Raw genomic sequence first — 57671 nt, 5'->3', positions numbered from 1 at the left:
GTGTACCTGGTTCCCCGATAGACTGAGCTGCAATTACACCAACGGCCTCACCTCTTTGAACCATTCTACCTGTTGCAAGGTTTCTTCCGTAGCATTTTGCACAAACTCCTTTTTTCATCTCGCAGGTAAGTACAGACCTAATTTCAACTGATTCAATTGGAGATTCTTCAATTAATTGAGCAATGTCCTCGTTGATTTCTTCACCGGCTGAAGCGATAATTTCACCATTTAGCGGGTTGATTACATCATGCACACCAGTACGACCTAAAATCCTGTCATAAAGGCTTTCTACAACTTCTTCATTGTTTTTAAGTGCTGAAGCAATAATACCTCTTAAACTTCCGCAATCTTCCTCTGTAATAACAACATCCTGAGAAACATCCACAAGTCTTCTTGTCAAATATCCAGCATCAGCTGTTTTAAGGGCAGTATCGGCAAGTCCTTTACGAGCACCGTGAGTAGAAATAAAATACTCAAGAATTGAAAGACCTTCCTTAAAGTTAGAAAGAATCGGATTCTCAATAATTTCACCTCCTGAAGCACCTGATTTTTGAGGCTTGGCCATAAGACCACGCATTCCTGAAAGCTGACGAATCTGCTCTTTAGAACCCCTTGCACCAGAATCAAACATCATATAAATAGGGTTAAAGCCCTGGTTATCATTTTTAAGCTGATCCATTAATCTTTGGGTCAACCTGGAATTAGTATGTGTCCAAATATCAATTATCTGATTGTAACGCTCATTGTTGGTAATCAGACCCATATTATAGCTATTGGTAACATCTTCAACCTGATTAGTTGCATCTTGCACCATTTTATCCTTTTCGGCTGGAATTACAAGATCACCAAGGTTAAAAGAAAGACCACCTTTAAAAGCCATGTTGAAACCAAGACTCTTAATATCATCAAGGAACCTTGCAGTTCTAACCGTTCCGGTAATTTTCATTATTTTACCAATAATGTCTCTTAAGGATTTCTTGGTCAACAATTCGTTGATATAACCTACTTCTTCAGGAACAACTTCGTTGAAAATAACACGGCCTACTGTTGTTTCAATCAATTGATTGGTAAGTGAACCGTTTAATTTCACATTTGCTTTTACTTTAATGTTTGCATGAAGATTAACTTTACGTTCATTGTAAGCAATAACAACTTCCTCAGCAGAATAAAACCTAAGTCCTTCACCTTGTATAGGATTTCCTTCTTCAGAATAACGGCCTTTGGTCATATAATACAGACCAAGAACCATGTCTTGGGAAGGTACAGTAATAGGAGCACCGTTAGCAGGGTTAAGAATGTTGTGAGAACCAAGCATAAGAACTTGCGCCTCAAGAATTGCAGCATTTCCTAATGGAAGGTGAACAGCCATCTGGTCACCATCAAAATCCGCATTAAATGCAGTACACACTAAAGGATGCAACTGAATAGCCTTTCCTTCAATAAGTTTTGGTTGAAAAGATTGTATACCTAATCTGTGAAGAGTTGGGGCACGGTTCAATAATATAGGATGTCCTTTAAGAACGTTTTCCAAAATATCCCAAACAATAGGGTCTTTTCTGTCAACAATTTTCTTTGCAGATTTCACTGTTTTAACCACACCTCTTTCAATCATCTTACGAATGATAAAAGGCTTGAAAAGCTCAGCAGCCATTCCCTTTGGAATACCGCACTCATGCATTTTCAATTCTGGTCCAACAACAATTACAGAACGTGCAGAATAATCAACCCTTTTACCAAGTAAATTCTGACGGAAACGTCCTTGCTTACCTTTTAAACTGTCTGAAAGTGATTTTAAAGCTCTGTTTGATTCAGTTTTTACAGCATTTGCTTTTCTTGAATTATCAAAAAGTGAATCAACTGCTTCCTGAAGCATACGTTTTTCATTACGCAAAATTACTTCCGGAGCTTTTATTTCAATAAGCCTTTTTAACCTGTTGTTTCTGATTATAACCCTTCTGTAAAGGTCATTAAGGTCAGAAGTAGCGAAACGACCACCATCCAAAGGAACAAGTGGACGCAATTCCGGTGGAATTACAGGAACAACTTTAACAACCATCCATTCAGGACGATTCTCAATTCTTTCTCTAGAACCACGGAAAGCTTCAACAACCTGAAGTCTTTTCAATGCTTCATTTTTCCTTTGCTGAGAAGTCTCAGTATTTGCTTTGTGCCTTAAATCATAAGATAAGGAATCAAGATCTAATCTGGCAAGAAGCATATGAAGTGCATCAGCACCCATTTTGGCAATAAATTTATTTGGATCAGAATCATCCAAATATTGGTTTTCCTTTGGAAGCGCTTCCAAAGTATCAAGATATTCTTCCTCTGTAAGGAAATCCATATAAGAAACTCCTTCAGCACCTTTAATACCTGCATTAATTACAACGTATCTCTCGTAGTAAATAATTGAATCTAGCTTTTTAGTTGGTAAACCAAGAAGGTAACCAATTTTATTGGGTAAAGATCTGAAATACCAGATATGCGCAACAGGAACAACAAGTTGTATGTGTCCCATGCGCTCTCTTCTTACTTTCTTCTCAGTTACTTCAACTCCACATCTATCGCAAACAATTCCCTTGTAACGGATTCTTTTATATTTTCCGCAATGACATTCCCAATCTTTTACCGGTCCAAAAATTCTTTCACAAAACAATCCATCTCTCTCTGGCTTATAGGTACGGTAATTAATGGTTTCAGGCTTTAATACTTCTCCACTGGATTTTTCCAGAATAGATTCGGGAGAAGCCAAACCAATAGTTATTTTCGAGAAGTTACTTTTGACTTTATTATCTCTTTTGAGAGCCATATTAAGAATTTTGAGTGTTATTTATAATAAAAATTAGTATAAGCCGGGAAATTAATCCCGGCTTAAATTAATCAAGCGTAATATCAAGGCACAAGCCTCTTAACTCATGAAGCAATACATTAAAGGATTCTGGAATACCAGGAGTTGGCATATTTTCACCTTTAACAATAGCTTCGTAAGCTTTAGCTCTTCCAAGCACATCATCAGATTTAATTGTTAGCATTTCCTGAAGAATATTGGCAGCTCCGAATGCTTCAAGAGCCCAAACCTCCATCTCTCCAAAACGCTGACCACCAAACTGCGCTTTACCACCTAATGGCTGTTGCGTAATCAATGAGTATGGTCCGATTGAACGAGCATGCATCTTATCATCAATCATATGGCCTAGTTTGAGCATATAAATTACTCCAACTGTAGCAGTCTGGTCAAATCGCTCGCCTGTACCACCATCATAAAGGTAAGTTTTACCAAAACGTGGAATACCAGCTTGATCTGAATATGAATTGATATCATCAAGGGAAGCACCGTCAAAAATTGGAGTGGTAAATTTCAATCCTAAGTTTTTACCTGCCCATCCAAGAATAGTTTCATAAATCTGTCCAATGTTCATCCTTGAAGGTACACCAAGAGGATTCAAAACGATATCTACCGGAGTTCCATCCTCAAGGAATGGCATATCTTCATCCCTTACAATTCTTGCAACGATACCCTTGTTACCGTGACGACCAGCCATTTTATCACCTACTTTAAGTTTCCTTTTCTTAGCGATATAAATTTTAGCAAGCTGCACGATTCCAGAAGGTAATTCATCACCAATTGTCAAAGTGAATTTTTTACGCTTGTAAATACCAAGCAAATCATTCACTTTAATGTTATAATTGTGAAGCAAATCCTTGATTTGATCATTCTTTTCCTTATCGGTTGTCCATTTATTAGGATTAATATTGGCGTAATCGATTCCTTGAAGAACTTTTTGTACAAACTTAGTTCCTTTAGGAACAACAGTATTTTTGAAATAATCAGCAACTCCTTGAGAAGTTTTACCATTAACAAGTAAAAACAGTTTATCAACAAGTTTAGCCTTTAATTCAGCTGCAGCCTGCTTATATTCTTCTTCTACTTTAGATAGAACTGATTTTTCTTCAACCTTTGATTTTTTATCTTTAATCAAACGGGCGAATAATTTTTTATCAATTACCACACCTTGAAGTGATGGAGGCGCCTTTAAACTTGCATCCTTAACATCTCCTGCTTTATCACCAAATATGGCTCTAAGCAATTTCTCCTCAGGAGAAGGATCTGTTTCACCTTTTGGTGTAATTTTACCAATAAGTATATCGCCTTCTTTAACATCAGCACCAATTCTTATGAGTCCATTTGCATCTAAATCTTTAGTTGCCTCTTCGCTCACATTTGGAATATCTGCTGTTAATTCTTCCATTCCAAGTTTAGTATCTCTAACCTCCAGAACAAATTCATCAATGTGTATAGAAGTAAAAATATCCTCTCTTACAACTCTCTCAGATATAACGATAGCATCCTCAAAATTATACCCTTTCCAAGGCATGAAAGCAACTTTAAGATTACGTCCTAAAGCAAGTTCACCATCCTGTGTGGCGTAACCCTCGCAAAGTACCTGACCTGGTTTAACCTTTTGACCTTTTTTTACAATTGGTTTAAGGTTTACACAAGTACCCTGGTTAGTTTTTCTGAATTTAGTAAGCTTATATGATTTAGTATCGTCATCAAAGCTAACCAATCTGTCATCGTCAGTACGGTTATATCTGATTATGATTTGGTTTGCATCAACATATTCAACAACACCATCACCCTCAGCATTAATAAGAACTCTGGAATCTCTTGCAACAAGTCCTTCAAGACCAGTCCCAACGATAGGAGCTTCCGGCTTTAAAAGCGGAACAGCCTGGCGCTGCATATTTGATCCCATCAATGCTCTGTTAGCATCATCATGCTCCAGGAAAGGAATCAATGATGCAGCAATAGAGGCAATCTGGTTAGGAGCAACGTCCATTAAATCAAGTTTATCAGGTTCAATCACGGGGAAATCACCTTCAAATCTTGCTTTAACTTTAGCATTTGCAAATTCACCTTTATCATTGATAACGGCATTTGCCTGTGCAATAATTTTAGCATCCTCTTCCTCGGCAGTTAAATAAGTAACAGGCTTATTAAGTTCAACGATACCGTCTTTTACAGAGCGGTAAGGGGTTTCAATAAAACCTAACTTATTTATCTTAGCATAAACGCAAAGGGAAGAAATAAGACCAATATTAGGTCCCTCAGGAGTTTCAATAGTACATAAACGGCCATAATGGGTGTAATGAACGTCACGAACCTCAAAACCGGCTCTTTCTCTGGATAAACCACCAGGCCCTAGTGCCGACATTCTTCTTTTGTGGGTAATCTCAGCTAGTGGATTGGTTTGATCCATGAACTGTGATAACTGATTTGTACCAAAAAATGAATTTATTACAGAGGAAAGTGTTTTAGCATTGATAAGATCGGCAGGGGTAAAAACTTCATTATCCCTAACATTCATACGCTCGCGGATTGTTCTTGCCATACGTGCAAGACCAACACCAAACTGGCTGTAGAGTTGTTCACCAACTGTACGAACCCTCCTGTTGCTCAAGTGATCAATATCATCAACATCAGCCTTAGAATTTATAAGTTCAATAAGGTATTTAATGATTGAAATAATATCATCTTTAGTTAAAACTCTGTTTGCATCAGTACTGTTAACATACAATTTCTTGTTGATTCTGTATCTACCAACTTCACCAAGATCGTAACGCTTATCAGAAAAGAACAATTTGTCAATAATACCTCTTGCTGTTTCCTCATCAGGTGGTTCAGCATTTCTTAATTGACGGTAAATATGCTCAACAGCTTCTTTAGCTGAATTTGAGGTATCTTTTTGTAAAGTATTATAGATAATTGCATAATCAGCAGAATTGATGTCTTCTCTGTGAAGAATAACAACTTTCGCTCCCGAATCAAGTATCATATCAATATGTTCGTCACCAACAATGGTTTCACGATCAATAATAATTTCATTACGTTCTATAGAAACTACCTCACCAGTATCTTCATCTACGAAATCTTCGATCCAAGTTTTAAGCACTCTGGCAGCAAGTTTTCTACCAACAACTTTTTTAAGTGCAGTTTTAGAAACCTTTACTTCATCAGCAAGATCAAATATCTCAAGTATATCTTTGTCACTCTCGTAACCAATAGCTCTTAGAAGTGTAGTAACCGGCAATTTCTTTTTACGATCGATATAGGCATACATGATATTGTTGATATCCGTAGCGAATTCAATCCAGGAACCTTTAAATGGAATAACCCTGGCAGAATATAATTTGGTACCGTTTGCATGCCAACTCTGTCCGAAGAAAACTCCAGGAGAACGGTGCAATTGGGATACAACAACTCTTTCAGCGCCATTAACAACAAAGGTACCTTTTGGTGTCATATATGGAATTGTACCTAGATATACATCCTGAACAATAGTTTCAAAATCCTCATGTTCGGGATCGGTACAATATAATTTCAATTTTGCTTTAAGGGGCACACTATAAGTAAGGCCTCTTTCAATACATTCTTCAAGGGAATATCTTGGAGGATCTATAAAATAGTCCAAAAATTCCAACACGAAGTTATTACGAGCATCAGAAATAGGAAAGTTCTCAGCGAAAACTTTATACAACCCTTCATTCTGTCTGTTTTCTGAAGTAGTTTCCAACTGGAAAAAATCCTGAAATGATTTAATCTGTATATCCAAAAAATCAGGATACTCTAACTGATTTTTAGTGGATGTAAAGCTTATTCTTTGATTTTTATTTTTAGGCTCCAATGTACACGGGTTTTAATTGTAAAATAAACTATAGTAAACAGCAAAAGGCTTAGGCCTCAAGTAAATGAGACCTAAACCAATTAAATATTGAAGATCAGTATATTACTTAATCTCAACTTCTGCCCCTGCCTCTATTAACTGAGCCTTTAAAGATTCTGCTTCTTCTTTAGAAACACCTTCTTTAACTGCTTTAGGAGCACCGTCTACTAATTCTTTAGCTTCTTTAAGACCTAGGCCGGTTAAATCTTTTACAAGTTTAACAACGGCTAATTTAGCTCCGCCTGCAGCTTTAAGGATCACATCAAATGATGTTTTCTCAGCTTCAACGGCAGCACCACCACCACCGGCAGCAGGACCTGCAACAACTGCAGCAGCAGCTGGTTCAATGCCATATTCGTCTTTTAATATTTGTGCTAATTCACTTACCTCTTTTACTGTTAGATTTACTAACTGCTCTGCAAAAGCTTTTAAATCTGCCATTTTATTTGTTTGTTTTAGTTAATTTACTTAATTTATTGAATTGGAAGAGTGCGTACTGATTTTGATTATTCGCCTTTTTCAGACAAAGTTTTTAGAATTCCTGCAAGTTTACCGCCACTTGATTGAAGGGCTGAAATAACATTTTTAGCAGGAGATTCAAGTAATGCGATGATATCTGCAATAAGCTCATTTTTAGATTTAAGGCTAACAAGAGCATCAAGTTGGCTATCACCAAGATAAAAAGATTGTTCGATGAAAGCTGCTTTTAAAACAGGCTTTGCATTTGTTCTACGGAAATCTTTAATGATTTTAGCAGGAACATTAGCTCCTTCGCTAAACATAATAGCCGTTGGTCCTTTAAGTGCATTAAACATTTCTGAATAATCACGACCTGTATTTTCCATGGCCTTTCTTAAAAGCGTATTTTTAACTGTTAAAAGTTTAACACCCTTTCCATAACAAGATCTTCTTAAAATATTGGTTTTGGCAACAGTTAACTCAGAAACGTCAGTTAAATAGAAATTAGGATTTGCATTTAACTGTTCAGTTAATGATTCAATAATTATATTTTTTTCTTCTTTTTTCATCAGCTTTTTTATTTAAAATTTAGGTGCCTTAGGATATTAAATTGATTTGGTATCAATTTGAATCCCCGGACTCATAGTGCTTGACATATAGATACTTTTTACGTAAGTACCTTTAGCAGCTGAAGGTTTTAATTTAATGATGGATTGTAACAATTCATGGGCATTTTCCATGATTTTATCAGGTGAAAAAGAAACTTTTCCAATAGATGCGTGAACAATACCATGTTTGTCAACCTTGAAGTCGATTTTACCAGCTTTTACATCATTAACCGCCTTTCCAACTTCCATAGTCACAGTACCTGTTTTAGGATTAGGCATCAAACCTCTTGGTCCTAAAATTTTACCCAATGCACCAACTTTACCCATAACTGTAGGAGTGGTAATAATAACATCAACGTCTGTCCATCCGCCTTTGATCTTTTCGATAAATTCATCAAGACCTACAAAGTCAGCGCCCGCTTCTTTAGCTTCTGCTTCTTTATCGGGAGTACACAAAACAAGAACTTTAATAGTTTTACCAGTACCGTGAGGTAAAGTAACAATACCTCTAACCATTTGATTTGCTTTACGAGGATCAACACCTAAACGGATATTAAGATCTACTGATGCATCAAACTTTACTGTGGTAATATCTTTAACCAGGGAAGCTGCCTCTGATAATTGATATGCTTTTTGGGTATCCATTTTGGATAGTGCCAATTTCTGATTCTTAGTCAACTTAGCCATCTTTTGTCTTATTAAATTTTAAAAGGCGCTTCTCCTGAAACTGTTATTCCCATACTTCTTGCAGTGCCGGCCACCATTTTCATGGCTGATTCAACTGAAAAACAGTTTAAATCGGACATTTTAAATTCTGCAATTTCCTTCACCTGATCCCAATTAACGGAACCAATTTTGTTACGGTTAGGCTCAGCAGAACCTGATTTAGTTTTCACAGCTTCTAAAAGGGAAACCGGAACAGGTGGATTTTTGGTAATAAATTCAAATGATTTATCTGTATAAACAGTAATAACCACGGGAACAACTTTACCGGCTTTCTCTTGTGTTCTGGCATTAAATTGCTTACAGAACTCCATGATGTTTACACCCTTAGCACCTAAAGCGGGGCCGATTGGAGGTGCAGGATTAGCAGCCCCTCCTTTAATTTGAAGCTTGATTACTGCTCCTATTTCTTTTGCCATTTTATTTAGTTTTGAAATTAAAATCAGAAATCAAAAAAGGTTATAGTTTGGAAGCTAAACCATTCCTATTTCTTTTTTCTAGTTTCTTTATATTAAATTATTGTTTGTATTCTGTTTATAAAAAAGGATCAAAATATTTATGTCTTACTCCTTCTCAACCTGCATGAAACTAAGTTCCAAGGGGGTTTTTCTTCCAAATATTTTAACCATTACTTTTAACTTCTTCTTTTCATCGTTTATTTCCTCAATAACTCCAGTAAAGCTATTAAAAGGTCCATCAACAACTTTAACCGATTCCCCAACGATAAATGGATTATTTAATTCTTCTCTGCTTTCAGCAAGCTCATCAACTTTTCCTAAAATCCTGTTAACCTCAGATTCTCTAAGAGGCACTGGTTTTTCTTCCCCTCTGGCTCCTAAAAACCCAATTACACCGGTAATATTTTTTATTATATGAGGAATTTCACCTGTAAGAGCAGCTTCAATAAGAATATAGCCAGGAAAAAAACTTCTTTCCTTGCTTACCTTTTTACCTTTTCTAATCTGATAAATTTTTTCCGTAGGAATAAGAACCTGGGAAACAAAATCAGTAAGGCCCAAACGGCTAATTTCAGATTCAATATATTGCTTTACTTTCTTCTCCTGACCGCTAATTGCACGAACAACATACCATTTTTTTTCTACTTCACTCATAATTTTCACGCCAGATTAAAATAAATTATAAAACATACGGAGAATTTCCCCGAAGGCCTTATCCATTGCAAAAACAATTAAAGCAATAATAACGGATGCAACCATTACAATTATTGCGCTTGATTGAAGCTCTTTCCAGCTAGGCCAGGTAACTTTATTAACCAGTTCGCTGTATGTATCTTCAAAATATAATTTAATTTTATTCATACTTTTAATTATCTTAAGTAGCACGGGTGGAGAGACTCGAACTCCCAGCCAATGGTTTTGGAGACCACTACTCTACCAATTGAGCTACACCCGTATAGGATTAATTTTATTCCTTTTTGAGTTGCAATGTCTCCTCATTTCGCCAATATTTAAAAATTTCAAGAGTGGCTTGTAAAATTGGTTTTCCCCTATCACTATTTTTATTGGTAATAAGGCACTCCGGTTAATACCGAAGTGCCATTTTACCACTAAATTATTTAAAAATTACTTGATAATTTCAGTTACCTGTCCAGCACCGATTGTTCTTCCACCTTCGCGGATTGCAAATCTTAAACCTTTGTTAAGGGCAACAGGAACAATAAGCACAACACTTATAGTAACGTTATCACCAGGCATAATCATTTCTCTACCTTCAGGCAAAAAGATTTCTCCAGTAACGTCAGTAGTTCTTAAGTAGAACTGAGGACGGTATTTGTTCTGGAATGGAGTATGACGTCCACCTTCTTCTTTTTTAAGGATATAAACCTCTGCTTTGAATTCAGTATGTGGAGTGATAGTTCCTGGCTTGGCAATTACCATACCTCTTTTAATTTGAGTTTTTTCAATACCTCTTAAAAGAAGACCAACGTTATCACCTGCTTCACCTCTGTCTAATATTTTTCTGAACATTTCAACCCCAGTAACAACAGACTTGATTGGAGCTTCGCCCATACCAAGAATTGTAACTTCTTCACCAGAGTTAATAACACCAGTTTCGATTCTACCAGTTGCAACAGTACCTCTACCAGTGATAGAGAAAACATCTTCAACAGGCATAAGGAAAGGCTTATCAACCTCACGTGGAGGAATTGGAATGAAAGCATCAACAGCATCCATCAAATCCATAATCTTATCTACCCAAGCAGCATCACCATTCAAACCACCAAGAGCAGAACCTCTGATAATAGGAGTAGCATCACCATCAAAATCGTAGAAAGAAAGTAATTCTCTGATTTCCATTTCAACAAGATCCAAAAGTTCTTCGTCATCAACAAGGTCAACCTTGTTCATAAAAACAACAATTTTAGGCACACCAACCTGGCGAGCTAAAAGGATATGTTCTCTAGTTTGAGGCATTGGACCATCAGTAGCAGCAACAACAAGTATTGCACCATCCATTTGGGCAGCCCCAGTAATCATATTTTTAACATAATCCGCGTGACCAGGACAGTCAACGTGGGCATAATGCCTGCTTGCAGTTGAATATTCTACGTGAGATGTATTAATGGTAATACCTCTTTCTTTTTCTTCAGGAGCATTATCAATTGAGTCAAAAGATCTCATTTCTGACAATCCTTTAGAAGCAAGCACAGTAGTGATTGCAGCAGTTAAGGTAGTTTTACCGTGGTCAACGTGACCAATAGTTCCAATATTCAAGTGGGGCTTGGAACGGTCGAATTTTTCTTTAGCCATTTTTAATTTAGTGTTTAACAGTTTAGATTAATTTTAATCTTTTTTTTAAATTTATTTTACTCGTTTTTACTATAAAAACCATCTTTAATAACTCAATAGCTAAGAGCCAATGACGGGACTTGAACCCGTGACCTCGTCCTTACCAAGGACGCACTCTACCACTGAGCTACATCGGCTTTTAAACGTGTGCAACTCTGAAATTACAGAGTCACACACGCTATTGAGCGGAAGACCGGGCTCGAACCGGCCACCCTCAGCTTGGAAGGCTGATGCTCTACCAAATGAGCTACTTCCGCTTTTAATTTCAAAAAGCCAAGTGGGGAGAGAAGGATTCGAACCTTCGAAGCTTTCGCAACGGATTTACAGTCCGTCCCATTTAGCCACTCTGGAATCTCCCCTCCTATTTATTCCTAATACAAAAAGAACAAGAGCCAATGGAGGGATTCGAACCCCCGACCCGCTGATTACAAATCAGCTGCTCTGGCCAGCTGAGCTACATCGGCAATCTTAAATACTTCTGTTTTTGTTTTTTTATTATAACGACTTATTAAACAAAAACAGCCCTCTTTTTAAAAAGGACTGCAAAGCTATACAAATTTAATTAAGTACCAAAAAATAAATCTGACATTTTTTATTTTTTTTCCTATTGGTTTGGTTTATAATCCTTTTATTTTTTCTTTGTGCTTTTGAACCTGCCTTTTTACAGAATCCGTTGCCTGATCAATTGCCTCCTCAAAAGACTTTCCCTTTTTCTTTGCAAACAAATCACTGCCGGGTATAAAAACCCTTATCTCAGCAATTTTATTGTCTTCCTCACTGTTGTTATCAAGCTTAAGATAAGCTTCAATGGCAACAATTCCATCAAAGTATTGATGAAGCTTTGTTAATTTTTCATTTACAAAATCAATTAATTCTGGTTCTGCATTAAAATTTACTGTTTGAATGTCTCTGGTCATGATTCTATCCTCCTGATTTTTTAGGCTTTTGGATGAGCCTGTTTATAAATAGATTTTAATTTTTCAATTGTGTTGTGTGTGTATACCTGGGTTGCAGATAAATTTGCATGGCCAAGCAATTCTTTTATTGCATTTAATTCTGATCCGTTATTAAGCATATGAGTTGCAAAAGTATGTCTTAACACATGCGGACTCTTCTTATCAGCAGTAGTAATTTTGCTAAGGTAAGTATTTACCGTTCTATAAATCAATTTAGGGTAAACTTTTTTACCTTTTACAGTAGTAATTAAATTTGATGCATTTTCCTCAGGAGTTGGATGAGTAGATTCCAAATAGGTTTTGATTAAATTGTTCAAATGATTTAAAACAGGTATTATTCTTTCCTTATTTCTTTTCCCTAACACTTTAACTGTTGAGTTATAAACATCAACATCCTTGATTTTAATATTTATCAACTCGCTTAATCTCATTCCTGTGCAATACAACAGCTCTATAATTAACCTATCCCTGATTCCTTCAAAATCATTATCAAACTCTTTGCCATTCAATAGAGTTTCCATTTTCTCCTTTTCTACAAAAACAGGAAGTTTTTTTCCAGTTTTAGGTGAAAGTATCTTTGTCATAGGATTTATGGAAATTTCCTGGTGACACAATAAATAATGATAAAATGATTTGAGTGTTGAAATTTTCCTGGTAACGGTTCTAGGACTAAGCTTGTTTTCGATTAAGGTTACGAGCCAGGAACGGATTTGCATGTAATTGGCAGTAATTACATCCTTTTGAGCATATTCATGTTCAATAAATAAACAGAATTCCTCAAGATCCCCTTTATAAGCGGTAATTGTGTGGGCTGAATATCTTTTCTCGAATTCGAGATATTGAAGAAACCGGTTAATAGCCATAAAAAAAGAGAAAAACTGCATAAATCTAACGGATAATTTTCATTTCCATTGCAGTTTTTCTCTTTTTTTATGAAAAAATATTTAAGCCTATTCTTCTTCTCTTTGCATGTTCTCTTTATACACAGCTTTAATAACCTGTTCGCGTTTTTTTATTGAAGGCTTAGTGAATTTTTGTCTTTCTCTTAATTCCTTAACTACTCCTGTTTTCTCAAATTTCTTTTTGAATTTTTTTAAAGCTTTATCGATTGCTTCGCCTTCTTTTACTGGTATAATGATCATTTTATGTGTTTTTTGATTTTTTTATATTTTCAACCTGTACTATAACGGGGCTGCAAAGGTATAATTATTTTTACTTTAAAAAAAATAATTCTTTCTGTATTTTTTAAAAGCTAATGTTAATTCTTTGATTAATCAGGTTATGCTAATTTTGCTTTAAGCATTTAGCCAATCTATGTTTTTTTTCAAAAGGTTTAATGTCTTTTCTTCAGGACTGTCTTTTTCAGGTATAAAATTATAAGGCCAATTAACAACGGGCGGTAGGCTCATGAGAATAGATTCAATTCTTCCATTTGTTTCCAAACCAAATTTTGTTCCCTTATCATAAACAAGGTTAAATTCAACATAACGTCCTCTTCGAATTAACTGCCATTTCTTATGATCATCAGTAAAGGCTTTTTTTGCGTTATTCTTCATTAACTGAGTATAAACAGGGGCGAATGAATCTCCAATTGCTTTAATAAAATCAAATCTATCCTGAAAGGAAAATTCATTATTAGGAGCAAGCTTATCAAAAAAAACACCTCCTACCCCTCTAGTTTCATTTCGATGTTGAATGTAGAAATAATCATCTGCCCATTTTTTAAATTGAGCATAATAGGAATTATGGTGTTTATCACATTCCATTTTTAGGTTAGAATGAAAAAATCTGGCTTCCTGTACATTTATGTAATGTGGTGTAAGGTCAATTCCACCTCCGAACCATTTTGAGCCATCATCTAACTCAAAATAACGTACATTCATATGAATAATTGGAACGAATGGATTTACAGGGTGCATTACAATTGAAACACCTGTAGCAAAAAATTCTGTTTCCTCTTTTAACTTAAGTGACTTTTGAATATTGGAAGGAAGTTTACCAAAAACAGAGGAATAATTAACTCCTCCCTTTTCAATAATTGCTCCATTTTCAATTACTCTGCTTCGGCCTCCTCCCCCACCAGGCCTTGACCATTTATCTTCCTTAAATTTAGCAAGGGAATCTTCTTTTTCAATTTCCTTACAAATATTATCCTGCAACTGTTTAAGCCAAACACCAACCTGAATTTTTTCTTCCATTTAATTTACTTTAACCAGCTTGTAATTCTCAAAACGGATAATTGAAAATCCTTTGTTTTCAAAACCTGATTGTTCAGAAACTTTGCTTACATTGAAAGTAAGTTGCAGCCCATTATGGGTAAATAACACGTATTTTTGAGAGAAATACCGTCCATATTTATTCAACAATGACAAGTAAAAATATCCCAGGTCAAATCCCTGGAAAGCATAATTAGAAGGATCAGAAAGATATTTTTCCCTATATACTCCAATAAAATTTTTAATTTTTTCATTATCAAAATCAACATGATTTGCGGTTGCAATATGTGTATTAAGTTTTTGAAGGTAATTAATATCCAAATTTTCGAAATCAAGCCAGGAATCTGATCCAAAAACAATTATTTCTTTCTCCTGAGTAGAAGAAAAATAAAGTTTACTGATTAAATCGGTAACAAAGGCAACATCGTTAGATGGAACAATTAAAATATTTTTCTTATTTGAGGATAAAGCCAGTTGAATAGCTTTAAAATCAGAAGTTAGATAGTTGATTTCTTTTATAGAAAGATTCTTTGCTGCGGCTTTTTTTGTGAACGCTCTAACAATAGGCTTATCCTCTAATTTACTGTTGTGAATCAATACAAGATTTTGATTGGGATAAGCCTCTGAAATAAACTCTGCTATTTGATCGAACTGGGTTGTAGGTGCAGGAACAACTTTACTAACATAAGGATTTTCAGCAATAATTGAATTCTGTTGAATAAAAGGTGATACAATGTGAATTTCATTTTCCAGTGCAAATTTTGAAGCCTGAACGAAACCTGAAAGGAATAATGGGCCTATAATTAAATCCATTTGTTTAAGCTCGGGTTTTGCAAGTACCATTTTTAATTGTAATGAATCCTTTGCAGTATCATAAACATAAATATTAGCCACAAGCCCTTCTTTATTCATGGAATCAAGTGCAAGCAGAAAGCCTTCATAAAATTGGAGTGCTACAATTGATTGGTCAAATAGGATTTTTTTTTCAAATGGTCTTTTATTTTTCTCTATACCATCATTTTCCTGAATAAATAAAGGAAGAAGCAAGGCTATATTATATTCACCCGGGTTTTGTTCATCTTCATCAAATTTTCCACTTTTTAATTTTTCCTTAATGTATTTATAAATAACTGAAGTGTCTGCCTTAATAATATCATTACGCCCAGGTAATATTTTAACGGGTATTCTGATTGTCTCACCATCTTTTAAACCTTCTGGCAAACCATTGTTGATAATACTTATTGAATCGATGTTTACACCATATTTTTTTGCAAGCGAATACAAGGTTTCTCCTTTGTGAATAGTATGACGAAGCCAACCATCTTCTTTAGCGGGAGCAATAGATTCTTTATTAATGTTTTCAACCTTATTCACACGGATTTTGAGCACATCCCCAATTCTCATTTCATTTTGAACTCCTGGATTTTCAAAAACTATATCCTCTAAAGCAATATTGTAAAATTTAGAAAGTGAATATAAAGTTTGCCCTTTTTCAATGGTATGAAGAATATAATTTCCTTTAATTTCCGGGTTGTTTAACTTATGAAGCTTTTTGTTTTCTTTAACCAGTGGAATCCTTAAAACCTGGTCAATCTTTAATCCTTCGGAAGCTTCAGGATTTTCATTAAGAATATCTTCAATTTCAATTAAGTATTTTTTTGATATCGCATACAAGGTATGCCCCTGCTCCACTTTATGCATGTAATACTTTTTCCCCTCTATAGTTTCTGTTTTAAGATCATCCTGGGAGAAAACGGAGGGAATGCTTGCTGCAAATAAAAGCAGCAAGAACATAAGTTTTAAAATGCGGATTGACCTATTAATAAACATCACCATTTATTCCCATTCAATAGTTGCAGGTGGCTTAGAGCTGATGTCATAAACAACGCGATTAATACCTTTAACTTTATTTATAATGTCATTGGATACTTTACTTAAAAAATCATAAGGAAGATGACACCAATCAGCAGTCATTCCATCTGTGGAAGTAACAGCACGAAGGGCAACAGCATTTTCATATGTTCTTTCATCGCCCATTACTCCTACAGTTTGAACCGGAAGAAAAATGGCACCAGCCTGCCAAACATCGTTATATAAGCCTGCTTTTTTTAAGGAACTAATGAAAATATCATCCACTTGTTGAAGAATCTTTACCTTATCTTTTGTAATGTCTCCAAGTATGCGAATAGCGAGTCCGGGACCTGGAAAGGGATGTCTGTTAAGGATATTTTCATCTATTTCAAGTGTTTTTCCTACTCTTCTAACTTCATCTTTAAATAAGGTATTTAAGGGTTCTACAATTTTTAGTTTCATAAAATCGGGTAAGCCCCCAACATTGTGATGTGACTTTATTGTGGCAGAAGGCCCTTTTACAGATATAGATTCAATTACATCGGGATATATGGTTCCCTGAGCAAGCCATTTAACATCTTGAATAAGATGTGACTCTTCATCAAAAACATCAATAAAAACTTTTCCAATTGCTTTTCTTTTCTTTTCCGGATCAGAAACACCTGCAAGTTCGGCATAAAACCTATCTTTTGAATCAACTCCCTTTACATTTAAACCCATATCTTTATAGGAATGCAAAACGCTTTCAAATTCATCTTTTCTTAACAGTCCATTATCAACAAAAATACAATACAGGTTTTTTCCAATTGCTTTATGTAACAACACTGCAGCAACGCTAGAATCAACTCCACCTGAGAGTCCCAATACTACTTTGTCATTTCCTATTTTTTCCTTTAACTGTTGTACTGTTGTTTCAACAAAAGAATCAGGTGTCCAATCCTGTTTGCAACCGCAAATATCCACAATGAAATTTCTTAACAAAACTGCACCTTCTGTTGAATGGTAAACTTCAGGGTGAAACTGAATGCCATACGTTGATTCTCCTTTAATATGGTAACCTGCAACTTTCACATCCATTGTACTTGCAGTAACCTTATAATGATCTGGAATTTTCACAATTGTATCACCATGAGACATCCATACTTGAGAATTCAGAGAAATGCCTTTAAACAGGGTGTCTGTGTCATCCACAAAAGAAAGATTAGCTCTTCCATATTCCCTGGTATTGGAAGGGGTTACTTCGCCCCCGTATTTATGAGAAAGCAGTTGTGCACCATAACATACTCCCAATAAGGGTAATTTTCCTTTAATTAATGTTAAATCAGGATTAAGTGCAGCAGCATCCCTTACTGAAAAAGGGCTACCAGAAAGCACCACTCCTTTAATTCCTGAATGAATTTCAGGAATTTTATTAAAAGGATGTATTTCACAGTAAACATTTAGTTCTCTTACCCGCCTGGCAATTAGTTGGGTGTATTGTGACCCAAAGTCAAGTATTAATATCATTTCATTCTGCATGAGGCAAAAGTAAATAAAAAGTATTAGGTTAAGCAGGTAGTTAAGGAATAAATAACTTTAAAGTTTAATCATTTGTTGTTAAGTATAACATGAATATATATGTCAAATAAGGAGTTTTGGGGTAATTTTTTAATAAACCAGTTAGATATGCTAATTATTAAAACTTATAAACCCTTAATTTTTTAAATTAAGGGAACTTGAATTCCATATAAAATTGTTCTTTTTAAAAAGCATCCTATTTCATCCAGACCTGCATACACTACAACTATGGCCTTTGTTTGAGATAAAATCAGCTATACAATTTGTGCGGAATCAATTTTGTTTTTTTAAAGAACTATCTGTAAAAATTATTTTTCATTGATCTTATTTTTGAACCATGTTAAATAATATTCAATTTGAGAAACCAAAAAGTAAGGAAGGTTTAACAGAAAATATTTTTTACCTGCCAGGGTATTCACCTCGGTTATGGAGATTTCTCCGGCATAAAAGCGAATGGCCATGTTATGTGGGGCCAGGTCCATAAATAAATGCAACGACCTTAACTTACCTGCAGAACCTGATTTAACTTCCACAGGTATTACTTTTCCTTCAAATAAATAAAGGTAATCCACCTCAGCAGAAGATTCTTTTTTCTCACGTATCCAAAAATTAAGCTGGTTTAATACGCTGTGATCTATGGCCAAAAGTTCCTGGCCAACGATATGTTCAATAACAGTTCCCTGGTAAACTTTGTTTAAATCAGTGGCCCAAAGCAGTTCTTTTTGGATTCCCAGGAAATAATTGAGCATTCCTGTGTCTAAAACCTGCAACCTGGGGGATTTGCGAGAATCCGGTTGCAATGGAAGTTCTGCACCGGTAGTGGGATAAACAAGGTAAAGTAGAAACGCTTTTTGCAAATTCCTTAAAACTTCTCCCATTTCTCTGGACCTGTAGTTTGATTTTCCGAAACCCTGGAATTTAATTCTTTTGCCGGCTTCAGCAAATGAGGCTTTAATGACGTGGCGAAAAAGCTGCACCTGAGTGGCATTGGCTGCATATTTTTCCACATCATCAATATATGAAACTATAAGTGATTCATAAATTGGTTTCAGTGAAGTTAAATCCTTATGTGTTGCATAATGATCAACGATTTCGGGCATTCCTCCAATTAAAGTGTAAATATTAAAAAGGGCAAAAAGTTTTTCATTGGCAAATTCCGGTAAAGGTATATTCCTCATTGCCTGCAATGCAGCATGTTCACCAGTTGCAGCAAGAAATTCAGAAAAAGACACCGGCCTTACCACCAGGAATTCCAGGCGTCCGACAGGAAAACTCACATTTTGGCTGAAAAGCGTCTCCAACAATGAACCTGCAGCAATTACATATAATTCGGGAGCCTGTTCATAAAAATAACGCAGCAGGTTTAGTGCTTTGGGAACCTCCTGTATTTCATCAATGAAAATCAGTGTTTTTTTCTTTTTGGAATGAACTTTATTTTTTATAAAAAATATGGATTGTATAAGCGTATCCATGTTTTTAAAATCCAAAAAAGCCTGGCTGTCATCAGGTAATTCCAGGTTTAAATATATGTACTGATCAAATTGATGAGAAAACTGAGCAACCAGGGTAGTTTTGCCAACTTGCCTGGCTCCCCTAATTACTAATGGTTTCCGTGAGGGCTTTGCAGCCCATTTTATCATTGTAGAAATTATATCCCTTGTTATCATTATTTATATTTAAAACATCAAAGCTGTGCTTTTTATAATAGTGGAAGCCTTGGTTAAATAAAACTAATTTGTATCATATTGTAAGGCCAAATAAAAAAACAAATGGGCAAAGTGAAGGTAAATATAAATACTTTATGTATCATAGTGAGGGTAAATATAAATACTTGTTGTATCATAGTGTGGGTAAATACAAGCATTTAATGTAACATAGTGAGGGCAATGTAAACCTTTATGTACCATAGTAAAGCCAAATATAAACATATATGAAACAAAGCAAGGGCAAATATATACATTTTATGTAACATAGTTAGGGTAAATATAAACACTTCATGTATCATAGTAAGGGCAAATATTAACATTTCATGTAACGTGGTGAAGGTAAATTCAAACATTTTATGTATCATAGTAAGGCCAAATATAAACCTATAGGTAACAAAGAAAGGCCAAATATAAACACTTCATGTATCATAGTTAGGGCAAATATTAACATTCAACATTCAACGTGACATAGTGAAGGTAAATAAAAACATTTAATGCATCATAGTGATGGCAAATACAAACATTTTATGTAACATAGTGAGGGCAAACACAAACGTTTCATGTAACATAGTAATAATGTTAATGCAAACATTTTATATAATATAGTTGGGTTTATATAATCTTTTTATGTTAGGAGCAATTTAATTCCGAAAAAAAAATGTGTGCGGAAAATATAAACAACCATGGATAATAATTTCATGATCCTATGCCTAAACTTCGGGAAGGCATGAAAAAACTTTTCAGCTAATGCCTTTTTCTGGCCGAGACAAAACTCCTGTAATGGTCTGTGCCCATTTTTCGGGGGTAATTAACTTTGCTTTTTCTATACTCTTCTCCCCCATTTCAAGCAATTGTTCTTTGGATTGTGCTGTCATTTTTTTCAGTGCGTTTTTCAATGCCTCCACATCTGCTGAATGATATATAAAACCGTTCTCGCCCTGCTTCAAAAAGGCAGAATTTGCCCCCACTTTATCGCTGCATATTAAAGGAAAACCGGCTGCGGCAAACTCATGCACTACAACTCCCCAGGGCTCAAAATGGCTGGGAAGCACAAAAACACCGGAATCTGCAATGATTTTTTTCATTTCTGATGGCTGTACAAAACCAAAATGTTTTATTTTGGGATGCGTGACTTCCTGTTCTTTTAATGGGCCAACTCCCAAACACCAAAGCTCCCAGTCGCTGGGCTTTTCATTTTGCAGTTCTATAAATGCCTGCCAAAGGTCTTTTATGCCTTTGTGCTCTATGTAGCGGCCTACGTAAATGAAGCGTTTGGGAAATTCTTTTTCTTTTTGTTCTTTGTTTTTTAGATATAGTGCATGAAAGAAATCAAAGTCTGCAGCGTAAAAGCCTCTCAAAATTCTATTGTTAGTAAAACCAAGTTTTAAAGCAAATTCTGCTTGAATTTCTCCGGGAACCCAGGCATGTGAAAAATAGGGAGCTATGGTAAATGCTCTTGATGCAACTGCCAGCCATTGTTTTGTTGTCCCTATCCATTGATTATCAAAACCAACAATTACCGGGATTTTCCTTCTGAATTCTTTGCAAATTTTAAGATAATCTTTGTCTATCCATCCGCTGCAAAATATAAGATCAGGATTTAAATTGGATGCAATTTTTAGTAATTCAGTTTTAGAAAATTTTTTTTTAGGATAAAATTTTACTTGTTTTGGAAAATCGAATTCAAAAGGGGCTTGCTCATTTAGAGGCCAGTGTATTATGTGAATTAAATATTTTTCTTCATTTGCTAACACTTTAATGCAAGAAAGAAAGTAGGCAGCAAGCTCAGAATAAAGGAAAAGAATTGTTTTTGTCTTTTTCAAAATTTATTTTTAAAAAAAAATCGTCTTTTAATAAAAACAAATAAGCTCATGATTAATATTCCAAAAGCTAAACCAATCCAAAAATGGTAATGTTTAATCATTTGTAAAGTAAGATATGGTATTAGCCTGTAGTTGAAATCCATTTCCATATTTTTTGAATTTCTATTCCAGAATTCAATATCATAGGTTTGTAAATTATGTAATGGTTCACCTGTAAGGGAAATTGTATTAAACTCAACTGCTTTATCCGTATTTACACTAACAAGAAGTATGGCATCTCGTTTTAAGTCTCGAATTGCGGTAATAATAAACGAAATGTTAGAATCTTTTTGTTTATCGTAGAAAAAAGAAACAGGTCCTGAAGCCATAGAACCAGAAAACCAAAAAATTGATTTCGTTGAAAGCTCATTCAAATAAGATGAAACTTCAGTTTTGAAATTATTTAATCCAAATTGAGTTTGAGTATTTCCTTTAAAAAAAGTATTGTAACGGGAGTTGTTTTCAGACCATACAGGCCGATGTGATGCGATGAAAATATTCTTAATCGCATTGTTTTTTTGAGCTTGAGAAATGGCATTTTTAAAAAATTCCATTTGCTCTCCTTTTATACTTCCATCATTGATTTCGGTATCTAAAAAAATAAAAAGATTTTCATTGTAAACGAATGAAAAAAAAGTTTTTCCAAAATAACTTTCATATCGATTACCCGATAAGTCATGGTTACCAACAGCATTAAACAAAGGCATATTCAATTTATCAAATAAGCTCCTCTTATAATTTGCAACATAATTATCATTAACATCCAAAAACAAATCACCCAGGGAAATTATAAAATCGGCATTTAAACTATTAATAGTATCAATATTAGCTAGTAAAGAAGCCGCAGGAAAACCTGAAATATTGGAAGATGCTCCGTGCAAATGACCCGTAACAATGAAGGAAAAACTGCTGTTCAAAGAATCCTTTTTTAAAACTTTATTGTTAAAAGGAGATTCTACAGGCTGATTGATAGCTATTGTATCTATGCTGAATAAAAAACAAAACAGATATAAAGCAACTTTTTTATTCATTTATATCCTGTTTAAGTAATGCTTCAACATTCTTTATTGTCTCAGATAAAGAAACGCCATTTATGCTAATTTTTGATTTTGATTCAACAAGGCTTTTCTTTACGTTGTTCTCTAGAACTACATTTGTTGCAGTAATAAATGCGGGACCAAACTCTGGCTTATTCTGAAAAGATACAAAAGCAATTTTACTATCTTTTATGGTCACATTATCAAGAATAATATTTGCAAAATCTTCGGCAGAAACCGCAATGTTGGAATTAAATATTTTAATGTTTTCTCCTTTAACTTCTGAATGTGCCTTTGCATTGAGTCCTTTATTTCCCGCTTTGTTAATAGTAATATTCTTTAACAGCACATTACTTGCGGTGATATCAATAGCATCTTCAATGCAATTAACAAAGGAACTGCTGGATACACTACCATTACTAAATTTTATATCCAAGGCATCATTAACTAAATTCTCAAAAAGGCATTTATTAACTCTAAAAGAAGAACGAATAATAGTGAGAATATCCTCATTATTGCCACTTGTAAAATAACAATTTGTAATATTAACTTCAGATTCATAAAAAGTAACAGCACCGGAGAGTTTTAATTCATTGTCTTTTGAGCTATTAAGTTCCTTAAAATGAACATGTTTTAAATTTGATGTTAGTGAAGCATTTAATACGACAATTCCCTGACCTGTTAAATCAGAAGAAAATATTACAATTGGTTCTTTTTCATTTCCAGAAAAATCAAGAGCAGAATATGAAACAATTCTAGCATTGTTGATTAAATCAATAACAGTATTTTCAGAGGCTTTAACTATATAATCTTGGGGAATAATCATGTTTTTATTTATCTGCCATTTTCCAGGTCTTATAAAAACCACTTTTTGCTCCTTATTTACTGTTAAAAAAGTAAATTCTTCCATATTAGAGACCTGATTAAGCAAATCCTCCTTCAGCCAATTTTTATCTTTATAGGGGTATGGAAAAACTTCAGCAGATTTTTCAGTACTTGCACCAAGAATTCGGTATTTTACACTAAGTTTTTTTGCAAATTTATTTTTCCATATTAAGTCTTGTGGCAAAACAAAGGAAAATCCTTTGTAATTTACGTACTCCTCAGGTAATTTAGCAGAAAGTATAAGTTCATTTAAAGGTTTTGAAATAACCGAATCATTTAACATAATCCCCAAAATTTCAATAGGCAATGATTCTATAACACCTAATTGGATTAAAAGAGAATCGTTTGCTTTGCCATCAAAAAAAGCATGGAATCCTTTAGGTGTATCTAGAATTCGTTTAATGCTTTTTTGATTTTTGTAATAAAGCTCCTTATCAAACTTTTTATAAGCAAACTCACTGTATATTATTTTTAGATTTTGATTCAAATCCTTATCAATACTGGCGAAAAAATTATCTAAATACTCTTTTTCTGCTACGATTTCTAGCTGCTTAATATATTCTTTAAAGAAGGCAGGATTACTAAACAGGTTATTATGGAAATCATTAATAAAGGCACCTTTTTCAAGTGGTTTATACCTGGCACTGCCTGCTATTTTTTTTGTAGGGTAAAGGCTGCAGCTTTCATATCCTACAGGTTCCAACCTTGATGTAATGGGGTTATAATAGAATTTCACATCGCTCCAATCCATACTAAAATGTCCCCCCATTAAATCCATTACAGCATAGAACTTAGCTTGTTTTTTTATATCAAACACACTATCTGCAGGAAGTTCACCCCTTCTGAATGCTTCAATCAATGCCATTCCTTTTAAAAAATATTGAAATTGAACGGGGTCTGAAAGGGTCTTTTTTTCTCTGTAAATTTCAAAATTGGAAGATGAAAAGGAACTGAATTCAGCTATTACCTTGTCTTTTAAAATCTCATTGTATCGATCTACCCAATATAAATTGGGATTAAATCTAAAAACAGGTCCTATTAAATTATTATTATCCGCAATAAGTTCATCATCAAAATGCTCTTCAACAGCATATATCCCTAAATCTTTTCCATTTAGAACTATATTTATGAATTTATACCTTAAAGCAATTAAATGTTCTGCCTTTAACATTTTATGATATACCCATTCATAGACATATTGCCGTGTGCCTGGATGTTGCAAAGAGAATGTTCTCATTCCCATAAAATGATCGTTATCTTTAACTTTTACCCTGTATGACCATTTTTCACCATCAACATGGTCTGTCATGTGGCCTTTGAGCCTGATTTTAATCCTTATTTTTTTACCCTTATGAAGGATAATGGCAGGAACATAACTATCTGGTTCATTTATTATTAAATTTCTGTTCAATGCTAATTGCCTTTTCTCTTTGATAGTATTAAAATCAGAAGGTTCAAATTGTATTTCTACTTTTTCAATTTTTGCATCAAGGCTGAATAAATAATTTGAAGATGCTGTGGAAATAAAATCATACAACCCGGTATAGCCTTTTGTTTTGATAAATTTAGATGCAAAAATTATACAGTAAGCGGTTAAAATTATAAAAACAGCTAAAGAAGCCCAGATGAGAAAAGGTTTAATATTAAATAAACTACTCCTTTGTTCTTTATTATTTTTCTTAATCTGCATCTTTTAAAAACTCGTTATATAACGCTAAGAATTATTCTTTGTTTTTATTTTTAAACTTGTTTTAACAAATTTGTCCTCAAAAGTAGTATTATTCTTTACTTCAATCCTTTAAATTGGCTTTAACATGAGCCTGTAACGGAGTAAAAAGCACATTAGCAAGTGCTTTTTGACCTTTATTATTAAGATGAATAAAATCACGGTAAAGGGAAGAATCTGCATTGTATTCAATACCAGAAAGGAATTTAATTTTGTTTTGGCTGAAAACTTCCAGAAGCTTTAATCCGCTATCTTCATATTTACCATTGATAATTTCTTGTTTGCTTGGATGAAGGTAAACAAGCATTTCAATTTGATTGTCATTTACATAATTAAACAATGCTTTCCATCCCTTGTTCATGTATTCGATGTTATTGTGTGAAGACAAATAACTGTAAGCATTGTAATTCCTACTTATTTTGTTATTGAACCAAGGAATAAAATATTTAAAAAAGCCATCTGTAATTGCCATAAAAGGTTTCTTAGAAGGCCAGGCAGGATGCACTCCCACCACTTTTTGAAAATGCATATGGTCGTAATAATCATGACTGCTAAAAACAAGAACTATTAAGGATGAATTAAAATGCCCATTTTTCTTAATGTACTCAAATGCATTATCTGGTCCCCAACTATTTGCGCCTACGTTGAGAACTCTTATGTTCTTTTTAAACTTTTTTGATAATTGTTCTTCAAGAATACTTGAGGCTAAACTGTCCTGATCTGTTTGGGAACCTCCATTAATTATTGAATCTCCGATTTTCAGTATTCTTATTTCATCCTTTTGAGATAATGGTTTGCTACGCATGGAAAACTCATTGGTACTAATAGAATTTCCAAATCGCTTTACACTTTGATTGGGAGCATAAATGTATTCAAAATCCTTATCCTCAATATATACAGGCAGCTCACCTAATCCAAGCCAAAAACGGGCTACAAGTTCTGCCGTAAGTAGAATAAAAATAAGAAGAAACGATATTTGAATTGTTCTTTTCAGGGTTTGTAATTTATTATTTTAAAAATTATCTTATTTATCCACTAGCAAAATCTCTTTATCTTCCAACAACTCATTCTCTACCAATTTTTCTACATTTTCCTGCTCTTTTTCATGGAAAACCTTATCAGACATAAGTGTAATAATCATTAAAAAAATAATGGTAAAAGGATTTAAAGAAGATACTATCCAGGGTTCAAAATTAATGGTGAACATAATGGCAAACATTATTGGATAGGCAAGCTTCGTAGTTTTATTTGCTCGAGAAAAGGATAGAAAAAAAGAACGTAAAAATAACATCAATCCAATGATCCCTGTGTTAAGCCAAAGGATTAGGTAACTGTTGTGTACTCCGCCTTCATGGCCCAACCTACTTAGTAAATTATAATTTTTACGCATAAAATATTCATCAAAAGCAATTCCTTTACCAAGGAAAAAATTGTGTTGAATTTGTTCCCAGGCAAAGGCCCAGGCAATATATCTTCCTCCACCTTTTTCCAGAGTTTCAAGTCTAAAAAAAGATTCTAATCCCAGGTAACGTATAATAGCCACATAATTGGCTCCTATTAATTCATAAAGGACAATGGCAATAATCAAAACCATAAAACCAAAAAAGGGTGATATTTTAAAAAATCTTGCAAATCCCAGGAAAATAGCCAAAGCAACTGCTGCACTGCGCGAACCTGTTAATATTAGTGACAATAATACAACTGAAAAAATAAAAATTTTCTCATTCCTGGAAAATAAAAGTGGGCGGAAATGATTAATTAAATAGGTTAGCAGGAAACTTAAAATACAAAAAATAGCCAGTCCATTGGGGTTTCCAAAAATTCCTCTGAACCTTCCGCCATGTGAAGCAGCAATTTCAGGCATTAAAACTTTAAGAATAAGACCAACAATTAAAATAGCAGTGATAAAATAAACTAACTTCTTTAAAAAACTATTTCCATTATCGTGGTATATTTTAATCATATAATTGGGAGCAATCATGAAAATTAAAAAGTAGGAAATAGTTTTTTGCAAACTAATAAGGAAGGTTTCACTATATGCCAGGGCAATAACAGCAATTAAAAAAAAGGGTGAAAACTTTTGAAATAAGTGGTTTATAGGCCTAAAATCTTTTTGATTTAAGAAAAACAACCCTGCTAGTAAAACAATATAAATATTTTTTGTGTTTTGGGCAAACTTCATTGAAGGTTCAAGACTATCAGACAAAATAAGCAAAAACCAAAAACCAAGGAACATTTCTTCGTACAGTCCCTTCATTTTTAATAGCAAAACTGTAAGTGGAATATACACATAGGCAACAGGCCCTCCATATATTCCAACTATCAGCCAAGATAGCAGAATGATAATAAACTGGAAATTGTCTTTTAGGGCCAGAATCACTGTTTTCTTTTATTACTTGTTGCTTTTTTACTTTTTGTTATTCTCTTTTAAAAAATCCTCAAGCTGCTCTTTTTGGAAATTGGGTCGGTTAATTGCAAACTCTTTCAATACCTGAACATTTTGTATCCACTGTTTCATCGATGTTGGTTTTCTCCACCTTTGAATATGTTCTTGCATCTCAGGTTTCAAAACTGCTTCCATCTGATTTATTTTTTCTAAAACCTTATCAGGAATAAAAGTATTTTCTAAATGATAATTGAATCGATTAATAAATTTTTCCTTAAATCCTTGATTTTTTATTAAAGCATTAAACATCAATCCCAGGTTGTTATCAGGAGAAAGTTTATTCAACATATTCACAGTGTATGCATTGGGATTCCCAGTAAATCCAAAACCATAATCGGTATCAAAAAATATCCATCTCCATCTTCCATCCTGACCCAAAGGCGCATCTGGTTGAGGTGTTAAGGTTAATTTTTTCCAACATCTTGCATTGTTATTAGGCCAATCTGTATTAGCAAAATAAATATTGGCAATAAGATAATCCGTAAAATTTTCTAAATCCATTAATGTATTTAAATGCTCATAATTCTCTTTTACTGATAAATCATTATTCTTAACAAAGCTTATTAATTCACCAAATCCCGATTCCCTGATTTGTACTCCATCTTTCAGATCAATTATTTGTACGAATTCCTTGGCAAAATTATACTTATTACAAAAATAATCCTTGCTAAAACGCTCTCTGATATTATGGATGCCCCAAAATTCTCCATTCAAAAAAACAATTGAAGGCAGGTAATCCTGAAGATCCAGATTGGTGTTTTTTAAAAGTGAATGCATTAGAGCATCACGAAACATTGTTCTATCCCAATCATTTCCTGAATTTCGCAATATAAGCTGGTTAAAATCTTCAATTGGGTTTTCAGGAAACAGTTTATAGTTTAATGATTCCTGTCCATATTTTTCATTAAAATAAATCCTTAAAGATTTTTGACTGTAAGCCCTGGTAGCACTTCCATTTATTCTTACACCTGAATTTGATGAAAATCCTTTATTGCTCTCCCTTTCGAAGAATGTAATATGGATAGGACGCTCCCAATTTTCACCCTTTCGTTTATAGTTGGCGGGGTAATCCCACCAGTTTGCATTTAATTTTATATTTTTTTTTGCATAATTGTCCTTGTCCTCATAACCTTTACCCATAACGTAAATTCCTTTATTATATCCAAAAAAATCATCCTGATCAATTACCAGAGATACAACTGGCAAGGAATATCTATCTCTTCCCTTTGAATGCACAAAATAAGTATTTACTACTTCCTTACTTACACTTCCATTTTCGGTAACTGAAATTGCCCTAACAATTGTTCCTTTAAAAACTTTATTCAAAGGAGGTTTCCATCGAGGAGAAGTTGGAATTTCTGAAATCCCATTGGCATTGTCTGCACTGATTTTAATAGGGATAGGAGAGGAATAAATTTGTGCTTTTCTACCTGGTACAGTTCCATCAGTTGTATAATATACCTTTGAATTGGATGAACCAGGTTTTAATACAAGGTGAAATTCTTTGTCATAAAACCCACCGGAATCTAAAAAAACAGGTGGAATAACACTTTTTGAATAAATAAATGGCAGGTTGTTTTTTTTTTTATCCCCTGCAATTTCAATACCTATAATTGCTGTTAAAATTAATGCAAGAAAGGACAAAATAAAGCCTGATTTAACAGAAACAGGGAGTTTTTTTTCTGACTGTAAAACAGGTTTCATACTTTATTGAAATTCATAAAAATTATACTTTAAAGGGAAATTCGTTCTAAACCTTGCAAGTATTTTGAACTTTTAGTTAAAGGAAACGGGAAAAAAGTTGATATATTTCTTGCTAAATTATCCATTTCAGGATCATATTTCATCTCTAAAACAAGGGTTTCACGATCGTTTGATTTATTTAAAAAAGTATTGTGAAAATAACTTATTCGGTAAAAAGTAAGGTTGCTGTCGATAGTTACCCTTATTTTTTTATCGTCAGACAAAAAATATTTACGGTTATACCTGTTCAGAAGTGTAGGCTGCAAAGACAATAATTCATCTTTTAGGGCATTGGGAATTTGAGTATTCTCAATGGCCTTTGCAATAACCGTTTTATTGAAATTTTTATCCAGGGTAAAGGGATTTAATTTAAACGAAGCCTTTTTCCCTAAAAGACCTTTTTTAATTTTATATTCAAGAACAGGTTTTGAGATAGGGCCAAAAGTATCACCATACCACCTGATTCTAACTTTCAGCCTGTGTTTTTCACCCTCAACATTATCGTAATAATGCATTAAACCTGGGGTATCGAAATAAATGTTATTTACTATTCTTTCCTGAAATAATTTTTTAAAACCTGATGGATGCATTTTCAAATGCTGTTCTACCTGAGTTTTATGGAATTGGGAAACAAGGAATTTCCTTTCATAGCGAAATTCTTCAAAAGAATTTGTTCTATTTTGGAATGGGTTTATCAAAACAATTAAAAATCTCTGCTGTTATCCATGAAAGTAATTGCTATAGATTTGTTCAAACTCTTAATTCCTTCTTTGGCAAGTTGCAACTGATTAAAATCTTCCACTTCAACCATAAATGAGGCTTCCATTTCGTTTTGGGTTTCATCGGTCCGCTTTAGCTTTACGGCTGTACAATATTTTTTTAAAACCTCTACAACTTGTTTCAAATCAAAAAGATCAGGTTGGCTTGCTGAAAGGGTAAGGTAAAGATTCTTACTTTCAAGGGCTTTTTGAGTTCGGCTGTTTAACCAGATAAAAAACACAAATCCAATAAATGCAATTGTTGTTAACAGGGTTAAACCTGCTCCACAACCAAGTCCAATTGCAATTGTTAAAAACAAGTAAGTTAACTCCTCTGGTTCCTTAATAGCAGAGCGGAATCTAACTATAGAAAGGGCTCCAACCAAACCAAGAGATAAGGCAAGAGATGATTTTACCACAGATATAATAAACATTGTGGCAATGGCTAGAACAACAAAATTCCTTGCAAATGCCTTTCTGTTTGACAGGGCATTGCCGTATTTGATATATACTTTACTCAGGATAAAAGCCAGCAAGGCGCTAACAATAAAACTGAAAATAAAATTGGGAAGGTCCCTAGGGGAGAATCCTGCAAAATTATCACTGATAAAAGAATTAAAATTTATGTTTTCCACAGTATAGGTTATTAATTGAATTCAGTAAAATTGGCACTAATCGAGTATATATTTAAATCTGATACAATATATTACTTAATACTTGACCATATTCAGACGCAAAACTAAAATATATATTTTAAAAACCAGCTATTAACTGCTTTGAATCGCTTATTATTTTCAGGAAGAGTTCTACCCTTGGATACTATTTTTCCAGGTAAATTCATTTTTCCTTTATAGATAGGAAGATTAACAAGGTCTTTTTTTTCAAAAGCTATAAAATGTTGCTAATTTACAAGCCTTTATAAGATGGGACTGAAATAAATACCAAGGCCACCCTTTTTATGAGATCGTTTTATTCCACCTTTAAATGTTTTATTAAGTCAAGAAAATAATTTTCCGACCAAATATCCAGCACTTTTGGGTCAGGAATAAACCGGATGATATCCTCCTTTATTTGGCTGAATGAAACTTGCTTTATTTTATTGGATAATAATTGTATTACTTTTTCATTGCTTATGAGTTCAGCAGCCTTCCAATCACCACTTTGAACAGCTCTGATCATAAAATGGGAAGAATTCAAGGGTATTGCATGCCTGATATACCATTCCAAATCATACCAATCTCTTCCTTTTACCCGGTTTTTCCATTTTCTATAGAGCAAAGCATGCATTTTTCCGGCAAATAAATCAGGAAGCGTAAAACATTTAACATAACAGGAGAATGGTTTTAACAATAATTTTTCTTCTGTATTAAATCCCAATGGTGGATGTGTGTCTATTTCTAATTTTATTTTAAGTCTGATTATTTGCTCTTCCCCTTTGATAATAGGCATTTGGGTAAGAATTAATTCTTTCCATAAGGTTTCTGACTTTAGAAAGGCCGATTCTATGGAGCTGGCAGCACTCTTCTCTTTACTCTTCATCGATACTTTCATTCCAAGGGCTTCAAATTCCATTAACATAGCATCTACATAATTATCAAATGAAAAATCAGGATTGCTTTTTAACAATGAAAAATCTAAATCTTCCGAATATCTTGGCAATCCATAAAATATTCTCAGTGCTGTGCCACCATAAAAAGCTGCTTTTTCAAAAAAACCAGCTCTGTATAATCCTGCTAAGGCTATTTCCTGCATTATTTCCCGAAGTGCCTGCTGTGCTTGCGTTTTATTTTTAGGTTGATAACTCTCTATCCACTCTTTAATCATAATTCTTCAATTACTTTAAGTAAAAAATTTAAGCTACTACCCTTTGGTGCATATGGCAGCCAGCTTTTAATGGCGGCTGTATTTGCATCCTTTAACATGCCCTTGTCTATTCGTAAATCCTCAAACAAAAAACGGGATGCCTCATTTTTGCTTCTCAAATTCACCCCTTTGGTATTAATAACTGTATCACATAATGCTTTTTCCGCACTTGCCATTAAAGCATATTGATCATCCCTGATTTTCAATTGGGTTATGCCAAAGCTATAATAGGGAAGCGGTAGCTTTGTATAAGTGAAAATACCCAGTTCATTTTTAAAAATTTTAGAAACTTTGATGGTCACTGAGGAAACCTCATATACTTTTTCAGGTATCCATCCGTAGTGTGAAAGTGCATAAGTCATTGACACATAACTTGGCCCCGACAAAATATTGGCTATTAATATAGGTTCCGGGGACTGGCCTTCTAATACAGGGCCGGTGATATAAAGTCCTCTTTTAATTGGAATCAATATCTTTTTAGACAGTAAGTCTTGAATTTTATCATTTGGCCTTTTATAGCCTTTAAGCAAAGACACCAGCACCTGATGCGCAATAGGATAAGAGGTATATTTGGACAACTCCCTGAATAATTCCATGTGCAAATGTAAATATTTTATGTGATAAACGGAAATTTACCGATTATCTATATATATTTTTCATTTTAATGTGATTTGAAATCCATTTGTGAATTTACTGTTCCGGGAGGTGGTATTTAAAAAATATCCGGACTTAAAATTAAACTGCTCAAAAAAAACTTCTTCCATTTTTATGGATATTGCTATGTGGTGTAAACTATTCCAACTGTAATGTCAGCAAACCTTTCCTCCACTATTTTAAACTGGGTAGCTTTTATAAAATTGGCCGGGTACCGGCCAGGATAAGGATTTTATCAAATGTGTTTTTTTGTTTTTTAATTTCCATCTGAGGCGGACGCCATGTTATATTCTTAAGGGTTTCCCGATAATTCGGGAGCTATCCGATAACTATCGGAATCATAATTCAGGCAGGTATTTTTCTAAAAAGATACTCAATCCGCAGCCGACAATATTTTTTTTAATCGGGTAATCATCATCCTGTGAAGGAATAATCACAAAGTTATCAGATGTTTTGAGATCATCGATAACCGATAACATCCCTTTGGTGATTTCAGGAGAAAGAGAATATTTGATTTCTGCAGTGGCTATAGGTTTTAATCCTTTGGTGAATACAAGATCAACCTCCGCACCAGCATGTGTACGATAAAAGTACAAATCAATATCGGAAGGCAATGATGCACGTACCTGAGCCAGAACATATGCTTCCCAGGATGCACCCATCATGGGTGAGCCCTGCAATTGATAAAAGTCCTGAATTCTAAGCAAACGATGTAATATACCAGTATCGTTAATATATATTTTTGGAGACTTGACCAGTCGCTTTTTAATGTTATTATGAAAAGGAAGAAGGCGGGAAATAAGAAAAGCACCTTCAAAATAATCAACATAACCTTTAACGGTATTATATGAAATGCCCAAGGAGTTTCCCAAGGCTGAATAATTAACCAGATTACCGTTTTGCCAGGCCAGCATCTCCCATAACCGCCTGGACATAACAGGGGAAGCTCCAATTCCAAGCTTCTGAAGATCTATTTCGGTATAGGAACGAATAAAATTATCCAACCATTTTTTTGATGCATTATCAGAACCTGCCAAAGCAGAATCAGGAAAACCACCAACAAAGTGATGCTTTTCCATGGATATTTTCTTTTGAACCTCGGGCAGGGAGAAAGGCATTAACTGATGATATGCTGCCCTGCCGGCATGTGATTCAGACACTCCCTTTACTATAGAAGGCTTGGCTGAACCAAGAATAATAAACCTGCAAGGCTCTCTTTTAGCATCCACAAGGGGACGAAGCAATGAAAATAATTCAGGACGCAATTGAATTTCATCTATAATCACACATTTATCCCTTAAGTTCCCTAAAACCAATTCTGCATTATTCATTTTATCATAGTCAGATGGTTTTTCCAAATCAAACCAGACCGCATCTTTTTCGATTTCGGGAACAAGTTCTGCAACAAGCGTTGTTTTCCCAACTTGGCGTGGACCCAACAAAACAATTACCGGAAATTGTTTTAGTAAAATTTTTATTTCTTTTCCTGCTGTACGTAATATCATTTGCATAGAAAATTATAATATATATTTATAATTTTCTATGCAAAGATAGCGATTATTTATTTGATAATCTGTATTGGAGGCCTCAATCACCATAGAAAATTATAAATTTCATTTATAATTTTCTATGGTGATTGAGTGTTTTATTCATTGTTGTCCAGTAAAATATAATAAGATTCCTCCCTACGTTCGAAATAACAGGCTTTTTAAGTCTTTTGTGAGAGGGAGGGGTTAAGTTACGGCAAGGCCGCAACTTCCCCTCCCTCTCATTGAGTTAACTGAATCCCTTGTCATTCCAATGGAATGAAGAGAAATGAGGAATCTCTATCCTTTTCCCCGGACAACAGGGTATTTTATTCATAAAAACAAATTTCTTCTCTAGTAGAAGCCCTCTCATGCTCAACAGGAACAGACTGTCCCAGAATTTATTTCGAAAAGCAATCTTATTCAATTATTATCGGAGTTTGAAAACAGCTCCCAACCCCTTTTCAACAGATTGCTGCCCGATAAAAAAAATCGGAACTCAAAATGACGGTTACACATTCAGAAGGACTTACTTATCATTTTCTCAAACAACTCCACATGTTTCTTGGCCACCTGTTCCCATGTAAAACCGCTTTTCACTTTCTGATAAGATTTTTGAGAAAGAATTTCTTTTTCACCTGCAGGTAAATGATAAAAACTTAAAATGGCCTTTTTCAAGGCCCCTACATTATTTTTTTTAATCAGGTATCCGTTTGTATCATCCACCAGTTCAGCAGTAGCCCCCACATCTGAAACCACAACAGGCATTTTATGGCTCATGGCCTCTAAAACAACCGTTGGCATTCCTTCAAAAAGTGTTGGCAGAACAAACAAATCATTATCTTGATACAAACTTTCCAGCTTGTCATCAGCAACAAAACCAAGGTAATTCACATTGCTGAACTTATAGTTTGTGCTGTAATATTCGAATAAAGGGCCTTTACCTGCCAAGTTGAAAGTAAGTTTGTTTTCAAAACCCTCCCAGTTTAGTTCTTCTATTGCTTTTATTAAAATGTTTATTCCTTTATTGGATGCAAAGCGTGCCAGGAACAACAGGTTTATTTTTTCTTTGTTCCAAATATGCTCAGCTTCCATTTGGGGGAGATTAACTGCATTAGGTAAAAAAACAATTTTATCTGAAGGGTTTCTTTCTATTAATATTTTTGTTAAAAGCCCTCCTTCTGAGGCTATATACCTTGCTTTACTGAAAATATAATTTTGAATTAAGCGAAATGGAAAACCAATTAACTTATCCTTTAACGAAATAGCCTGGTAAGCTTCCAGTCCATGGGGATTGACAATAAGCTTATTTTTACAATTATTTATTTTATACCAAATACTGATTCCTTGAGCATAAACAACATCACAATCAATATCTTTAATTGCCTCATAAACCCTTTGGGAATAATTAAAACATTCTGAAATATATAATTTTGAAGTATCAATATCATCCACTGTTATTTCCTTTATGTTGTTATAAGAAGGAAATACGTTTACATTTTTGTGAGGATGTACAACAGACAGATGAATATCATCTCTTTTTGCAAGTTCTTCTATAAGCAATCTTGAATGACGCTGTATCCCTCCAACAGAATAAGGGAAAATACCATCAGTTGTAAAAACAATTTTTAACATTTATAATTTTTTAAGCCATTCCACATATTCGGCTATCCCCTCTTCAATACCGTATTCAGTTTTATAATCAAAGGATTTTAAAACAGCAATATTTGCTTTCCAATTCTTTGGATCTCCGGGTTTTTCTTCTCCGGAGAATTCGAATTTTATTGAAGGATCATATAAGGAATAAAATATTTCCGCTGCTTGTCTTATTGAAACCTCAGTTCCATTGGCAATATTAATTTCTCTGTATTTAAATTTTTTCTCACTTACTATTAATTCAATTGCTTTTACAAGGTCTTTTATATAAATAAAATCACGTGTTTCATTGCCTGTTCCAAATAAATTTATGCTTTTGCTTTTAATTGTTTTTTGATACATATCCCAAAACAATTGCTTTTGTAAACCTGGCCCGTAAGCTGAAAATATTCGTAATGAACAGGTTTGAATTTTGAAGTAATCGTAAAATTGCCTGCAAATCATTTCACTCATGAATTTATGATTTCCGTATATAGAAACAGGATTTACCGGATCCTCTTCTTTTATGGGAAGGGAGGCAGGATTTCCATAAACAGCCGCACTGGACAAATTAATAAACCTGCATTCAGGGCTTTCTTTTTTTATAGATGAGAGTATCCTAAATACAATCCGGGTATTTAATTCATAGTCTTTAAAAGGGTTTTCAAAGGAATAGGCAACTGAAGCTGAACCGGCACAGTTAATACATACATCGTAATTTGATAAAAATATTTCATTCAAACTTTCTTGGTTGTCTTGTGCAAAATAAAAAGCATTCAGGTATTCTTTTTCATCATTATTAATAATATCACAACCTGAAACAGAGTAACCAAGTTCACTCATGTATTTTACAAGTGCAGCACCAACAAAACCAGAACTGCCAAATATGAGTACTTTTATCATTTAATTATCATTTTCTTTTTCATGAATTTACTTACACATAGAACCCTTTTCTATATTGCTGCATTAAAACAATGTAATCATTAATATTACAAACATATAACATCAAGATAAAATATCTCCTTGAGAGAGTTTTAATTCACTATTTTAAATTTCCTGAAAAATTTTATTAAAAAAAGAATAATACTCTTTTTCTGAAAAATTTTCTCTTGCAAATTGCTGATTTATCATTCCAAGTTCCTGAATTTTATTTTTATTATTTAGCAATACCTTAAATTGTTTTACCAATGTTTCAATGTTCTCAAAAAAAAGAAATCCTTCAGTTTGTTTGGTCAGTTCCTCAATTGTGGGAGTCCTGCGGCAAATTACTGGCATCTGTGCAGCAGAATATTGAAATAATTTCACCGGACCTTGAAACCATAATGCATTTGGAATAATCCCAATATGAATTCGTTTCAGAAGATTTTCTAATTCTGCCCCATCTTTCCTACCCGTAAAAATAATTCTATCATGCTTTACAGAATTTATTAAACGGTCATATTCAGGCCCATCCCCAATTAAATAAAGATTGCAATTATAATCTTCTTCCTGATCCAACAAAAGGAAAGCTTCAATTAAATCATCTATTCTATGCCAATTAAAAAATGAACCAATATAACCCAAGTTGATCACAGACATATCTCTTTGGAAATCACTGAAACTCATTCGTTTAAAATCGGCAAAGGCCTTATAATAAAATTTCGTCTTGGTGTTATATTTATTCTGAATATAATCTCTCACTACTTTTGAATATATAATAACTGACTGGGAATTATTTAAAACTCTTTTTTCATGTTTGTTTATCCTGTTTTTAAAAAAAGGATAAAATCCAAATAAAAATTTATATTCCTCATTATAAGGGTGGTCAAAAATAGAAATCAAAGGAACTTGCCATTTTTTTGACAAATCAACGCTAAATGATGAACAAGGGGAAATCCAAGAAATAATAACATCCGGCTTAGAAATAATACCTATAGAAGTCTCTAACTTATGGAGTTGTTTAAATTTAAAAATATCTTTTATCAACTCTCGTATTCTTTTCGGAAAAAAGCGGTAGTAGCTCTTTACTGGTAATAAAACCGTGTTTTCAGATCCACCCAGAGCCTCCCAATCTTCTAATTTCATATCATTTACCCAAATCTCAAATCCATTTTTACGTAGTAAATCAGAAAATGAATAAATAACACTTGATACGGCTGAATATGTATTAAGTAAATTAAAATCGGGACTTTCAACTGCTACAAGTATCCTTTTTACTTCCATAAATAATACTTTTCTATCAATTTTGTTAAATAATTTTCTGAGGATATATTTAAAATTTCAAAGAGTTCATTAGATAAATTTCTTTCATAATTAAAGTGACACCCCTTGTTAACATTAACCAATTGAGCTTGCAATTTTAACACTTTTTCAAAAACATGCACAATCTCTGTCATTTTGTAATCTATTGGATTAACAAGATATAAAGTCTTATTTACAATTCCCTTTTCCAATAAATATTTAACCATTTGAAAAAGATGTTCAATATCTAAAACATTCCGAATTGCACCTGACCAAAGTTCAAATGTTTGTTTTTCAACGATTTTAGAATAAACAAAATTCATTATCGTATATGGATTTGTTGTTTTTCCAACGACATTTCCAGTGCGAATAATCAGATACTTACTTAATTTTTGTTTAATCAATTCTTCCATCTCAAGTTTATGCCTAACATACCTGGTTTTTGCCGCCTCAGGATCATTAATGCTGTAGGTACTAAAATAAACAAGCATTGTAAAGGCTGGATTTTGTTTAATTGTATGTAAAAGCAATTCTTTTTCTTTTACATACTCCTCCTCGATTACTGATTTAGAATTTGAAACACCTGAAGCGAAAATGATTACTCCCTTATTGTTTAAATGAAAAAAAGCGTTTGCAATTAAACCTTTTCCAACAATATTGCTTTGTGCTTTTTCCATATTGTTTTTCATCCTATTTTTAGTTTTTCTCTACCAGAATCAGATGATTTTAATTTCAATTCTTTAAGAAAATTTGCAAGCTTGTGGACCCAGTAAGATCGCTGTAAAATGTTTAATTCAACCCTTTTAATAGTAGTCTGATCTTTTAAATTCTCCATTGCCAATTTGAATGATGCATAATCTTTCAAAACTTCTGCATTGCTACTTTGTAGAACAAAAAAGAGCAAATCTTCTTGTGGATTAGGCCCACAAAGAACAGTATTCCCAGAGTGCAAATATTCAAAAGTTTTTCCAGATAAACCAGTATATCGCCCATTCCATACTGGTAATACTAAGGCGTCAGCTAATTTTTGTAAATACAATGAAGTGGAATGTTGTACTTTATCCAAAATAAAAATCTTTTCATTATCATGTGTTTTTACGTAGCTTTTGTCAGCTAATCCAATAAAAACAAGTGCAATTTGTTCCTTATTATCCTCATTGAATTTATTTAAAGCCTTTATAAAAAAATCAACATCTTGTCCAATATAAAGGCTTCCTGTATGTAACAATACTTTATTGTAGCTTTGTTTTAATGCCTGGAACTGTTTTACAATTGCATTATCTTTACTTGCAATCATTGCAACATGCGTAGAATTAACTCCATTATAAACCAAACTAAAAGGTTTTTCTTTCAAAGGAGGACGGGCGTGCTTAAAAAAATAATCTTCCATTCCTTTACTTGAAAAAAGAAAACCTGAAGCATTCTTCAAAAGCTGGTTCTGCACTATTTTTTTACAAAATAAATGATAAGATTTATCTCTTTCATCAATAAAAATATCCCTAAAATCAGCTATCCAGGGAATATTATATTTTTCCGACATTTTTTTTGCTGCCACTAAACTTATGGGAGGACCATAAGATGCAATAATGAAATCATACTTATTTGATTTCAACTCTTTTTCAAAAGCTTCGTTTACATACTTAAGCCAACCGTAATGATACACATCCTTCATTAAATAATTGAATATTCCTTTGATAAATGGAGGCAGGATTTGTGAAATTTTTAACGGAAAACTTACTTTATCAAAGTTAGTGTAGATGATATTGTCTTTCTTCAAATAAGATTGCTTAAAGGATTCAGCAGATTCGTTTGCAATTAATAAACTAGTATTATTTAATTGTTCCTGATTATAATGTCGGGTTATCACATCTACCTGAATACCCTCTTTTACAAGAAACTCCTCAAATGCTTGTAATCTTAAAGAAGCAATATTATTTAATGGTGGATAATACAAAGTCAATAACAAAACGCGCATAGAAATTACTGAACTAGTATTTGTTTTATAAACTATTTTTTTGGGACCTTTATGACTTATTGCTTGTTATTTCTATTAAAAATCTAGTTTTCAACAATTTTTTCATAAAAATATCCATAATTCTTTACCGCTTCAAAATTTAACTGCCAATGTTGTTTGACTAACTTTTGATACTCTTTTGAATTCATAGCGCTTGTCTTAAATTCATATACAAGATCAGCAATTTGTTCAGGCTTTTTATCCAATAAAATTAAAATTCCTGTTGTTTCATTAACAATTTCCGGTACTCCACCTGTTTTAACAGCCAATGCAGGAATTCCAAAACTTTGCGCCTCAACAATTGCAACACCAAATCCCTCTGTATCACTTAGGTGCATAAACAAGTTAACGGAGTTTTTTTGGTAAAATTCCAAAACTTCCTCATTGCTGGTATGCCCTTTGAATTCGAAGGCGACATGCGAAGGTAAAGTTAATGCAAGATTTTTTATTTCATGCATTAACTCTCCGTCCCCAAAATGTATCCAGTGCAGAGGAAAATCTACATGAGATAATGTTTGAATAATTTTGTCAATCCTTTTTAACCTAATAACATTAGAACAAGAAACAATAGTAAATATTTCATTTTTGTTGTATGCATTTATTCCATGATCGTAGGTGCCAAAATAACTTAATATTAATTTTTGCGGAAAAATATTTTTAGCCATTATGTATTCTAATCCTGCTTTGGATAATATGAAAATTTTACTTGCATTTTTAAAATTGAAGTACCTAAAAGGCATATAATTTCCTTTTCTTCTATCATCAAATAAATCATATCCATGAAGGCGAAAAACAAAATGAGGAATTAGTCCCTTCTCTTTAAGAATAGCTAACATTAATGCTCCATCGTTCATCCATGTAGAATAAAAATAAATATTCTTTTTTTCCTTAATTTGAGTACTAAACACTTTAGCCAAATTATGTGTTTGAAGTATAGAATTAAACAATTCACGAATGTTGGAGAGTATAAAACTCTTTTTACCTGAATTCATTAACTCCAGTAAAAGGATTTTTGCAAGCAGAAAAAAATCAAGCAGAAACTGTTTTTTCTCTATTAGCCGTGATGTGTTTGCCAAGGATAAATTTAATTCTACATTATCTGGTAACCAGCGCTGCTTCCCTAGGCAAGTAAGGGGAAATAAATAAATTTTATCAAAATATTTGCTAAGCTCCACCAATTCTTTTTGTACGAATTCTTCTCCCTTTCCAAATGGGTAGGAAGCAGAAACAATGTAAAGAGCAGAGTTTGTCATTGATAAATTTATGCGGTAATATAAATTTTTACTGTAGAAATTTTCCTTTTGAATTTAATTCTGTTTGTCATATTAAAAAATAATTTCTATTTCCATAATACATTTTCCTTTATAACCTTTGCAGGCACACCAGCAGCAAGGCAATTGGCAGAAATGCTCCTTGTTACTACAGCCCCTGCAGCAATAACAGCACCATCCCCAATTGTAACACCTTTTAAAATGGTTACATTCATTCCGATCCATACATGATTTCCAATTTTAATTGCTTGGGTTTTTTTATATAAAGGAGTTGAAATTTCATGATTGTCTGAGTCTCTAATACAAACGTTTTCAGAGATAGCTACGTTTTCCCCTATTTCAATTTTTTCAAAACAACTCAGGTTAAGGTTGCTATTGATATAACCTGAACCCAAAATTAATGTCGCATTTTCATTAACATATACTTTGGAACCCGAAAAGATAGAAAAAGTGTTATTTACTATTATTGTTGCATCTTTTCTTACTGCAAGTAAAGACGGGAAAGGATCTTTTTTTACCCAGGATCTATTAAAGTGAAAGGTTCCGTTTTTAACTATAATTTTTCCTTCTTTATGAAAAGAACATGAAGAATTTTTATACATATTAATGGAACCAACACTTTTACGAAAAATCTTTATAAAAAAACTATCAATCAAATTTAATTTCATTAAGAAATTAAAAGATTGTATAGGACTCATGATTTGAAACATTTTAAAAAATTTAAAATTTTAAATTGTTTCCAAGGATTCTTAGAAACTTTCTTAATTTTTATTTTAGGTTTAGTATTAAAAAGCAGGTCTTTTTTTATTTTATTGTATACAAATGGAAAAAATTGGTATTCATAAAGAATTAAATTTCTTGCTTTTTCAATTTCATTTAAATTTTTTTTCCATTTATCCTGAGCAATTGCTTTCTTAATAATAGTTAATGCCTCCTCTGGTTTGCGGATATCTATGAGAATCATTGAATCTGGCGGAAAATATTTGACGATATTTTTACAGCCGTAATAAATTGGCATTGACCAGGAAAGAAAAACATCTGCAATTTTTTCAGTAAAATAATCATAATCAGTATAGTTTTCAATGGCAATGGAATATTTTGAAGGATAAATGCCATCAAATTTATCCTCTATTTCTTGAAATCCTCTACCTAAAAGTGTTAAATCAAGTTCATTTTCGTGTTCTTTCAAAAATTTTAAAAAATTCAACCTGGGTTCATGTCCGGGATTAACATTACTGGAACTTGTAATCCAACTCACGCTATTATTCTTTGCAACTAAATCATCTTTTTTTAATGCAACGAGTTCATCAAAGGTTTTATTAATATGCCAAGGTAATGTAGTTGTATTTTTAATATTGTTTTTTGATTCAAAATGGCTGTACACAATATCAAATAATGGAAAGTAATTTTTCAGGTAATTATTTCTTAAATAGGGGGGTTCCTGCACAAAAAGCCAAGTTCCATTTTCCTTAACCTTTACAACAATATCCTGTAATGGTAAATTAAATACAATTAGATAATCGCATTCATTAAGGGGTTCAAAAGTAAATTCAATATCTTTCCAAACACCTGCATTACCGGGAGTTTGCCTAAGAATATCCGGATATGCATAATTTTTTGCTAATCTTACTGAAATCATTTTTTCTATTTAAAAACACCTGAAAAATAATTATTTCAGGTTGCTTTTGTTTGTCACTATTATATTAAAAGTATATTTTAAAAGATAATTTAAATGTTTTAAATAAATTTTGTCTGAATTTTTAAAATATGTCCATATCACCCAAATACCATAGGGAGGAAGTTTAAAAAACACTTGTTCCCACTTTCTTGCTATAACATTTTCTAACCCGATTACAGGATACACTTTTTTTTCTTTATTGACACTTTTTAAATTTTTTAACCATTTTTTGTACAAAATTACATTTTCATTATTTACCTCAAGTGAATTGCTTTTGAAACCAAAATGTAAATCTAGTTCTTTTTGACTGGGATTCATACCCAAATCATTCAGTACTAATCTATTTCTTTGATTTGTTCTTTCAATTTTAGTGGCTTTGTTTTTTAATGTGATATTTTGATTTTCATACCTGTAATAAAGCAGAATTTTATCAATGTTAGCAAATTCCGTTAAATCTTTCATTCTATACCATAAATCAATGTCTTCCATATGAGGGAATGTCGTTTTATAATGTAAACAATGTTCTCTTAGAACAGATGTTCTAATTATTGAAGCAGGATGGCAAATGGGACTATCGAATAACAAGGTGGCTTTTATTTCATCATTGGACAAAGGAACTTTCCAAATACTATTGTCATTGCCAAACAATTTTATGTAACCACTTGAAACACCAACACGGGGAAAAGCATCCATTAATTCTTTTTGCACCTGTATACGATCAGAAATGGCAATATCATCAGCATCCATTCGGACAATATATTTGCCAATTGCCAAATCTATTCCTTTGTTTAAAGTAGCAACTATACCTTTATTTTTTTGATTTTTGCTGTATTTAATTCTCTCATCATTATAGGATAAAATAATTTCTTCTGAAGCATCCTCAGATCCATCATTAATAATTATAAATTCAAAATTTATGAAGGTTTGATTTAAAATGCTGTCAATAGCATCTACCAAATAATCCGCAGCGTTATATACAGGCATTAACACAGTAATATCTGCTTTAGGAAAAGGTGTGGACATTATTGAGTATTGAATTGTATTTACTATCTTTTTATAATTTTGCCCGAATATCCTTCTGATTCGGATACTGAAATTCGATAAAAGTAAATTCCTGTAGGTAAAAAATCTGTGTTAACATTTTCAATGGTATTCTTAATCGTAGATTTTAGATGTAACTTACCATACATGTCGTAAATAGACAACTCAGGATTTGATTCTAAAGTTAGGTTAACAACAAAACTTACATGATTAGTAAACGGATTAGGGAAGACAGAAATTGTTTCTTTTGTTCCCAATTCAGCAATATCCAAACAAACATCAATAGTAATATTAACAGTATCGGAACCTGCACATCCTGAACCGTCAACAACAACATAATATTCACCCTGTGAGGTTACGGTTAAAGAGGAGGAAGTTGACCCATCTGACCAAAGGTATTCTTGAAAAACAGGGTCGGTGGTCAACTCAATGGATGCTCCCTGGCATAATGAGGTATCATTGCCCAATGAAACAACAGGTGCAGAAGAAATTGTAATAAAATTTGCTAAAGAGAGTGTATCATATTCAAAACCGTTATAGGCAATTAATGTTACATCATAATTGCCAATTGAGTTATATTGAACGATAGGGTTAGAAACATTCGAAGAATTAGGTACGCCACCTGGGAAACTCCATTGCCAGGAAAATTCCGAGGAATAGGCTTTAGGTTGGGGCCCTGAAAAAGATATGTTAGCACCAGCACAAAAAGTCTGAGAATTTACTGAAACCTCAGCTTTAAAATATGGAGAAATTTTACCTATAAAAACATCAGAACTAGTACCAGAAGCAGTCCTTGAAATAGTATCAAAAGAAGCAGTTGATAAAAAATCCCCTGTCACATAGGCAAATCCCAAAGTGTCAACTGAAATGGCTGCTCCAGTTGGAATAATGCCTGCAATAATTGTATTTTGAACGTGTTTGAACCAAACCAATGAAGATGAACTATCATATTTTGCAACAAAAATATCCTGAGTTCCCATTGGTGAGTATGAAATATTTGTGTCAAAAGCAGTGGGACCATTAAAGTACCCAGTAATAAAACTGCTTCCTGACTTATCAATGGAGATTCCTAAACCACGACTTGTTCCGGTTCCAGTGAATGATTTATTCCATATTTGTATTCCAGAAGAATTATGCTTTGAAAAATGCATTCTTGAGCCTACATATCCTGTGAGGTAATAATTATTGAATAAATCGCATTCTAATTCATAACCTTCATCTGTTCCTGAACCACCGATATTTTTTACCCATTGTAAAACTCCGTCAGAATTAATTTTCGATAGAAAAATATCCCACCCTCCAAAACTTGATAATGCAGTAATATCAAAAGTCGCTGTTCCTGAAAAATGTCCGGTAAAAATTACATTACCATTTAAATCTATTTTTATTGCATTTCCGGTATCGTCTCCCGATCCTCCATATTGTTGAACCCATAGGCAATTTCCTAATGAATCATATTTAGCAAGAAAAATATCAGCCGAATTGGAATTACTTGTCAGTACTATTGTATCAAATGAAACAGTATAAGAAAACTTTCCTGTAATGTATACATTTCCCAATGAATCAACTGCGACACTTTCAGCGGTTACACCTGCTGAAGAGCCGCCTGCTTGCTTTAACCAAACAATATTTCCAAGAGAATCGTATTTTATTACAAAAGCATCGGAATTGCCAATTGCATTTACAACAGTGGAACCGAATGCACAATTAGAACGAAAAACCCCTGTGGCATAACAATTCCCTTTTTTATCAACTGCAATTCCATTTGCCCATTCAGCACTTGCACTGCCAGACCTATTTGCCCATTTTAAATTTCCATTTTTATCATATTTAGCAACAAAAATATCTCGGTCGCCATAAAAAGCAGGGCTTACAGCATTTGAGCCTGAACCAAAAGTTGCTGAATTTTTTACTCTGCCCACAACAAAAATATTTGATTCTGAATCAAGAACAAGATCATAAGCATGATTGTTTCCGGAACCACTTAATCCTATCTTTTCTACCCATTGCCATTTTTGAGCAAAAGAGTTATTAAGGAAAAATAACAAAAAACAAAAAATTAAATTTATTTTAATATTCATAATTTTCTAACCTATTTGCTCATTAAAACTATCTTCAGTTTTTTGAGAATTAATAATGGAAATAAAATCAGGCGGGAAACTTTATAGGATATTGAATTTTTAAAATTTTTTTCTGCATCATTGTACGCTTTATGCCTGATGATAAAAGTACTTATTTTACTGAAAGTTGTTAATTTTAACCTTTTGGGATGAATTTGATCAAATTGTTTATTGAAATGTATTGTTTTACCCAATGAAAAATAATCTCCATCAATAGCAAGGGCAATATTTAATTCTTGAGGAATCATACCGCAAGAAAACGATTTTAAAGGAGAATTGCAATCCCTGATAGAAATAATAAATTCATTATTTATTTTGCCTAAGTTTTTCTCGCCATACAAATCACAGGTAAAATCATATTCACCTAATTGTGGATTCATTTTCTTTATTATTTCAGGCATTAACTCATGAAAACAATCATACTGGGCTAATGCCTCACTTAATCTGCTGAAATTATAGGTTCTGGTATTCATACAAATGTTTACCTGGAACCTTTTAGTTTCGAGGATAAAATGCGTGCCTGGATCACCGAAATTGGTAGTAAATGAAACCCTGGGATAAACAAAAAATTTATTGAAGTTCACTAAATACTTATAAAAATATTTTTTCCAGGAGCTTTCCCCCCATGCAATAACCTTATCCGGAATAATATCTTCATGGGTGATTGTAACATTATCAGAATCATAAAACTTTTTAAATTCATGCCATTGTTTTTTTGTCCACATTTGCCCAAGAGATGAAGGAACCTGCATAAAAAAATTATCAAACCCGTCAGCAATTGGAATAAAAGGTAAAACAGCATGATCATTACAATCAATTGAATAAAGGGAAATTCCTGCTACGTTTTCATCATTTTTATAAAATTCCCGAGCCTGATAGGCATAATCGTAGAAATAGGGTGAAACATAAAGATCGTCTTCCAGTACTATTACATTTTCATAAGTGGAAGTAAGATCGCCGCAACTTATAATGTGATTTTTTAAACCTAAGTTTTCATTGTGAACAATGATTTTTTTTTTCCCAAACAACCAATTGAATGACTTTGCAATTTTTTCAATGGCATCTGTTTCGCTTTTATCGATACTTATTATTAAAGGAATATTGGCAAATCCATCATAATTAGCAATGGCTAATGAATTAAGAATTCTTTCTAATGCCACTTCCCTATTATAAGCAACGACAACTACGGCAATATTTGCTTGTTTTTCCTGCATTTAATTACATTAATTTAAGAAACAACGTTGATTATCTTTTTCATATTCATGGGTGATTCAAAAAAATCTCTGTTTCTTTTTATTTTTTCATGGTCCCAATTCCACCATTCAATCTTTTGAAGAGCCTGAATAATATCATCTGAAAACCTATATTTCAATACCCTCGCAGGTGTACCTCCTACAATTGAATATGGAGGAATATCACCGGTTATTACACTATTTGCAGCAATTACAGCTCCATTTCCAATAATTGAACCAGAAAGAATTACACTCTGTGTACCAATCCAAACATCATGTCCAATCTTAATATCACCTTTGGAAACTGTATCTGAAATAATATTTTTTTCTTTAAAAACATTTTTGAAAATAAAGTAGGTGGAGCAACGCTCATAGTTATGGTTAAACTCCTGTATGCTAACATTTCTTGCAATGGAACAGAAATTTCCAATTTCAACCTTGTTATGAACACTGTAAATATCCGTATTTGGTCCAAAAATGCTGGTATTCTTTCCGATTAATATATTTCCGCTTAAAGACACATTAAATAACCTGCAAAAATCTCCTATTCTTACCTTACCTGAAAAACTGCAGGAATCAATTTCCGCTTTTTCACTAATCATGGAATCAGAAGATAAGTTTTCATTGCTAAATTTTTTCTTCTTAGGATTCAATAAAGAAAATAATCGTTTCATTGCAAATCATTATAAATTTATACCATTTGCCTTATCAGTTCATCCATGCATGGACGAAAAGAGGAGGTCTTTCTATTTCCAAGACCGGAAATTTTCATTAATTTAAGATGCTCAATTACCCCTATTAATTTTGTTGAATCTCCTGGTTCATAAACAGCATAACCAGATTCAATTTCAGAATTAAATATTTCAAGGCCATTCTTGTGCATAATAATAGAAGGCACTCCAAAATCTGCAGCTTCTATAACCACACTTGAAAAAAGAGTGATATGTATATCAGTGTGCTGAAGCAAAACGGGCAAAGGAAATTCAGAGGCCATTTTCAATTCAACTTTTTCAAATCCACAACCCTGTTCAAGCAACTTTTTAATCTTTTCAATATCGTTAATTTGCCTGGGGTGAATCCTGATCCACCATTTCCAATCTGCTGGTGATCGTTTTATTGCTTGCATAAAAAAATCCGGCAATGCATCATTTAAAGGCTGCATGGTATAGAGTATGTTAAAGCTTTTGCCGGTTGGATTAGTCCTCTCCAAACTTTCAATGTAACTTCCCTTACTCAAAGCCTCATCCTGCCAAATTTCATTCCATGTATTGCCTGCAATAACTGCTTTATGTTTTCCATTCGTACCCTTTGCCCAATCCATAATAATTTTTGTCTCTATATGGCTCCAGCACCAAAACATGGAAGGAAGGGCACTATAACCATCCACAGGTACTTTACTCCATTTTGTGTAAGCTGCATGATTTACCTGTAACCCATGTTGTATATCCACACAAGGTATCCCAAGGGTTTTTGAAGCTGCACTTAAAGCCATGCATGGCATTGCATAATAGCAGGTAACAAATGAAAGTTTGGTTTTATTCCTCAACAAAATTTCTTTAAAATATGCTATCAGGAGAATGAAATTCTTAATTTTTATTCTCAAATTTTCTCCCCTTAAATCATCAAATTTCAACCCAACCCTTTGTTCCAAAAAATCCATAAACTCTTCATAGCCATCAAGATAAAGAGCGTCCAAGTCAATTGAACGGTTATTCCAAAGATAAAACCGCATATGCTGATCAATACAAATGCACTGGTTTTTATTGCTTGGATCAATATTTTGTTGAATATTGTATTTTAGCTCAAGCAATAAAGAGTTAATTTCTGAATTATTCAGGTAATTTATTATTGGGTCGACCTGTTTATTGAATGCAGATCCATTAAATTCAACTCTACTTGCTGCAAAACTTAAAAAAAGGACCTTGGCATTTGATTTTAATTGAAAGCGCATTTTAAAATCATCTAACTTATGTTTTAAACTACGATTTTCCCAATTACTTATACTTTTCAACTTGTTAAAAAAACCGGGACCAACTAATGGTTTCTGTGCAACATTATTGATCTTTTCAGGATTTGCCGAAGGTTTAAAAAGGGAATAAAGCTTCATGGCAATTTCGATCCTGATAAGGGGCCATACATGAAATTCACTCGCCTTCCAGCTGTTTACAGGAAACCTCTCCTCGATTTCATTTAAAATGGCTATGACCTTTGAATGTTCCATCTTCTATTTAAAATCAAACATATTAAATTGAAGAATGTCGTCAGTTAGTATATCCACAACCGTAGATTTACCAATTACTTCTTTTATAAACTGTGGACTAATACCATTTGCAGGTCTTTTCCAGGTCAGATGCTTCTCTTGAATTACTGTTCCTGCTTTAATATCAAGAGCTGCAACAAGACTTCTCCTGGCATTTTTGCGAGAAATCTCCTCACTTGCCAAAGGGTTCTTTTTGAATGAACCTAAAATAGAAAAAGTATAATCCATTCTTTTATTGAAATGTTTCAGATCTTCTTTATCCATGGCATGGTAATGATCATTACCTGGCAAGGTTTTATCATGTGTAAAGTGTTTTTCTAAAATTACCGCCCCCAATAATGTAGCGGTTGTTAAAACTTCCATATTCCAAGGAAGTGTATGATCCGAATAACCCGGAATAGCATTGGGAAACTTCTGTTTCTGATCCAGCATCATTCCAAGGTTTGCATTCTCATCCCGAGTCGGGTAATTAAGAATACAGTGCATCAAACATAAAGGGTTTCCCTTTTGTTCAATAACTTCTACTGCCTGTTGAACTTCCCAAAGGTAAGAAGCCCCTGAGGATAGTATAATTGGCTTACCAAAATCAGTTAGGTAATCAATAAAAGGCAAGTTGGTAATATCAGAGGATGAAATTTTAAAAACATCCATCATTTCATTGAGAAACTTAGCCGATTCTTGATCAAAAGGAGTAGACATGAATTCAATTCCTGCTTTTTGACAATGATTTTTCAATTGTTCATATTCACTTTTCCAAAACTTATCATACTTTTTAAAAAGCTCAAATTGAGAAGCAGTAGGTTCTTTGGTCCGATCCCAATAAGAGGGACTGTTTTTAGAAGCAATGGTTTCTGCCTTGTATGTTTGGAATTTAATTGCATGCGCCCCTCCTTCTGCTGCCTCGTCAATTAGCCTTCTGGCCAAATCCATTGAGCCTTCATGATTTACCCCCGCTTCGGCAATTATATAGGGTTTATGAATTTTTTTTTCTGAAGGATTATAGGTCTCGAAAAGGTCTACTATTTTCATTGATTAATGGTATTTTTTATTAATTGAATAACTCTTTCTTTTCCCAATTTTAAATTTTGCCCGAGCATCAATTTACTTATGTATTTTCTTTTTTCGAAGTCATTTACAAGATTCTCAAAAACTTCTAATATTTGATTTGCCTCTACCTGAGTTCCTATTCCCAAATTACAAAATCCAAATTCTGTTGTAGCGAAAAAGTGTGTTTGCTCCCTTTGATTTTGACAGAGTACAATTGTAGGCACACCAATTGATGCTATTTCAAAAGTCGTTCTGCCTGCTGAGGTAAATACTACATCAGATTTTAAAATTTGTGAAGACATATCACTTATATTTCTAAAAATTTGAATTTTTTCAAATTCAAGGAGCGTATCATAGTTTGCATAGCCTAAACCTGCAATTACATTAATTTTAATGTTTTGTGAATTGCAATAGGTATAAATTGCCTTTAATACTTTATAAGTATAATTATTAGGATCAACCCCTCCAAAAGAAATCAGGATAAATTCAACCTTGTTTTTAATCTGTTTTTGAACTGCTAACTGAAACTCGTTTTTAAGGCAAAAGTACTTATGACCAAAAAAATGATTAGGCACAACTTCATTCTCAGGATACATGGCATTAATTACAAGATCTGCTTTTTGAGCTCCCTTACCTAAATCCTCAAAATTAATTACTTTATATCCCTGTTTTTTTAGTCCTTTCATGTATTCAACAGAAGTGTCCAAAATATCATTGATAACAATATCGGGATTAATTTTAATAATATCCCTCTGTATTTCTTGTTCAGCCTGAATCATTACAGAATAATTATGCTCCTGAATTTTTTCAAATGCCAATTTACTATTGCTATCCACTAAAAAAAACAGTTCATGGTTTAATATTTCATTGGCAATACTTAATGCATTGTATGCATGGCCAAGTCCAACTAAGCTATTTCCCGTTACTACAAAAAGTATTTTTTTTCTCTTTAGATAAAATTCACATAAATTCCAGTCTTCATAAGTATCTATATCAATTGCTTCCGGGCCTTTTAACAAATGTAAACTAACATTTTCTCCTATTCTTTTATCAGCAGAAACACAACGGGTTTTTGTTATTAAAAAAGACCCGGTTTCTTTGAAAACAGGAATTAAATATTGTCTGTTTAATCTTTTTTTATAATTTGGAATAAACTTTCCATCGGCCTCCGACCAGGTAAGATGGGTATCATCACATGCTGAGATAATAGTGTCTAATTTGTCATCTTCCAATAACTTCTCTATCGCATCATCTAAAGTGGCTGTTCTTAAAAGGGGAGAGGTTGGTTGAATAGTTATTATTAAATCATATTTTTTTCCTGTGATTTTTGAGGCTTTTTCAAAAGCATCAAAAATCACAGGATCAAGGGTTGTTGCATCATTAGCTAATTCCCTTTCTCTTTCAATTATTTTCGCTCCTGCTTTTTTGGAAATAGTTGCAATTTCCTCATCATCGGTTGTTACAAAAACATCAGGATTAAATTTAGAGATTAAAGCAGTATTTATTGAATAATATATTAAGGGCAAACCAGCAAGAGATCTTAAATTCTTCCTGGGGATACCTTTAGAACCACCTCTAGCTGGGATAACAATTAATATATTTGAGATCATCTATGTTTCGAATTCTATTTAATAAAACTTCATTTTTTAATAATTGTATTTGTATATACATAGTCCCATAAAGTGCAAGATGCAAAACTAGCTTTTTTTAGCCTTTATAGTTTTTAAGTAAGACTGGTGTTTTTCCATGTCCAAATCTAATAAATGTTTTTTCAAAATATTCATAAACAAAGTAGCTTGAGATTATAGTTGTTAAGATCATTAATGAAAAAATTATGTAATGTGAAAAAGTTGAATATGGCAAAATAGATTTTAGGTATGGATGCAAAAAGTGGAAAAGGATAGGATGAAGCAAATAAACAGAATAACTTATATGGCCTAATTGTGTTAAAGAAAATTCCAAATAACTCGGTAAAGTAATGTTTAATTTAAAAAAAGAAAAGCAAAGCAAAACACAACTAATTGAAAAAACGATCCTGTTGATTCCAGTTATCAAATTTATAGTATTTCCAGTGACGGGAAAAAAAATAAAAATCAATAATCCAACAACAAAAATTAATCTAATTGTTAATGTAGAAAATGAAACATTTTTAACAAATTTCCCGATCAAAATTCCTGCATAAAAAAGGTATAATTGATTTAAAGGATTTACATAGTTTCTCCATTGTTCACTTAGTGGTCTTTCAGCATTTAATATATTAAACGTGAAAAACAAAAATAAAATAGCAATAAAAAGAGAAATTAAAAGGAAAGTTATTTTAGAGTGTTTGGTAAAATAGACCAAAAAGGGAAAACAAATATAAAAGACCATTTCATTCCCTATTGACCATGCCCCAACAGCATAATATTTATCCCAATTAAATAACCCAAACAAACCGCTCAAGTTCAATGCTAAATTTAAATTATCAAAACGATTAAAATGATATACAAAAACACTTATTAGTGTAGCTAACCACAATAGAGGAAATATTCTTAAAATCCTTTTTTTAAAAAAATCTAAAATGTTCCATTTCTCTAGAGTTAATTTATCATTATAAACACAAAAAAGAGTTAATCCACTTAAAATATAAAATAATGAAACTCCATAAATACCAACCCTTCCAAAAAAATCTTCTGATGAGTATTTTCCGAACATCCAAGAAGAGTAATGATACAGCATTATTCCAAAGGCAGAAATACCTCTTAAATAATCAAGATTTTTATTTCTATTCATCTCTTAGGGCAATTGCAAAATAAACTTTTTCATTTGCAAATAATTTAAATCGATATTTTTCCTGGTTGCAGAAATCCTCGGGAAAGCATTCTCGATCTCATAGCTAAGGTTCTGAATGATATCTTCTGTTAAAAAAGGATGACCCTTCATTTCGATTTGATATTTCACAGAAGGCAGTAGTGCTAAATAAATTTTATTAATTGCTTTTAAATATAATTTGTTGTTGAGGTTTGGAAGTTTTAACTCATTTTTAACAAGTTCATAAGCATCAAACATTAAGCCTGAAATAACATATTTTAAAGCCTTACCCCTACCATCTTCATTCAATAAAACAGAAAGCCGTGATTCACTGCACATAAAAATATGGGCGTGTACCCTATAACCAATATGCAGGTCACATTTTTGATAATGCTCAATGAGCCCTTCAGCAGAACCGGAAATATCTTTGTAATTTATTTGATTATCATTTAACCAAGCTTGAAATTCTACATGTTTTTTATAAAATTTATCATGTTCCGGGGAACTCTGATACACTTCTTTTTTCAAAGAATGATGAAATACTACCTGGAAGTTTTTTTCTTTAAAAAAAGAAGACAAACCCAAAATGTTCTCTTTCATGGAGGTCTCCATGGAATCGCTTTCTACAAAACTCACTCCTAAAGAATAGGAAATATTAATGATTGGGATATTGGTATCAAATGCTTTACGAATAAAATCGGTATTATATAAGGCTGGGCAACCTGTCATTAAAAAGTTGCTGAATTTATTTTTAAGCAAAATGTTTAAGGTGTGGTAATCTCTTACGCCTGAGCAGTATCCGGAACTATCAATTCTTTTTAATAATTCAAGCGTGGGTTCATTCAGTTTATAAGTATGAGATGATCGCCATTCACCTTCCCTTGATTTCCAACCAATACCCATAGAAATAATTGGAACTTTTATATCATTTAGATATTGGGTTAATTCATATACCTTTGGCCTCATATCAAACTGAAGTGCAGGACCTCCCATTAAAATTAGAGCCCTTGAATTGTTTACAATTTCTAACTCTTCATCTGAAAATTGCTTCCAGGCATCAATATCAATAATTTTACGATCGGACCTTAGTTCTGAGAATAATTTTTTTGCACGGTGTTTTATCAAAAAATCACCTGCATTATTTTTACTGCCTGTTAATATAACATATTGGTCTTCCATAAACATTTTTTCAATTTACAAATTCTTCACTTGGAATAAACTCAATTACATCCCATGGTAAATCTGCCACTATTTTTCCATTTCTTTTACTTGCATATGATTTTAAGCTTGCATCAAAAGAACGTTCTTCAATAGTGAATTTAAAAATATTTTTTGATGCGAAGATGGTGCCTACATTCGTTCTGCTAATCCTTACACTGATAGTATATACACCAGCTTTTAAAGGAGTAGGCAAATTAACGGTGGCCGTATAGATTCCCGGTAATCTTGTTGAAAGCAATTCCGGGTTTCTATCGGTATCAAAGGAACTGAAAAGCAATTCTCCGTTTCTTTCCACATCAATAATACAGGAAACACTCTGTAAATTTTGTCTTATTATATATTCCAATTCTAGCCTTACTGAATCAAAAACATCAAAAACTAATGTAGGTTCAGCATTTAAATTTAAAATTCTTGCTTTTTTCACCTGTGCAATAAGCTCTTTTTCCAAAGGAAATTCTACAACCGGTTTATCTGTAACCTGGTTAAAAGCATCTGAAAGATATTGCTCAATAACTGCCTCTGTATCACCCTCAAAAACAAGACGCCCCTCACGTAGCAATAAGGCACGCGTACATAATGTTTTTACCATTCCTAACTGATGGCTTACAAACAGAACAGTTCTTCCCTGTTTTGCAACTTCATCCATTTTACCAAGACATTTTTTTTGAAAATCTGCATCTCCTACTGCCAAAACTTCATCAATAATCAATATTTCAGGCTCCAGGTGAGCTGCAACTGAAAAAGCAAGTCTAACCCGCATTCCACTGGAATACCTTTTTACAGGAGTATCTATATATCTTTCAACACCTGAAAATTCTACAATTTCATCAAATTTTCTTTTGATTTCAATTTTAGACATCCCAAGAATTGCTCCATTCAAAAAAATATTTTCTTTTCCGGTCAATTCAGGATGAAAACCTGTTCCTACTTCCAACAAACTGGCAATTCTGCCTTTTATTTTTATTTGCCCCATGGTAGGATGAGTAACTCTGGAAAGAATTTTGAGTAAGGTAGATTTTCCTGCTCCATTCTTACCGATAATACCCAGAATTTCACCTTTTTTAACTGTAAAATTAATATTCTCCAGGGCCCAAACATATTCAGAATCTGCTTTTTCAGAAGTGACATTTGCTTGTCCAACTTTTAAAAAAGGATCCTCTTTTCCTTTAATTTTTGCCCACCAACGGCTAAAGTCATGGGCTAAAGTGCCGGTGCCAATATTACCTAAACGGTACTGTTTACTTACATTTTCTACCTTAATTACCGTTTTCATTTTAAACAGTGTCCATAAAAGATTTTTCTACTTTACTAAAAATTACAATTCCAATTATTAAGGCAATACACATAAACAAAAAGCTGTAAATTAACCCAGCAACTGAAAAAACACCGACCCCTAGAAAACTAAACTTAAAGGCTTCAATAATGCTAGTCATAGGGTTTAACAACAAAATCCATTTATAATTATCCGGAACGGATGATAAGGGATAAACAATGGGAGATGCATACATCATCAATTGAACTCCAAAGCCTATAAGGTGCTGAAGATCTCTATATTTTGTTGTCATAGATGAAATAATAATTCCTAAACCAAGACCCAATCCAGCCATAATAACAATTAGAAGGGGAAAAAACAAAACTGAAATGCCTATATTAATTGCATGGCCATTTATTTTAAAATAAAAATAAAAAACAAGGAAAATCAAAAACTGCAAACCAAACTTAAAAAGGTTAGAAATAATTATAGAAAATGGCAAAACCAAACGAGGAAAGTATACCTTACCAAAAATACTTGCATTCGCACTGAAAACATTTGAGGTTTTATTAAAACATTCAGAAAAATAGGTCCAACAGGTAATTCCCGCAAGGTAAAACAGCACAGGAGGCAATCCATCTGTTGAAAGTTGTGCTATATTTCCAAAAATAACAGTAAAAGTAATTGTGGTTAACAAGGGTTGAATAAAGAACCACAAAGGACCTAATATGGTTTGTTTGTACAGTGAAATAAAATCCCTTTTTACAAATAAAAATATAAGGTCTCTATAATTCCATAATTCATTTAAATTTAAATTGAACCATCCGGATACAGGTTTAATAACCAAAGTCCAATGGTTTGCTTCTATGGCCGTATCAGCTATTTTTGTTTGTTCCATAGCCATATCCATAACCTTTTCCATATCCATATTTATAACCGTAGCTGTAATTATAATAATACTTGGACTTTTTAATTTTTACTCCATTTAACAAAAAGCCAAAATTCCTAACTCCATTATTTGTTACTACTTCTTCCGCATTTTTTACATATTCTTTTTTGGCAAACTGTGTATTTAAAACAAACAGAGTTGCATCTGCATATTTCATTAAAACAAGGGCGTCTGTAATTAAACCAATTGGAGGTGTATCAATAATGATATAATCATAAAGATTTTTACCATATTCAAGCAAATCTAGTAGTCTCTTATTCAAAATTAATTCTGAAGCATTAGGAGGAATAGGTCCTGATAAAATAACATCTAAATTTTCTATTGAAGTTTTCATTATGCATTCCTTGGTATCCACTTTTCCAGCAAGTATAGAACTTATACCTAATTCGGATTTTAATTTAAGACCCACATATACTTTTGGCTTATGTAAATCAAGTTCAAGTAGCAATACTTTTTTATCGGCCTTAGCAATAATAGCAGCAAGGTTAATCGAACAAAATGTTTTTCCTTCATTTGGATTATGAGACGTAATCAATATAGTTTTACAAAGGCCTTCTACTGGCAAGTATTCTAAATTTGTTCTTACGCTTCTAAATGATTCTGTAATTGCTGACTTGGGATTACTATCCACTATTATATATTCTGTCTCCGCTTCGTTGGCATATATGATTTCCCCAAAAACAGGAATGGAAGTCATTTCCTTGAGTCCGGTTGAATTTTCAATTTTTTCAAAAAACACAATTCGAACAAAAATTAATATAAAAGAAAAAACTAAACCAATAAGAGAAGCAGTATAAATTATTTTTGATTTGTTTGGCTTTACAAGGCCAATG

47 protein-coding genes and 5 tRNA genes (2 of these 52 cut by a window edge) are annotated in these 57671 nt (G+C 33.1%); all 52 read right to left on the bottom strand.

The genetic code is table 11. The annotated features are described in order from the left end of the window. On the bottom strand, nucleotides 1–2806 hold the 5' portion of the coding sequence (rpoC, locus tag H0V01_14490) for a DNA-directed RNA polymerase subunit beta' (GenBank protein ID MBA2584580.1). 1496 nt of this gene lie to the left of the window's left edge; the window shows 2806 of its 4302 coding nt (coding positions 1–2806); it begins with the start codon at nucleotides 2804–2806; its stop codon lies beyond the left edge, outside the window. Nucleotides 2807–2873: 67 nt separating this feature from the next. Continuing rightward, nucleotides 2874–6683, bottom strand: a complete 3810-nt coding sequence (rpoB, locus tag H0V01_14485) for a DNA-directed RNA polymerase subunit beta (protein ID MBA2584579.1) — start codon at nucleotides 6681–6683, stop codon at nucleotides 2874–2876. A 102-nt stretch (nucleotides 6684–6785) separates the two neighbouring features. Beyond that, the gene (gene rplL, locus H0V01_14480) at nucleotides 6786–7163 is read right to left on the bottom strand and encodes a 50S ribosomal protein L7/L12 (GenBank protein MBA2584578.1); all 378 of its coding nucleotides are present in this window, start codon (nucleotides 7161–7163) and stop codon (nucleotides 6786–6788) included. Nucleotides 7164–7228: 65 nt separating this feature from the next. Continuing rightward, complete coding sequence (locus tag H0V01_14475; protein ID MBA2584577.1) at nucleotides 7229–7750, bottom strand: 50S ribosomal protein L10; 522 nt, start codon at nucleotides 7748–7750, stop codon at nucleotides 7229–7231. A 36-nt stretch (nucleotides 7751–7786) separates the two neighbouring features. Further along, a complete protein-coding gene (locus H0V01_14470) occupies nucleotides 7787–8476 on the bottom strand; it encodes a 50S ribosomal protein L1 (GenBank protein ID MBA2584576.1) in 690 nt (229 codons plus the stop codon). A gap of 11 nt (nucleotides 8477–8487) precedes the next feature. Then, a complete protein-coding gene (gene rplK, locus H0V01_14465) occupies nucleotides 8488–8931 on the bottom strand; it encodes a 50S ribosomal protein L11 (GenBank protein MBA2584575.1) in 444 nt (147 codons plus the stop codon). Between the two features lie 144 nt (nucleotides 8932–9075). Then, a complete protein-coding gene (nusG, locus tag H0V01_14460; GenBank protein ID MBA2584574.1) occupies nucleotides 9076–9624 on the bottom strand; it encodes a transcription termination/antitermination factor NusG in 549 nt (182 codons plus the stop codon). 15 nt (nucleotides 9625–9639) lie between these two features. Then, nucleotides 9640–9831: a preprotein translocase subunit SecE gene (secE, locus tag H0V01_14455; protein MBA2584573.1), complete on the bottom strand. Its 192-nt coding sequence runs from the start codon at nucleotides 9829–9831 to the stop codon at nucleotides 9640–9642. A 21-nt stretch (nucleotides 9832–9852) separates the two neighbouring features. Beyond that, nucleotides 9853–9925 (bottom strand) — tRNA-Trp (locus tag H0V01_14450). 170 nt (nucleotides 9926–10095) lie between these two features. After that, nucleotides 10096–11283, bottom strand: coding sequence for an elongation factor Tu (gene tuf / locus H0V01_14445; protein MBA2584572.1), 1188 nt, complete (start codon nucleotides 11281–11283; stop codon nucleotides 10096–10098). A 104-nt stretch (nucleotides 11284–11387) separates the two neighbouring features. Next, nucleotides 11388–11459: transfer RNA gene (locus H0V01_14440), tRNA-Thr, on the bottom strand. Between the two features lie 47 nt (nucleotides 11460–11506). Then, nucleotides 11507–11579: transfer RNA gene (locus H0V01_14435), tRNA-Gly, on the bottom strand. Between the two features lie 21 nt (nucleotides 11580–11600). Beyond that, nucleotides 11601–11681: transfer RNA gene (locus H0V01_14430), tRNA-Tyr, on the bottom strand. A gap of 31 nt (nucleotides 11682–11712) precedes the next feature. After that, nucleotides 11713–11786 (bottom strand) — tRNA-Thr (locus H0V01_14425). A gap of 153 nt (nucleotides 11787–11939) precedes the next feature. After that, nucleotides 11940–12239: a ribosome-associated translation inhibitor RaiA gene (gene raiA, locus H0V01_14420; GenBank protein ID MBA2584571.1), complete on the bottom strand. Its 300-nt coding sequence runs from the start codon at nucleotides 12237–12239 to the stop codon at nucleotides 11940–11942. 20 nt (nucleotides 12240–12259) lie between these two features. Beyond that, nucleotides 12260–13141: a tyrosine-type recombinase/integrase gene (locus H0V01_14415; protein MBA2584570.1), complete on the bottom strand. Its 882-nt coding sequence runs from the start codon at nucleotides 13139–13141 to the stop codon at nucleotides 12260–12262. A gap of 87 nt (nucleotides 13142–13228) precedes the next feature. Further along, nucleotides 13229–13420 carry a 30S ribosomal protein S21 gene (locus H0V01_14410; protein MBA2584569.1) on the bottom strand — a complete coding sequence of 64 codons (192 nt, stop codon included), beginning with the start codon at nucleotides 13418–13420 and terminating at the stop codon, nucleotides 13229–13231. Between the two features lie 153 nt (nucleotides 13421–13573). Then, nucleotides 13574–14476: an oxygen-dependent coproporphyrinogen oxidase gene (gene hemF / locus H0V01_14405; protein ID MBA2584568.1), complete on the bottom strand. Its 903-nt coding sequence runs from the start codon at nucleotides 14474–14476 to the stop codon at nucleotides 13574–13576. Beyond that, the gene (locus H0V01_14400) at nucleotides 14477–16282 is read right to left on the bottom strand and encodes a LysM peptidoglycan-binding domain-containing protein (protein ID MBA2584567.1); all 1806 of its coding nucleotides are present in this window, start codon (nucleotides 16280–16282) and stop codon (nucleotides 14477–14479) included. Nucleotides 16283–16330: 48 nt separating this feature from the next. Then, the gene (gene guaA, locus H0V01_14395; GenBank protein ID MBA2584566.1) at nucleotides 16331–17863 is read right to left on the bottom strand and encodes a glutamine-hydrolyzing GMP synthase; all 1533 of its coding nucleotides are present in this window, start codon (nucleotides 17861–17863) and stop codon (nucleotides 16331–16333) included. A gap of 347 nt (nucleotides 17864–18210) precedes the next feature. Continuing rightward, a complete protein-coding gene (locus H0V01_14390) occupies nucleotides 18211–19569 on the bottom strand; it encodes an ATP-binding protein (protein ID MBA2584565.1) in 1359 nt (452 codons plus the stop codon). Nucleotides 19570–20348: 779 nt separating this feature from the next. Continuing rightward, a complete protein-coding gene (locus H0V01_14385) occupies nucleotides 20349–21431 on the bottom strand; it encodes a glycosyltransferase family 4 protein (protein MBA2584564.1) in 1083 nt (360 codons plus the stop codon). Continuing rightward, nucleotides 21428–22501 (bottom strand): metallophosphoesterase, encoded by a 1074-nt coding sequence (locus H0V01_14380; protein ID MBA2584563.1) that lies wholly within the window; start codon nucleotides 22499–22501, stop codon nucleotides 21428–21430. The genes H0V01_14385 and H0V01_14380 overlap by 4 nt, the downstream gene beginning before the upstream one ends. After that, a complete protein-coding gene (locus tag H0V01_14375) occupies nucleotides 22494–25082 on the bottom strand; it encodes a CotH kinase family protein (protein ID MBA2584562.1) in 2589 nt (862 codons plus the stop codon). Before H0V01_14375 ends, H0V01_14380 begins: the two co-directional genes overlap by 8 nt. 100 nt (nucleotides 25083–25182) lie before the next feature. Then, complete coding sequence (locus H0V01_14370; GenBank protein MBA2584561.1) at nucleotides 25183–25923, bottom strand: hypothetical protein; 741 nt, start codon at nucleotides 25921–25923, stop codon at nucleotides 25183–25185. Nucleotides 25924–26142: 219 nt separating this feature from the next. Further along, nucleotides 26143–27498: an O-antigen ligase family protein gene (locus H0V01_14365; protein MBA2584560.1), complete on the bottom strand. Its 1356-nt coding sequence runs from the start codon at nucleotides 27496–27498 to the stop codon at nucleotides 26143–26145. A gap of 27 nt (nucleotides 27499–27525) precedes the next feature. Beyond that, the gene (locus H0V01_14360; GenBank protein MBA2584559.1) at nucleotides 27526–29268 is read right to left on the bottom strand and encodes a CotH kinase family protein; all 1743 of its coding nucleotides are present in this window, start codon (nucleotides 29266–29268) and stop codon (nucleotides 27526–27528) included. A gap of 29 nt (nucleotides 29269–29297) precedes the next feature. Then, nucleotides 29298–30005, bottom strand: a complete 708-nt coding sequence (locus tag H0V01_14355) for a VTC domain-containing protein (protein MBA2584558.1) — start codon at nucleotides 30003–30005, stop codon at nucleotides 29298–29300. Between the two features lie 5 nt (nucleotides 30006–30010). Continuing rightward, on the bottom strand, nucleotides 30011–30691 hold the full coding sequence (locus H0V01_14350) for a DUF4956 domain-containing protein (protein ID MBA2584557.1): 681 nt from the start codon (nucleotides 30689–30691) through the stop codon (nucleotides 30011–30013). 343 nt (nucleotides 30692–31034) lie between these two features. After that, nucleotides 31035–31889, bottom strand: coding sequence for a nucleotidyl transferase AbiEii/AbiGii toxin family protein (locus H0V01_14345; GenBank protein ID MBA2584556.1), 855 nt, complete (start codon nucleotides 31887–31889; stop codon nucleotides 31035–31037). Continuing rightward, entirely contained in the window at nucleotides 31886–32524 is a 639-nt protein-coding gene (locus H0V01_14340) for a hypothetical protein (GenBank protein ID MBA2584555.1), read from the bottom strand. The genes H0V01_14345 and H0V01_14340 overlap by 4 nt, the downstream gene beginning before the upstream one ends. A 396-nt stretch (nucleotides 32525–32920) precedes the next feature. Then, on the bottom strand, nucleotides 32921–34087 hold the full coding sequence (locus H0V01_14335) for an ATP-binding protein (protein ID MBA2584554.1): 1167 nt from the start codon (nucleotides 34085–34087) through the stop codon (nucleotides 32921–32923). Between the two features lie 540 nt (nucleotides 34088–34627). Beyond that, the gene (locus tag H0V01_14330; GenBank protein MBA2584553.1) at nucleotides 34628–35743 is read right to left on the bottom strand and encodes a glycosyltransferase family 4 protein; all 1116 of its coding nucleotides are present in this window, start codon (nucleotides 35741–35743) and stop codon (nucleotides 34628–34630) included. Then, nucleotides 35744–36646 carry an SDR family oxidoreductase gene (locus H0V01_14325; protein MBA2584552.1) on the bottom strand — a complete coding sequence of 301 codons (903 nt, stop codon included), beginning with the start codon at nucleotides 36644–36646 and terminating at the stop codon, nucleotides 35744–35746. Between the two features lie 144 nt (nucleotides 36647–36790). Next, nucleotides 36791–37945: a glycosyltransferase family 4 protein gene (locus tag H0V01_14320; protein MBA2584551.1), complete on the bottom strand. Its 1155-nt coding sequence runs from the start codon at nucleotides 37943–37945 to the stop codon at nucleotides 36791–36793. Then, entirely contained in the window at nucleotides 37936–38652 is a 717-nt protein-coding gene (locus tag H0V01_14315; protein MBA2584550.1) for an NAD(P)-dependent oxidoreductase, read from the bottom strand. The genes H0V01_14320 and H0V01_14315 overlap by 10 nt, the downstream gene beginning before the upstream one ends. Next, nucleotides 38649–39938 carry a glycosyltransferase gene (locus H0V01_14310; protein MBA2584549.1) on the bottom strand — a complete coding sequence of 430 codons (1290 nt, stop codon included), beginning with the start codon at nucleotides 39936–39938 and terminating at the stop codon, nucleotides 38649–38651. The genes H0V01_14315 and H0V01_14310 overlap by 4 nt, the downstream gene beginning before the upstream one ends. Before the next feature lie 83 nt (nucleotides 39939–40021). After that, nucleotides 40022–41230: a glycosyltransferase gene (locus H0V01_14305; protein ID MBA2584548.1), complete on the bottom strand. Its 1209-nt coding sequence runs from the start codon at nucleotides 41228–41230 to the stop codon at nucleotides 40022–40024. 86 nt (nucleotides 41231–41316) lie between these two features. Beyond that, complete coding sequence (locus H0V01_14300; GenBank protein ID MBA2584547.1) at nucleotides 41317–41916, bottom strand: acyltransferase; 600 nt, start codon at nucleotides 41914–41916, stop codon at nucleotides 41317–41319. 26 nt (nucleotides 41917–41942) lie between these two features. After that, nucleotides 41943–42887 (bottom strand): hypothetical protein, encoded by a 945-nt coding sequence (locus tag H0V01_14295; protein ID MBA2584546.1) that lies wholly within the window; start codon nucleotides 42885–42887, stop codon nucleotides 41943–41945. A gap of 30 nt (nucleotides 42888–42917) precedes the next feature. Continuing rightward, the gene (locus H0V01_14290; GenBank protein ID MBA2584545.1) at nucleotides 42918–43949 is read right to left on the bottom strand and encodes a glycosyltransferase; all 1032 of its coding nucleotides are present in this window, start codon (nucleotides 43947–43949) and stop codon (nucleotides 42918–42920) included. A 23-nt stretch (nucleotides 43950–43972) separates the two neighbouring features. Further along, on the bottom strand, nucleotides 43973–46015 hold the full coding sequence (locus tag H0V01_14285; protein ID MBA2584544.1) for an SBBP repeat-containing protein: 2043 nt from the start codon (nucleotides 46013–46015) through the stop codon (nucleotides 43973–43975). A 44-nt stretch (nucleotides 46016–46059) separates the two neighbouring features. After that, the gene (locus H0V01_14280) at nucleotides 46060–47301 is read right to left on the bottom strand and encodes a glycosyltransferase (GenBank protein ID MBA2584543.1); all 1242 of its coding nucleotides are present in this window, start codon (nucleotides 47299–47301) and stop codon (nucleotides 46060–46062) included. A gap of 14 nt (nucleotides 47302–47315) precedes the next feature. Continuing rightward, entirely contained in the window at nucleotides 47316–47921 is a 606-nt protein-coding gene (locus H0V01_14275; protein ID MBA2584542.1) for a CatB-related O-acetyltransferase, read from the bottom strand. An 89-nt stretch (nucleotides 47922–48010) separates the two neighbouring features. Then, complete coding sequence (locus H0V01_14270; protein MBA2584541.1) at nucleotides 48011–49540, bottom strand: hypothetical protein; 1530 nt, start codon at nucleotides 49538–49540, stop codon at nucleotides 48011–48013. 3 nt (nucleotides 49541–49543) lie between these two features. Beyond that, nucleotides 49544–50608, bottom strand: coding sequence for an N-acetylneuraminate synthase family protein (locus H0V01_14265; GenBank protein MBA2584540.1), 1065 nt, complete (start codon nucleotides 50606–50608; stop codon nucleotides 49544–49546). Beyond that, nucleotides 50605–52236, bottom strand: coding sequence for an acylneuraminate cytidylyltransferase (locus H0V01_14260; protein MBA2584539.1), 1632 nt, complete (start codon nucleotides 52234–52236; stop codon nucleotides 50605–50607). Before H0V01_14260 ends, H0V01_14265 begins: the two co-directional genes overlap by 4 nt. A gap of 97 nt (nucleotides 52237–52333) precedes the next feature. Next, on the bottom strand, nucleotides 52334–53398 hold the full coding sequence (locus H0V01_14255; GenBank protein ID MBA2584538.1) for an acyltransferase: 1065 nt from the start codon (nucleotides 53396–53398) through the stop codon (nucleotides 52334–52336). A 3-nt stretch (nucleotides 53399–53401) separates the two neighbouring features. Further along, on the bottom strand, nucleotides 53402–54595 hold the full coding sequence (locus H0V01_14250) for a polysaccharide pyruvyl transferase family protein (GenBank protein MBA2584537.1): 1194 nt from the start codon (nucleotides 54593–54595) through the stop codon (nucleotides 53402–53404). A 10-nt stretch (nucleotides 54596–54605) separates the two neighbouring features. Continuing rightward, on the bottom strand, nucleotides 54606–55910 hold the full coding sequence (locus tag H0V01_14245; protein ID MBA2584536.1) for an ABC transporter ATP-binding protein: 1305 nt from the start codon (nucleotides 55908–55910) through the stop codon (nucleotides 54606–54608). A 1-nt stretch (nucleotide 55911) separates the two neighbouring features. Continuing rightward, a complete protein-coding gene (locus H0V01_14240) occupies nucleotides 55912–56799 on the bottom strand; it encodes an ABC transporter permease (GenBank protein ID MBA2584535.1) in 888 nt (295 codons plus the stop codon). Beyond that, nucleotides 56765–57671, bottom strand: partial view of a polysaccharide biosynthesis tyrosine autokinase gene (locus tag H0V01_14235; GenBank protein ID MBA2584534.1) — the end only. 1460 nt of this gene lie beyond the right edge of the window; 907 of the gene's 2367 nt are visible here — the last part of the coding sequence; its start codon lies beyond the right edge, outside the window — the gene reads right to left on this strand; its stop codon occupies nucleotides 56765–56767. Before H0V01_14235 ends, H0V01_14240 begins: the two co-directional genes overlap by 35 nt.

This window comes from Bacteroidota bacterium, from assembly GCA_013696965.1.
Lineage (GTDB): Bacteria > Bacteroidota > Bacteroidia > JACCXN01 > JACCXN01 > JACCXN01.
The sequence above is the reverse complement of the archived record's forward strand: the minus strand, read 5'-3'. Positions and strand labels throughout refer to the sequence as shown.

Excerpts from the sequence above, each read along its gene's own strand:
- hemF (MBA2584568.1), bottom strand. The coding sequence starts at position 14,476 with ATGGAAGAAAAAATTCAGGTTGGTGTTTGGCTTAAACAGTTGCAGGAT.
- H0V01_14345 (MBA2584556.1), bottom strand. The coding sequence starts at position 31,889 with ATGATTAAAGAGTGGATAGAGAGTTATCAACCTAAAAATAAAACGCAA.
- H0V01_14240 (MBA2584535.1), bottom strand. The coding sequence starts at position 56,799 with ATGGATATGGCTATGGAACAAACAAAAATAGCTGATACGGCCATAGAA.
- H0V01_14255 (MBA2584538.1), bottom strand. The coding sequence starts at position 53,398 with ATGAATAGAAATAAAAATCTTGATTATTTAAGAGGTATTTCTGCCTTT.
- rplL (MBA2584578.1), bottom strand. The coding sequence starts at position 7,163 with ATGGCAGATTTAAAAGCTTTTGCAGAGCAGTTAGTAAATCTAACAGTA.
- H0V01_14250 (MBA2584537.1), bottom strand. The coding sequence starts at position 54,595 with ATGGAAGACCAATATGTTATATTAACAGGCAGTAAAAATAATGCAGGT.
- H0V01_14265 (MBA2584540.1), bottom strand. The coding sequence starts at position 50,608 with ATGAAAATAGTAGACCTTTTCGAGACCTATAATCCTTCAGAAAAAAAA.
- H0V01_14410 (MBA2584569.1), bottom strand. The coding sequence starts at position 13,420 with ATGATCATTATACCAGTAAAAGAAGGCGAAGCAATCGATAAAGCTTTA.
- H0V01_14340 (MBA2584555.1), bottom strand. The coding sequence starts at position 32,524 with ATGGAATTATTCAGGGAGTTGTCCAAATATACCTCTTATCCTATTGCG.
- H0V01_14360 (MBA2584559.1), bottom strand. The coding sequence starts at position 29,268 with ATGAAACCTGTTTTACAGTCAGAAAAAAAACTCCCTGTTTCTGTTAAA.
- H0V01_14475 (MBA2584577.1), bottom strand. The coding sequence starts at position 7,750 with ATGAAAAAAGAAGAAAAAAATATAATTATTGAATCATTAACTGAACAG.
- H0V01_14390 (MBA2584565.1), bottom strand. The coding sequence starts at position 19,569 with ATGATAACAAGGGATATAATTTCTACAATGATAAAATGGGCTGCAAAG.
- guaA (MBA2584566.1), bottom strand. The coding sequence starts at position 17,863 with ATGCAGAATGAAATGATATTAATACTTGACTTTGGGTCACAATACACC.
- H0V01_14245 (MBA2584536.1), bottom strand. The coding sequence starts at position 55,910 with ATGAAAACGGTAATTAAGGTAGAAAATGTAAGTAAACAGTACCGTTTA.
- rplK (MBA2584575.1), bottom strand. The coding sequence starts at position 8,931 with ATGGCAAAAGAAATAGGAGCAGTAATCAAGCTTCAAATTAAAGGAGGG.
- H0V01_14375 (MBA2584562.1), bottom strand. The coding sequence starts at position 25,082 with ATGCAGATTAAGAAAAATAATAAAGAACAAAGGAGTAGTTTATTTAAT.
- H0V01_14280 (MBA2584543.1), bottom strand. The coding sequence starts at position 47,301 with ATGCAGGAAAAACAAGCAAATATTGCCGTAGTTGTCGTTGCTTATAAT.
- H0V01_14470 (MBA2584576.1), bottom strand. The coding sequence starts at position 8,476 with ATGGCTAAGTTGACTAAGAATCAGAAATTGGCACTATCCAAAATGGAT.
- H0V01_14380 (MBA2584563.1), bottom strand. The coding sequence starts at position 22,501 with ATGAATAAAAAAGTTGCTTTATATCTGTTTTGTTTTTTATTCAGCATA.
- H0V01_14315 (MBA2584550.1), bottom strand. The coding sequence starts at position 38,652 with ATGAAAAACAATATGGAAAAAGCACAAAGCAATATTGTTGGAAAAGGT.
- tuf (MBA2584572.1), bottom strand. The coding sequence starts at position 11,283 with ATGGCTAAAGAAAAATTCGACCGTTCCAAGCCCCACTTGAATATTGGA.
- H0V01_14260 (MBA2584539.1), bottom strand. The coding sequence starts at position 52,236 with ATGATCTCAAATATATTAATTGTTATCCCAGCTAGAGGTGGTTCTAAA.
- H0V01_14295 (MBA2584546.1), bottom strand. The coding sequence starts at position 42,887 with ATGATTTCAGTAAGATTAGCAAAAAATTATGCATATCCGGATATTCTT.
- secE (MBA2584573.1), bottom strand. The coding sequence starts at position 9,831 with ATGAATAAAATTAAATTATATTTTGAAGATACATACAGCGAACTGGTT.
- nusG (MBA2584574.1), bottom strand. The coding sequence starts at position 9,624 with ATGAGTGAAGTAGAAAAAAAATGGTATGTTGTTCGTGCAATTAGCGGT.
- raiA (MBA2584571.1), bottom strand. The coding sequence starts at position 12,239 with ATGACCAGAGACATTCAAACAGTAAATTTTAATGCAGAACCAGAATTA.
- H0V01_14415 (MBA2584570.1), bottom strand. The coding sequence starts at position 13,141 with ATGGCTATTAACCGGTTTCTTCAATATCTCGAATTCGAGAAAAGATAT.
- H0V01_14275 (MBA2584542.1), bottom strand. The coding sequence starts at position 47,921 with ATGATTAGTGAAAAAGCGGAAATTGATTCCTGCAGTTTTTCAGGTAAG.
- H0V01_14310 (MBA2584549.1), bottom strand. The coding sequence starts at position 39,938 with ATGCGCGTTTTGTTATTGACTTTGTATTATCCACCATTAAATAATATT.
- H0V01_14325 (MBA2584552.1), bottom strand. The coding sequence starts at position 36,646 with ATGATAAAAGTACTCATATTTGGCAGTTCTGGTTTTGTTGGTGCTGCA.
- H0V01_14290 (MBA2584545.1), bottom strand. The coding sequence starts at position 43,949 with ATGTCCACACCTTTTCCTAAAGCAGATATTACTGTGTTAATGCCTGTA.
- H0V01_14330 (MBA2584553.1), bottom strand. The coding sequence starts at position 35,743 with ATGTTAAAAATTGTTTTTACAACTGATGGTATTTTCCCTTATTCTGTT.
- H0V01_14335 (MBA2584554.1), bottom strand. The coding sequence starts at position 34,087 with ATGATATTACGTACAGCAGGAAAAGAAATAAAAATTTTACTAAAACAA.
- H0V01_14270 (MBA2584541.1), bottom strand. The coding sequence starts at position 49,540 with ATGGAACATTCAAAGGTCATAGCCATTTTAAATGAAATCGAGGAGAGG.
- H0V01_14305 (MBA2584548.1), bottom strand. The coding sequence starts at position 41,230 with ATGACAAACTCTGCTCTTTACATTGTTTCTGCTTCCTACCCATTTGGA.
- H0V01_14320 (MBA2584551.1), bottom strand. The coding sequence starts at position 37,945 with ATGGAAGTAAAAAGGATACTTGTAGCAGTTGAAAGTCCCGATTTTAAT.
- H0V01_14370 (MBA2584561.1), bottom strand. The coding sequence starts at position 25,923 with ATGCGTAGCAAACCATTATCTCAAAAGGATGAAATAAGAATACTGAAA.
- H0V01_14300 (MBA2584547.1), bottom strand. The coding sequence starts at position 41,916 with ATGAAATTAAATTTGATTGATAGTTTTTTTATAAAGATTTTTCGTAAA.